Genomic DNA, 57671 nt, shown 5'->3' with positions numbered 1-57671 from the left:
AAACAATTGCGATCATCGGAATCAGCTTGAGGTTTACCCGCACGCTTGAGCAGCTGGGTTCTTCTTTCGTCGGTTTAGATGCCGGCCGTATCGCGCTCACAGAAACTGAGCTCATCACCGATGCCCCTTCCCTACCGGAACCCACTACTCCGCGCCCAGGCGATGGTTCGGGAAGTGTAGAGCTGCGTAATGTCACGTTTGGATACGGCGATAAACCAGTATTGGTAGATATCGCTTTCCATGCTCGACCAGGCACCGTTACCGCCATTGTCGGTCCTTCTGGCTCCGGAAAGACCACAATTGCGCGCCTTATTTCGCGATTCTGGGATGTAGATTCCGGGGCGGTGATGGTTGACGGCGTAGATATCCGCGAGCTTGGAACCGAACAGTTAATGTCCAGACTGTCCATGGTTTTTCAGGATGTCTACCTCTTCGACGACTCGTTAATCGCTAATATCCGCGTTGGTCGTCCCGACGCCTCCGATGAGGAAGTCTTCCGCGCAGCTGATCTTTCAGGCGTGACTTCTATTGCCAACCGCCTAGGGTGGCATACTCCTGTTGGTGAAGGCGGTCGGCTTCTATCCGGTGGTGAACGCCAGCGCGTATCTGTAGCTCGCGCGCTTCTCAAGCAAGCGCCGATTGTACTCTTTGATGAGGCTACCTCCGCGCTCGATGCAGAAAATGAGGCAAACATTCTTGCTGCGATGGACGAGCTACGGGAGCAATCTACTTTTATTGTCATCGCCCATAAGCTGGATACAATCAAATCTGCTGATCAAATCGTAGTCTTGGATGAACACGGGCAAGTCAGCCAGCTGGGCACGCATTCTGAGCTTTCCGATGTCCCCGGTATCTACCGTCACTTCTGGCAGCAACGCAAAGCAGCACGCGGGTGGAAAATCAGTTCGGGACGCGATTAACGCGGGCACCGAGATCGGCGTTGTTTGCGGGGGCACCCTTCTCCCCCCGCAGCACGGAGCACCCTAAGTGCACCGACAAAGCTCAGAGCGAAGAATGCGGTAGCGGCTACGAGCGACCACTGCGCGGCGTTGGCCATGCCTTCTCTTAAGGCCTACACCACTGCCCCAGGCGCACGGTGGTTTGCGTTGCGGAGGCTTGCCCGGAGTCATCGACGGGAGTATCCCGCAGCATCGTGCCAGTCAGCTGCGCGGAGGCGAACCCCAGGCCCAAGCCGTACAGGGTCAGCGGCGCGGCGATGATCCAACCATTCGTATCCGGCCCCATAAGCAGGACGAGGATAAGGACGCCGACGGCTTCCAAGCCGAGCCCAATGAGCACGGTGCCAGGCGCCCCGTACCGTGCCGCGACGTGGGGGCTGCTGCAACGGAGAAGAATGCACCGATTGCCATGGCTGCCAGCACCAGGCCAGACAACATCGTGCAGAGGTCCAACGTATTAATCAGGTACAGCGGCAACACGAAGATGATGGCAAACTCGCCGATTGCTACCGCACCAGCGGTGATATTGCCCCACGAGAACGTGGAATAAGAAAACAATTCAAGATACAACAGCGCCGAGCGGTGACCCCGCTCGCGGTGCTTTTCCAACCTGATTAACAGCGCGAAGCCCACGGCCGAAATCGTGCGCCCTAGCGGAACCGGTGAAATAGCCGCGTTTTCGAACCAGGTCCAGCCAAAGAAGCTGAATGAGGATTGGGGCTCCCACCAGCCTAGGTCGGGCCCTCGATAATCGCGAATACCAGGACACCCATTCCGTCAGTGCACCACCGGCAAGCGGTCCGACCGCTGCCGCACCGGAAATCACCGCGCCCCACACACCAAAGGCTGCTGCGCGGTATTTGCCGCGGAATACGGTTTACCCGTGGAAAGCGTGGAAGGCATGATGAACGCAGCACCGATTGCCTGTACTGCGCGCGCGGAGATCCACGTGGCGGCCGAGGTAGGAAATCCCGCCAATACGCTGCCTGCCACGAATATTGTCAGGCCGGTGAGGAAGGCTCGCTTGCGTCCCCAGGTATCCGCAATCTTGCCCCGTCGCAGAGCAGCTCCGCCAGTAGCACCGCATAGAGGCTGTTGACCCACTGCGCCTGCGTCAGGTTGAGCTGCAGGTCAGTGATGTTCGAGGGCAATGCCACGCCGACGATAGTGCATCTAGGACAATGACGCCCAGTCCAACGGAAAGAACCGCCAGGCTCATCCAATCGCGGCGAGTAGGCGCCGTGACGTTTTCTTGAGCGTTCTTGAGCGCTGCGCTCGCTCATAGTTAGGCGTTCACCGAAGCATTGGCGCTGCCTGCATCTGGTTCCTTGATGGCCCAGCCCAAATTCACGAGAAAGACCGTCAGCCCCACCGTGATAAAGATGTGGCTCAAACCGGCAATGCTAGAAATCTCGTTGGATTCCTTGCCCAGCACCGTCAAAATGCCGTGTGAAATTTGCATTCCAACGGTAGGGCCTGACCCCCGGAAGGTAGACACGTCGGGGGTTAGCTATGCTGCTTGGGTCAGTGTAGCTGATGTGAGTTCTTCGAAGTCATCGGGGGCTAGAAGGTTGCACCAGGAGTGTCGTCTGCGCGTGTTGTAGCGCATGCACCATCGGAAGACTTCTTGGCGGCAGATGATGGGATTGTCAAAGACTTTCCGATCACGCAGAACTTCACGCTTTAGGGTGGCGTTAAATGATTCTGCCAGGGCATTATCGGCACTCGTTCCCACTGCTCCCATGGATTGGCGAACACCAAGCTGGGTGCAGTGGTCCCTAAATGCTTGTGAGGTGTACACACTGCCATGATCAGAATGGAAAATTGCCCCTTTAAGGCTTCCACGGACTTTCCTTGCATGAGATAAAGCTTCGATAACCAGTGATACCCGCATGTGATCGGCGAGTGCATGTCCGACAAGTTTGCGCGAGTAGACGTCGACGACCGTGGCCAGGTACATGTTCTTGCCGCCCTTACACGGCAGGTAGGTGATATCGCCTACATAGACCTGGTTCGGCCTGTCAGCGGTGAATCTGCGGCCTACTAAATCTGGCATGACTCGACGGCCAGGCTTGCGCCTGGTGGTGATACATCGACGCCGTTTAGTAAAGCCTTTCAGCCCCATGGATTTCATGATGCGTGCGACCTTCTTGTGATTGATCGGAGGAAAGCCCGTATCGTCGTTGAGGCTTGCAGCAATGCGTTTAGCACCATAAAGCCCGTGCTCATTATCGAAGATGGTCTTGATTCTCGCACCAATAAGGGCATCAGAACACGTCTTTAACCTGCGTTCTTGGCGGGTGTTGACCCATTTGTAGAACGAGGAGCGATTGAGCTTTAGCACGTGGCACATCCGTGTGAGCCGAGTATTCGGTTCGGTGGTCATCGACAAACTGGAAGCGGATTACCAGCGTGTCTCTTCGGCAAAATATTTCGCGGCCTTGCGCAGGATGTCGCGTTCTTCGCGCAGCTTTGCGTTTTCTTTTTCTAGCTGGCGGATCCGTTCAGAATCAGTCGTCGCCTGAGCCTTGTCACGCATGGTCTTCGTGCGGGCACGTTTGCCGGTGCCGTACTGCTTAAGCCAGGAATAAAGTGAGGAGCGATTGACTCCAAGCTCTGCTGAAGCCGCGTGAAGTGAGAGGTCCTCATTGTTTTCGTAGAGGGCCACAGCATCACGTTTGAACTGTTCGGAGTACCTAGGCATGGTGGTAGATTACCTTTCTTCCCAACCCAACCGGGCTGGATATCAGGTGTCTACCAAACAGGGGTCAGGTCCGTAAGCACCACAGGACTCACCCACGCCGTCACCAGCATCGACCCCGAATTCGCCTACTCCGAAACCCAACTTCTTGATATCTGGCAACAACGGCAAACGCAAAACACTTAGCCGAGGTCTACAAATAGAGTTGGTTATCATCCTCCAACAGTTGCAACAACCCCCGCCGACTGGCTCACCGACCCCGCCGGCCGACGCACCAGCCACACCCTCAACATCCAAGGACTGAGGTGTCCCAGGTTTTGTTCCGTCCGAGTAGATAGGACAAAACCTGGGGCACTTTAACTCCAGAACCGAGAGCCGTTCAGCCTAAACGTGTCATTCACGGTAAATAATGGACGAAAACTCGCCGCCGCGGTTTTCACACGCTTTTTACTGTGAATGACATCAGGTTCTGGCGCTGGCTCACGTCAGGCTCAGGCGGCCTGAGCCTTTTCGTTGATGCGCGCTACACATTCAGCCGGGTTATCCAAGGACACGATGAGCCGATCGAAGTGCTCTTCCTTGAGCTCAATGACAACGGCATTCTCATAGCCGCTGACGTTCCAGAATTGTCGGCCACCATCCGCGTGGAAGGTGCCCGCTAGCTTCTGTCCACTGCGCAGCCCCGGCGCACGGAAACCTTTTGGTTCGTGCTTCATGCCGGGGTCATGAGTAGCGCCGCGCACATGCTCCCACGGAATCGTGATGCTGCCGGTCAGAGACCAAAGCTTGTCTAGCCCGAGAGGTTCGACGATGAGCTCAGCATCTGTCAGAGTGAGTTTGTTGTTCATGATGGTTCTCCTTAGTGTTCGGTTTCTTGTGCACGGGCCAGCACGTGCTTCCCTAGCGCTTCTGAACTGTCGAAGCACAGTTCACAAGCTCGCTGAATAAGCTCGCGTAAATCTTTACTGACTGGCGCCACCTCAACCAGTGCCACCACCACGAAGTCCTTTGCAGCATCCGATACTCGGCCGCCTTCAGCTTCAGCACACACGGTTTCTGCCGCAGCACGAAACAATCCATGCTTTGAGCCATAGAGGTTGTAGAAGCTGGACCGGTTAAGCCCCAGTTGATTGACCACCACGTCCACTGACACTGCATTGAATCCGCTCCTTCCAAACAACGTGATCGCGCCAGAGAGAACTTCTTTTTCATTGAATTTACGAGGCCGTCCCATGAGTTTCATACTACTCATTCCAGAATAGTTTGTCCATAACTGGATTAGCTTCGACTACACTGCGAAGCCGATTCACTCAAGCCACATTTCTAACAACTAGCCATATTTCTAACAATCAGGGGCCGAAATCGGGTCGTGCCGAGCAGCAAAAATCCCCCGTCTCAGTGCGAAGCGGGGGACGGAAGGTGTACGGGACTAGTTCAGGCCCGGAATCTTCGGCAGCTTCGGCTGCGGGATGTTGAGGCCGAAGAGTCGGTTGATGGTCGGGATAAGGGCGTAGGCGGCGCCGCCGACGGCTGCGATGACGGCGACGATGGGGAGGATAATCTTCGCGCCACGGCTGGAGCCAGCGAAGAAGGCCTGGCCAATATCGCTGGCGGAAGGCTCCTTCGTGTTGGTCGGCTTAGCGGGCGTGCTCGGCTCGGTAGTCGACTCAGACGGGGAGGTGGTCGCGGAAGAGGACGGCTCCTCATCCTTCACGGCAGGGCGGGCGGTGAGCCACTCGTCGGAGTCCAGAACACCCTGGGTCAAGCGGGTCTCACCAATCCAGCCGTACCACGGGTCCTGCGGCTTGCGGTTATCAAAACCAGCGCCCATGACCCACTGCAGGTCGCGCGGCAGGAGACCCTCAGCGCCCTTGGCGTTGCGCAGGATGGGAGCACCGTTGATGAACATCTCTACGGTGTCGGAATTCGACTTGTTCACCACGGCGATGTGCATCCACTCATCGGTGGGAACCTCGTGGGACCAAACGGTAGAGCCTTCGCCTTCCTTGGGCTCCGCCCACCAGCGCAGCTCACGCAGGTTGGAGATGCCGAACATGACGGTGGGGTCGGTGTCATCAGAGCCGTCGACAAGCTCAGCGATGCTGGAGTCACGGGAAAGCGCACTCCCCCAGCCGTGCTCAGAGCCGTTGAAATCCTTCGGAATCTTCACGAAGGACTCGAAGGTGTAGCCCGCGGAGGTATCGACCTTGTTGATCTCAGCGCCTTCCTTGGATCGGAACTCCGCCATCGCAGCCTTGCCGGCTGGGTCGGACCAGTAGAGGGAGCCGGAATCAGAGGACAGCGGGTGGTGATCCTTGGTGTAAGTGATGCGCTCCCCCAGGTTGGAAGGGCCACCTTCGCGAACGAGGTCACCGGCACCGTCGGAACCGAAGGCATCCGGAATGATGGCACCTTCGGTGGCCACGGCGCCGTCGCCAAGCTGCTTGCCGTCCTTGTTCTTGGTCTGGCCCGGGCGCCAGTGGAAGACGGTCTCATCAGCCTTCACAAAGTCATTCGGGCCCTCCGGAAGCTGGTCCTGCGGAATGGTGTACGGGGTGTAGCCTTCCTCAGCGATGTCGCGGGCCTTCTGCCCCAAGTCTGGGTCATTCTCATCACCGATGGTCCACTCCGGAGCAAAGCCAGCGAAGCGCTCCTTGAAGTTCAGCGGCACATGGTAGCTATCGCCCGTGCCGTCGAGGATGAGCTTGTCGAACTGCGTGAGCTCCTCCGCCGGCTTCTGCGCCACCCACGGAGACAGGGCGGTCATCTCCAGTTCGTTGCCGGAGAGGTCAAACTCCAGCACGCCGAGCAAGCCATTGCCGCCCTGATAGGCCATCTGATAATCCTGCAAGATGCCGATGACGTCGTGGCCCGCATCGTTCTTGTCCACGCGGTAGCCCGCGCCGTGGTGGTGGCCGCCCATGGTGAGGAAAATCTGGTCGTTCTTCTTAATGAACTTGTCCCACAGACCCTGGCCGTAGTCATCGGAGTAGAAGACCTCACCGGCGCCATCGATGTTGAGCACCTCGTGGCTGGTGAGGATGACCGGGAGGTCTGGGTGCGCATCGAGAACGCCCTGCGCCCACTCCAGCGCCGTATCGTCCGCGCGCCAGCCCAGCGCCAGAACCAGGTACTTCTGGCCCTCAGCTTCAAAAATGTGATACTCAGAATCGCTATTGACCGCAGTGTGGCGCTCCTGGAAGGTGTCCGGGTTGGCGGCCTTGGCGCGCTCGGCGCTGAAGTAGTCATTGAACGGGTGTGCTGAGCCGTCCTGGGCCATGTCGTGGTTGCCCGGCAGGATGGAGTAGTTGAGGTTGGAATCATCGAGGACCTTGATGGCCTCGTCGGCGACCTTCCACTCCCCTTCAACGTCCGCCTGGTCCACCACGTCACCAAGGTGCGTAGCGAAGTCCATGTTGAGCGCGTCCTGGTTCTTCACCAGCCACTCGGTCTGCACTTTGAAAGGCTCGCTGCCGTAGCGCGCCTGGGCCAGGTTGCCGGTCTCCGGGGTGGAATAACGGGAATAGAACTGAGTATCCGGCAGCACACCGATGCTGAAGCGCGAACCTAGGCCTTCCCCCGACTCATCGGCAGAAGCAGGGGCAACGAGGAACGTACCGGCCACCGAAGCGGTAACCAGGGTGCCGAGCAGGCGGCGAGAAGTCATAGATCTTCCAATCACAGTGAATAAAGCCAAAAGAGACATAAGAAAGTTATTCTCCACAGCTTGCGCTCACGTAACTACTGCGTGAACGCGCGTTTAAATGATTTCTCGCCGCTAGGATGAACGCTCATGAGCAACATCACGAAGAAGTATGACGTCGACGTCACTCGCGTAGATACCGGCCACTACCGAGCTACGAATGCTGCAGGAGCCAGCCTCGAGTTTGGCCAGGGCGAGGGACTGCTGAGCCCGGTTGAGTTACTCCTTGCCGCCGTGGCGGGCTGCTCGGCCGTGGACGTCGACGTGGTCACCTCCCGGCGTACGGAGCCGGAGCTTTTCGGCGTCCACGTGGAAGGCACCCGCGTCAACGAGGACGGCGCCTCCAGGCTTAGCGACGTCAACGTGGAATTCTCCCTCCGCTTCCCCGATACCGACGCCGGCCGCCAGGCCCAGTCCATGGTGGAACGCCTCGTGCGCATCTCCCATGAGAAGGACTGCACCGTGTCCCGCACGGTAGAAAACCCCACCAACGTCACGTTCCGCACGACTCAGCCCTAAGGCTGCACGCCTTAAACGCCTGGAGAGCCCTTTAAGCGAAAGGGTTGTCCTTGCGCGAGGGGTTCTCCTCCCACAATTCGGCGAAGGGGTTGCCCATGGCTTGCTGCATAGTGTCGGAGCCATCCCCGAAGGGATTGCGCCCAGCATCGCTGCGCCGGCGGCGGTAGCGCTCCAGATCCGCCTGCGCCATATACCCCAGCTCTTCGCCTTCCACCACGAGCCAAGAAAGCGGGTTCGGATCCACCATGCGGCGCGGCTGCCCCTGATGCGGCGAGGACAACATCGTGCGGATATCGGCCCGCGCCTGGTCCAGTTCCCCGAGGTCCTTTGGGCTCAATGCGGTTCTGACGGTCTGGTTGCCTCCGGCCCGAAGTACATCGACCTTGATCATGCTGAAACTAAAGACTCCAGAGGGAATCGAGGGATTGCGCATGTCCACCTTGTCGAAGGCAAGGACGTCTCCATCGTCAAAAACCAGAATGAGCCCTTGCGGGGTGATATACACCCAGGCCTCGTGCTGCATGTCGACGTCTACGCGGTAGAATCCAATGAGCGGCTCGTCCGGCTCCAGCAGACCATAGGCGTTGAGCTGAATCGTTCCCACCCCACCGCACTGTGCAAAGCCGTGGTCCCACAGGTATTTCACCTGCCCTTGCAGCAATAGTTCCCAGAGGCCACGAATGAAATCTGACAGGAGAGCGCCGTATTCATTTGCCAGCGGCTTGTGGACGCGCAGGTAACCAGAGCGGATCTCAAACACGATCGGGTACGCCAGGGGCAGCGACTCGACGAACGCCTCATCGATATGCAAGCGGTCATTATTCGCCTCGATGAACTCTTCCACGGGGAAAAGATGCTCCACCACGAGGGTGTTTCCTTCTTCTCGGGTATCGAGGATCCACTGAGAGTTCCGCCGACAGTTCTCGATGTAGCCGCGAAGCACCGCCTGCACCTCAGCATCGCTGAACTGCTGGTGGTTCAGCCGGAAAACGCTGTCTCCCTGAATGAAACGCATTCTCAGCTCTTCAGCCATACTTATCCCTCCGTCGCTTTGGGGCTCCGTGGTGAAATTTTAGACCATAGTGACTAAAGTTATCCCAGATACTTTCTTTACCCTCGCCTGCATCGTTGCATTCAGCCCTTTAGGAGAACTCCATTATGTCCCTGTCCCGCCGCTCGCTCATCAAGGCCGGCGCCCTCGCGCTGACCGCCGGTGCTATCGGCAGCCACGCACCCGCTGCGCTCGCCGTGGGCCCGGCCTTAGGCACCATCATTGACTTCTCCGCGGGAGTCCCTTCTGCGCGCGCAATCAAGGCCGCAGGCCACCTCGGCGCCATCCGCTATGTTTCCCAGCGCCGCCCGGGCGCTGACTGGATGAAGGGCAAGCCCGTCACGTTGGCGGAGACGAAGGCCAACGCCGCAGTCGGTCTGAAGACCGCCTCCATTTACCAGTTTGGCCGCGCCGACACCGCCGACTGGCTCAACGGTGCGGCAGGTGCCGCCGTCCACGCCCCGCAGGCCATCGCTATTCACAAGGCTGCGGGCGGGCCGACGGGCCGCCCGATCTACATCGCGATCGATGACAACCCCACCCGCGCCCAGTATGAGAACCAAATCCGCCCTTACCTCAAGGCCTTCTCGACGGCGCTGAGCGCTGCCGGCTACCAGACCGGCGTGTACGGCAATTACAACGTCATCGACTGGTGCGTCAACGACCGCATTGGCCAGTTCTACTGGATGCACGATTGGGGCTCGGGCGGCAAGATTCACCCGCGCACCACCATCCACCAAAAAGCCAAGAACCAAGCCACCATCGACGGCGTGACCTGCGATATCAACACCGTCTACGCAAACGACTGGGGCCAGTGGACCCCGGGCCAAGGCGCGGTGACGTCGCCCAAGGTCAAGGACATCCCGACCGTGCCTGACAACATCCCGCTGCCCAACATCACCCTGCCGGATCCCACTGGTCGCGGCTCCAGCGTGAGCAGTGATGGCATCACCATTGCTGGTTCTTCCATTAGCAATGACCAGGTGCACGGTGCGGTGGATATCCTCAACACCGTGCGCAAGTCCATGGGCTAATAGCCGTCCCGGGGCGCGATCTTCTAGCGCGCCCCGGGGGTCTTCGAGGCCGACGTTCTCGGCGTTGTCTGAGAGGACGGCGCAGAGGAAGACGGCTCCGAAGAAGTCGCGGCAGCCGACGTCGCCGTCGTGGAGGTCGCAGTGGGCGCAGCGCTGGACGTCGTCAAGCGCGTGGCAACAGCACCGGGATTAGCCAGCGCCTCCTTGTTCAGGTTGTTGCCCTTCACCAGGTTCTTACCGGTGATTTCCTTGCGCACATAGGACGTGAGCTCCTGAGCGCTGCCTTCGATGGACGCAGCTACAACGAAGTTCTCCCCAAAAGATACCGAGGAATGGCGGTCCTTACTGTCCGACCATCCCCACTTGGAGCCCACGACGTCACTCAGCTTCGCGGTGCCATAATTCTGTTCATATCCGTCGGCCGATACGGCATCGGCATGGGACATCGCCACCAACACGGGGTGCGTCGGATCATCCTCCATGAGCTGAACAATGAACCGCACCACGTCATAGGTCGAGGTCATGGAATGTCCCCAGTCCTCCCCTGCAGACGTGGACTCCAAGCCATATTCCTTAGCGATGACATCGATGGATCGCGGGTACTTCTCAAAGAGTTTTGCAGCACTCTCGTCGGAAGAATCAGCAATCATATCCAGCGCTACGTACTTGTCCTCAAAGGACCCGCGTTCCAGCACGTAGGTTGCTATGTAGAGCTTGATCAGGCTCAACGCATAGCGCGGCTGGTGTTCAGTGGCCGAGCCCATGTGCATGCCCGTCTCAATGCGGTAATACGTGATGGCCTTGGACTCATCGCCCTTGAGGAACTGACCTACTGAGTCCGGGACAGCGGCCAGCTGCAGCTGCCCCTTCCTATGCGTGATGGGACCGGGTTTGCGCGCGCTGGTCTGCGCTGAACCGCCAGCCGTGGAGTCTTCTTCGTGCGCTGGCGAGCACGCAACTAGTGAGGCTGCACCGAGTACGCACGCCAGAAGGGCGGCGCCAGCTCGCGCTGACGCCGCCCTGTGAGAAGGCTGAGAGTAAAACACGATGTTTGATTCTACCCTCTACCGCCTGAAACGGTGTGATTGAGGCGTTTTAGTGATCCACTGGAGCCTCAACACCCACGCCGGTCAGGGAGCGAACCTCCATCTCGGCGGACAGCTCTTCCAGGTTGTCCGGCGGGGTCATGATGGAGACGATCCAGCCAGCGAAGAAGGCCAGCGGGATGGTGACCAGACCCGGGGAGGACAGCGGGAAGATGGACCAGTCAGCGTTCGGGAACATCGAGGTCGGGGTACCGGAGACTGCCGGGGACAGGAAGATGAGCACCAAGCAGGAGATAACACCGGTGTACATCGACGCCACAGCACCCGCGGTGTTGAATCGACGCCAGTAGAGGGAGTACAGGATGGTCGGCAGGTTGGCGGAGGCAGCCACGGCAAAGGCCAGTGAGACCAGGAAGGCCACGTTCTGGGTCATGGCCAGAATGCCCAGGATGATGGAGACAATGCCCAGGACGACCACGGTGATCTGGGAAACGCGAACCTGCTCAGCCTCGGTGGACTCACCGTTGCGGATGACGGAGTGGTAAATGTCGTGCGCGATGGACGCCGAGGCGGTGATGGCGAGGCCGGCGACAACAGCCAGAACGGTAGCGAAGGCCACTGCGGAAATAACCGCCATAAAGATGGAACCACCGATTTCCAGCGCCAGGAGCGGTGCTGCGGAATTAGCACCACCCGGTGCGGCAAGGATGCGGTCCGGGCCAACCAGGGCGGCAGCGCCGTAGCCCAGAACCAGAGTCATGAGATAGAAGGCACCGATGATGACAATCGCCCAGGTAACGGAGCGGCGAGCTTCGGTAGCGGTCGGCACCGTGTAGAAGCGCATGAGAACGTGCGGCAGGCCACCAACACCGAGCACAAGGGCAATACCCAGCGAGATGAAGTCCAGCTTGGTGGTGAGGTTCTTGCCATACTTCAGACCCGGCTCCATAATCTGGGAGGCCTCATAGCCACCCTCCTTGATAGCCGCGGAGTTGGCATGCATATCAATGGCCTGAGTAAAGAGCGAGCTGAAGCCGCCCTTCAGCATGACGAAGGTCAGGATGCACATGATGACCACACCGGTAACCAGAAGCACGGCCTTAATCATCTGCACGTAGGTCGTACCCTTCATGCCGCCGACAAGGACGTAGACGATCATGAGGATGCCCACGATGCCGACGACAACGGCCTGCCACTTGAACTCGTGAATATCCAGCAGCACGGCAACCAGGGAGCCGGCGCCGGCCATCTGCGCGATGAGGTAGAACAGCGAGACGAACAGGGTCGAGATCGCGGCCGCCACGCGCACCGGGCGCTGCTTGAGACGGAAGGACAGCACGTCCGCCATGGTGAAACGGCCGACGTTACGCATCGGCTCGGCGACGAGCATCAGCGCAACGAGCCAGGCGACGAAGAAGCCCACCGAGTAAAGGAAGCCATCGTAGCCATTGAGTGCGACGGCACCCACGATGCCCAGGAAGGATGCGGCGGACAGGTAGTCACCGGAGATAGCCAGGCCGTTCTGGCGGCCGGAGAAGCTACCGCCACCGGTGTAGAAATCAGAAGCTTCCTTGGTGGACTTACCGGCGCGAAGCACCACGTACATCGTGACGATAAGGAAGGCGGCGAAGACCGCAATATTCAGAATCGGGTTGCCGGCGGAGGATTCCGCTGCGGCCAAGGTAATGTTCTGCATGGTTTAGCCCTCCAGTTCCTGCCGAATGGCCGCTGCCTGCGGCTCGATGTTCTTATTGGCGTAATTGACGTAGATATACGTGATGATGAAGGTGGTCAGGAACTGGGCCAGGCCGAAGATGAGGCCGACGTTCCAGCCTCCCCCAAATTCAATAGCCATGAAGTCTGGCGCAAAAACGGCGGCCAGCACGTAGAGGACGTACCACACAAAGAACGCCACAGTCATGGGGAAGGTGAACTTGCGGTATGTGCCGCGCAGCTTAGAAAACTGCGAGCTATCACGCATCTCGACGAACTCTTGCGGCGATGGTTCGCGGCGCGAGTTAATCGAAGCAGGTGCGTCAGTCATGTCGCTCTCCTTACAAAGGGTCTTTTCTCCACAAACCGCGGTGAGAGACAAAAGGTAGTGTCTTCAATCACGTTTTGCCTTGCACAGTAAGTTACCTAACCACTCTTGCAAGGTTGTAAATCCTGCCAAGAAAAGTTAATAACACACACTTTTACTACCCCCTCCCCCTGCATCTACAAGGCATTTTCAGCTCGCCGCTAACACCCCCACAGGAGAATTCAAAGTGAGAATCTAATTTAGCAAACCGAAACTTCGCAGAGTTTTTAACAGATCTTCACTGCCCTCCCCTGGCGTTTCCCACCTCCCCAGGAACACAACAAAGCCCGCCTTCAGCACCCCACCCTTCTCCCCAAACGTTGCAGGAAGAAAGAGCACGGTGTGGAAGACGGGCTCCATCGCTCACGGGCACTTCACGCGCCCCCTAAGTGTTCAAGCTTTAGTCGCCAGGGAATTCACGCGGGTCCTTGAACATGCGGCCAAACCCTTCCTTGCCATCAAGCGCGTCGAGAGCCGCAAAATCCTCTGCAGTGAGCTCAACCTCCGCAGCAGCGAAGTTCTCTTCCAAGCGCTCGCGGCGGCTGGACTTCGGGATGACCGAAATCCCCTTGCTCAACAGGTATGCCAGAACAGCTTGGCCAGCAGTAATATCGTGCTTCTCGGCCACGGCCATTACCTCTGGGTTGTTGAGGATAATGCCGCGGGCCAACGGCGACCACGCCTCCGTCACGATGCCATGGCTATCGTGGAACTGACGCAGCTCCGGCTGTGTAAAGCCCGGATGCAGCTCAACCTGATTGAGGACCGGAACAATACCAGTCTCATCGATCAGGGTTTGCAGAGTTTCCTCATAAAAGTTGGCCACGCCAATCGATGCAATCTGTCCCATGCCCTGCATGCGAGCAATCTCCTCGAAGGTTTCCACGTACAGCCTGCCTTGCGGCCAGGGCCAGTGAATCAGGTAGAGGTCGAGGTAATCCAGCTGCAGCTTGTCCAGGGACTCACGGAAGGCTTGGCCCACTTTGTCCTTGCCGTGGTGGTCGTGCCAGACCTTGCTGGTAATAAAGAGCTCATCACGGGTCACGTCGCCAGCCTTCATAGCGGCGTTGAGCGCTTGGCCTAGCTCTTCTTCATTCTCGTAGAGGGTGGCAGTATCGAAGTGGCGGTAGCCCAGGTCGATGGCTTCACGCACGGAGCGGACAAGCTCCTCCCCGTGCATCTTGTAGGTGCCGAGACCCAGCAGCGGCATCTCGCGGTCATCATTGAACGTAGTTTGTGGGACACTCATGTCCTCCATTGTGCCGCACTCCCGCGCCCTGCGTGGTGGAAAAGGGCAGCACGAATCCTTCAGCCCAGACAAAACGCGCGAAACGCCCTCACCAATGTGTACCGTGCTCTAGTGCACGGCCGGTCAGGGCGTCGTTCAAGGAGATAAAAAGGGGTGCTTAGCCCTTCTCGCCTAGGCGCGGATGAGATCGATAACGAAGGTCAGCGTGCGACCAGACAGCGGGTGCGCACCACCAGCCGGGCCATAAGCCTTCTCCGGCGGGATGACCAGCTTGCGGCGACCGCCCACCTTCATACCCGGGATTCCTTCCTGCCAGCCGGCGATGAGACCAGTCAGCGGGAACTCGATGGACTGGCCACGACCCCACGAAGAGTCGAATTCCTGGTTCGTCTCATAGTCAACACCAACGTAGTGGACCTCAACGAAGCCGCCCGGCTGGGCTTCGGCGCCGTCACCCACCACAATGTCTTCGATGACAAGGTCCTGGGGAGCAGGCTCCGTTGCCGGCTCAATTACGGGCTTTTCCATTGGGGATTATCCTCCTTGGATTACTTTCTTCTTTGCTGGCCGCATACACGTAGGCCGAGCCACAACGCCCTCCAGTATAAGCGGAGATGTGGGGCTCGGCCCTAGAAATGCAGCGTATGGGCTATACGCTAAGCCACGGCAGCCTGTGGAAGACCGCCGCTGAGGTTACTGTTTAGCGCTCGCTACGCGGGGTGACCTTACGCAGGGTCTCGCCGGTGTAAATCTGGCGCGGACGGTTGATCTTGGTGTTGAGCTCAAGCTGCTCGCGGTACTGAGCAATCCAGCCCGGCAGGCGGCCGATGGCGAAGAGGACGGTGAAGAAGTCCGTCGGGAAGCCCATGGCGCGGTAGATCAAGCCGGTGTAGAAGTCGACGTTCGGATAGAGCTTGCGGGAGACGAAGTAGTCGTCGTTCAGCGCAATCTCCTCGAGCTTCATGGCCAGATCCAGCATCGGGTCGCCGCCCAGGTGATCGATGATCTCGTGAGCAGTGTCCTTGACGATGGCCGCGCGCGGGTCGTAGTTCTTGTACACGCGGTGGCCGAAGCCCATGAGGCGAACGCCCTTTTCCTTGTTCTTCACGCGGTTCATGAAGTCGGTAGCGTCACCACCGTGGTTGTTCTGGATATCCTCAAGCATCTCCAGAACGGCCTGGTTAGCGCCACCGTGCAGCGGGCCAGACAGTGCGTTGATGCCACCGGCGATGGCAACGAACAGGTTGGCCTGCGCAGAGCCGATCATGCGGACGGTGGAGGTGGAGCAGTTCTGCTCGTGGTCAGCGTGGAGGATGAGGAGCTTGTCCAGAGCCTTGGCCACAACAGGGTCAACCTCGTACTCCTCAGTCGGGTAACCAAACATCATGCGCAGGAAGTTCTCGCGCGCGTTGAGCTTGTTATCCGGGTACATATAAGGCTTGCCCTGCGACGCACGGTAGGCATAAGCGGCCAGCATCGGGACCTTAGCCAGCAGGCGGACAGTAGCCTTGTCCAGCTGCTCCTCATCCAGTGGGTTGAGCTGATCCTGGTAGTAAGCGGAGAGAATGTTAAGGGAGGAGGCCAGCACGGCCATCGGGTGCGCATCGCGCGGGAAGATGTTGAAGGCGGCCTTAAAGTCCTCATCCAAGAGAGTGTGGTGGCGAATCTCAGTGTTGAACTTCGACAGCTCGTCCTCAGTCGGCAGGTGGCCCTTAATCAGCAGGTAGGACACCTCGTTAAAGGTGGCGTTCTCAGCCAAATCCGCGATGTCATAACCACGGTGGCGGAGAATGCCTTCCTCACCATTAATAAAGGTGATCTTGGACTCGGTGGAACCGGTCGCTGCATAACCCGGGTCGAAGGTCACCAAGCCAGTCTCGTTACGGAGCTTGCCAATATCGAAGCCGGAGTCACCCTCCGTGGACTGCTTAATGTCCATCTCGTACTCGCCGCCGGGGTACTGCAGTACAACCTTGTTCTTTTCAGAAGCCACGTGTTTTCCTTTCCTCAATGTTCAACGCCGACCAAAGCCGGCGCGACAGATCTAAACCTCTTCACACTGTAGCAAAACTTGTGACTCTGCCAACATTGGCAATCCTGGCAAAGTATCTAGTGCGCGAACGAAATTAGGCTACACTGCCCACATGAGCAACTCAGAACTCGTCCTGCCAGCAGATATCCTCCCTTCCGACGGCCGTTTTGGCTGCGGCCCCTCCAAGGTCCGCCCCGCCCAAATTGAGGCAATCACCGCCGGTGCCGACACCATCATTGGCACCTCGCACCGCAAGCCCGCCGTCAAGAACCTCGTCGGCTCCATTCGCGAGGGGCTTTCTGAGCTATTTTCCCTGCCAGAGGGCTATGAAATCGTTCTCTCCCTCGGCGGCGCTACCGCTTTCTGGGACGCAGCAACCTTCGGCCTGATCGAGAAAAAATCCGCCCACCTGAGCTTCGGCGAATTCTCCTCTAAATTTGCTAAATCCGCTGCCGCCGCCCCGTGGCTCGACGCCCCGCTCGTCACCGAAGCAGAGGTCGGCACCGCCCCAGACCCGAAGGCCGCCGACGCCGAAGGCGCCGACATCATCGCTTGGGCCCACAATGAAACCTCCACCGGCGCTATGGTTCCGGTAACCCGCCCTCATCCGGATAACGCAGAGCAGCTCGTCGTCATCGACGCCACCTCGGGTGCCGGCGGCCTGCCGGTAGATATGCCCGATGCTGACGTCTACTACTTCTCCCCACAGAAGTGCTTCGCTTCCGACGGCGGCCTGTGGCTGGCAGCAATGTCCCCGGCAGCCCTGGAGCGCATCGAGAAGATCAACTCCTCCGATCGTTTCATCCCGGCCTTCCTCAACCTGCAGACTGCAGTGGACAACTCCCGCAAGAACCAGACCTATAACACCCCGGCTGTAGCCACGCTGCTCATGCTGGAGAACCAGGTCCAGTGGATGAACGCCAACGGCGGCCTCGACGGGATGGTCAAGCGCACGACAGAGAACTCTTCCATCCTCTACAACTGGGCCGAGGCCCGCCCGGAGGCCACCCCCTTTGTGGCCGAGCCTTCCGAGCGCTCCCTGGTGGTCGGCACCATTGACTTCGAGGACAGCGTCGATGCCGCTGCGGTCGCCGCAACGCTGCGCGCCAACGGCATTCTCGACGTCGAGCCCTACCGCAAGCTAGGCCGCAACCAGCTGCGTGTGGGCCTGTTCCCGGCAATTGATTCGGCGGACGTCACCAAGCTCATCAAGGCTATCGATTACGTCCTAGACAACCGCTAAGCTTCGCTCGAAGCTCCTTCAGCCGCACAACAACATTTGTTGCATTTATTTGTTGCCGCGTACAACATGCCCCGCGCTCTTGCCAGAGTTCGGGGAATGTTCTGGGTAAAGTGGACTTCATCACATGTCCGCTACCAGGCTAAGGAGCGCCATCATGCGCGAGATTTTCCTCGCACCCAGCGACTCAACTGACACCTCGCTCGTCCTCCGGGCTGAGGATGGTGAGGAGTTCTTCCTCGAAGTCACCGACGAGCTTCGCGAGCTTTTCGCTCCCGCCGACTCTGCCGAATCCGAGTCCGAAACCGCGGCGGAAGGCTCGGCCGCCCAGGAGGAGGACGACGCCACCACGGCAACCGAAGATTCCTCCACCGCGTCTGCACAGGCTGAGCGCTCCACCGGCTTGCACACCGTCATGCCTGCCTCTGGCGGCTCACCTTCCTCCCCGCAGAGCCAGCCCACACCGCAGGCACAAGAAATCCGCCTGCGCCCCAATGAGATTCAATCCCGCATCCGCGCCGGCGCAACCGCCGCGGAGATCGCTGAGGAACTCGACGTTCCGGAATCCCGCATCGAGCCTTTCGCGCACCCGGTGCTCTTGGAGAGGGCGCGAATCGCGGACGTCGCCAAGCAGGCGCACCCCATCCGCGAGGATGGCCCGGCCAAGCTCACCTTGTGGGAGATTCTGGCCACCGCCTTCGCCGCCCGCGGGCACTCGCTGTCGGAGGCCACGTGGGATGCCTACCGTCACCAGGGCGAGCCGTGGATCCTGCGCATCACGTGGAAGACCGGGCTGTCCGCCAACGAGGCCGAGTGGACCTTCAAACAGACCATGTCCTCGCCGGCCACGGTGGAAGCACGCAATTCCGTCGCCGCAGACCTCACCGACCCGGACTTCGTACAGCCAGTGCGTTCGCTGACCTCCGTAGGCCGCGGAGAGCGCTACGACGAAGCCATCGATGGCCGTGACTACGCCGAGGACCTAGAGGTCAACGAGGACGCGCGCGCTGGTGCCCCCGGTGTGACGGAGCTGTCCTCCTACGCCGGCGTAGGAGAAGATACCGACGGTTATGCCGAACCTTCCGTGCTTCCCTCCCCGCACGGCGGAGAGCACCCGGCCGACACTGCAAATGCTGAGGAGGCGTCCGCCGCTACCGAAGAGTCCGCGCAGCAGTCGGAGGAGAAGGAAACGGGAGTGGACGAGGACTTCCTCCAGAACCCGGATCCGGAGCCCAAGCCCACCAAGCGTCGCCGTAAGGCCGTCACCCCGCACTGGGAGGATGTGTTGCTCGGCGTTCGCTCCTCTACCAAGCGCCCCCGCAATTAGCGAGTAACCTGCCGTGGATACCCAAAGCGCCGTTCTCACTCTCTGGTACGTCACCGCCGCCGATCCCGCCGAGGTTCTTCGCGGCGAGCCCAAGGCCGACCGCGGCTTCGGCCGCAAGTTCCTTGCTCAACTCAATCCCTCTCTACCCGTCACGCCCATCGGGCAATTCCCCCTCAACCGTTCCGCCGAGCCCGGCGCGAGCGAGTTCTATGTGGGTGGCTATCCCGGTGTGACCGTCGTGCAGACCATCATCCACGATGATCAGCTGATTCTCTCGCAGCTCTCCCGCACCCTGCGCGAGGCCGTGCCCGCCACGGAGATTTACGCGTTCGCTTCCGATCCGGAGACCGGCTACGCCGGGTTTGCGCACTGGACGGGCAGCCGCCTGCGACGCTCCCTGTGCGGAACGCGCTTTAACCTCTATGAGGATCATGGCTTGCCCGAAACCTTTGAGGCCCCTTTCTGGGCCGGAGAGATGGATGAGCCCGTGGGCGGTATCTCCCTGCCTTTCGAGCCACTCACCATCACCGAAGCCGCCCAGGAGTTCTGGCTGGGCATTGAGGTGGGTGAGGACGGCCCAGACGTGGACGTCGTAGGCTACGCCACCGACGGGCGCCCTGAGCCCAAGGTCGATACTCCCTCGCCCCGCCGAAGCGTGGGCGAGGTAGCCACCACCTCAGTGGCGAAGCTTGGCCTCAACGATTATGACGACTACGAGGAGCACGATCTCGAACCGGAATCCACCGGAGAAGAGATCCTCCGCACCGCCAAGCACCTAGGCGGGCTGGTACGCCGCTACGCGGTATCGACCTCGCGGAGCCTCTGGGAGCGCTGGCGCTCGTAGAAGGCAATGGCCGCCGACGTCGCTACGTTGAGGGAATCCGTGCCCTCTGCCATGGGAATGCGGGCGCGCACGTTGGTGGCACGCATGGCATGCTCGGTCAGTCCTGGCCCCTCCGCACCCACCAGCAGGGCCACCTTGTCTGCGCCTTCGAGGGCGTCGGCAATATGCACAGCATCCGGATGCGGGGTCAGCGACACCAGCCGGAAGCCCTTTTCACGCAGCTGCTCTAGACCCCGCTGCCACGTGGTGAAGCCGCCGTCGAAACGCGCCCAGGGCAGGCGCAAGACATGCCCCATAGAGACACGCACCGAGCGTCGGTAGAGCGGATCCGCCGCACCCGAGCCTAAGAGGATGCCGTCGACATCCATGCCCGCGGCGTTGCGGAAGAGCGAGCCGATGTTCTCATGATCACCCACACCTTCCATGATGGCCAGGGTGCGAGCGCCCTCAATGACTTCATCCACGGTCCAGGCCTCTGCGCGGTCGGCCGCGGCAACCAGCCCGCGGTGCATGTCGAAACCGGTGACCTCCCCCAACGTTGCTCGAGTGACCTGGTAAACGGGAATATCGCCAACATCGTGGTTCGCTAGGAAAGTGTCGAGCTTTCCTTCAAAGCCGATGATGCAGCGCACCGGGAATCGTGAGGCCAGCAGGCGCTCCACGCACAGTGGGCCCTCACCAAAGACGAAACCCTCGCCGGACTTGTCCGCGTGCTTGAGATCGCGGATATCGTCCAGGCGAGGGTCTGTGGGGTCATCGATGACAAAACGCATGGCCCCTAGTTTAGGCACAGGGCCACGTGTTCTCCCCAGGCGGGCTAAGCCAGCAGCGAGCTGATGGGCTCCATGGCGAAGTAGACCACGAAGAGGGCGGCCACGAGCCACATGACCCAGTGCACCTTCTTGGCCTTGCCGGCAAAGGTAGCCATCAGGGCATAAGCGATGAAGCCCACACCAATACCGTTAGCAATGGAGTAGGTAAAGGGCATGACCACGATGGTGAGGAAGGCCGGAATGGCCTCCTCCATGCGGTTCCACTCGATGTCCTTGAGCTGTGCCGCCATCATCACGCCCACGACGACGAGGACGGGGGCCGCTGCCTCAATGGGCACGATCTCGTAGAGCGGGGTGAGGAACATGGCCAGCAAGAAGATCACACCGGTCACCACGTTGGCCAGGCCGGTGCGGGCACCGTCACCAATGCCGGCCGCCGAATCCGCAAACACCGTGTTGGAGGAGACCGAACCGGCGCCACCGGCAACGGCGCCAAAGCCCTCAACCACCAGGGCGGTCTTCATGTTCGGAAGGTTGCCCTTCTCGTCCACGAGGTTTGCTTGCTTGCCCAAGCCGTTCATGGTGCCCATGGCATCGAAGAAGTTGGTGAGCAGCAGGGTGAAGATCAGCAAGACCGTGGAAACCACGCCGAGTTTGGTAAAGGCGCTAATCGGATCGACCTGGCCCACAATCGAGAGATCCGGCAGACCACCCAGTGAGCTGGGCACCTCCGGGGTGGCCATGCCCCAGTCCTCGGAATCGGTCAGTGCCTGAATGATCATGGCGATGATGGTGGTGATGACGATGCCGATGAACAGGCCGCCGCGTACTCGACGGATGACGAAGAAGGCGGAGAGAATCAGGCCCACGACGAAGACGAAGGCCGGCCACGTAGCGATCGAGCCGTTAACGCCCAGGCTCACCGGAACAGTGGTCATCGCAGCATCCGGCACGCGGGTAACAAAGTGACCATCCACGAAACCGATGAGCGCGATGAACATACCAATACCCACGCCCATCGCGGCCTTCATCGAGGCGGGGATAGCGTCAAAGACCGCCTGGCGGAAACCGGAGATGGCCAGCAGGACGATGATGAGGCCTTCAATGATGACGAGACCCATGGCCTCGCGCCATTCCAGGCCGTTGAGGGAAACCATGGTCACGGCCACGAAGGTGTTCATACCCAAGCCCGCAGCCATGGCGAACGGGTAGCGCGCAATCATGCCGAAGGCGATGGTCATGACACCAGCCACCAGGGCGGTGGCGGCAGCAACCTGCGGGATGCCCAGGGTGGTACCGGCGGAGTCGGCGGAGGTACCCAGGATGAGAGGGTTGAGGAGAATGATGTAGGCCATCGCGAAGAACGAGACCACGCCGGCGCGGACCTCGGTTCCTACGGTGGATCCGCGTTCGGAAATCTTGAAATAGCGATCGATAGCTGCGTTCATCGTGAGAGAGCGCCCCTTCTATCTAGAGAAATGAAGTTTTACCTGCTAAGGGTGCTCCATCGAGGCACTAAAACGCAAAACCCGCACGCGGCATTGCTGCTGCGCGCGGGAAGAAAACCTCACTCTTTAGTAGATAGGTCTCTCATCATCGAAGGGCCTCTCCTGCTCCGATCCCTCCTCACGGACGGTCGTGCCGGAATGCGCGCCACACCCGTAGGTGGCGTGCACCACTTTTCCATCCGCGGAGTATTCATTGGCACAGACACCATAATTAGGCAGCAGCTCGAGATAGAAAGCGCAGGTTTTGCACTGTAGCTGGGCTTGGGATGCCATATCCGAATTCGGCCCGTACTTCTTGCGCCAGCGTTCCTTGGCCTCCGTGAGACCAACCTGGGAGAGCTTCCCCTCGTCCAGCCTGTCGTCATCGGGCGCGGGCGGCATGAGGTCACCCGGCCCCAGGTCTCCTGGGCGCAGGCGCTCGGAATAAGGAACCCACTCCGGCGCTTGAAGTGCCTGCCCGCCGGGGACGAGGGCTACCTCGTTGACGGTTGGGATGCGCGAGCCTTCTGCACAGGCAACGACGGCGTGCCACTCCCACCCCGGATAGCCCGGTACGTGCGCATCAAAACGGTGAGTGGCCACGTTGCGGCCCACACCGGCAACGCCGCGGTGCTTGCCGACGTCCCCCTCACCTACCTCTTCCACGGCCCGGCGCGCTAGGTTGACGGCGGTCGAATCGAGAAGCGGGGAATGCATCTTTTTCTTGCGAGTCACTCTCCCATTATTAATCACGTACCGCGCCATAGTGCACAATGACAGTCATGCCTCTCCTCCACACCGACCGCGCCCTCCGCGCACTTGCTGCCGTCCTCTCCGCTGCTGCACTGCTCGCACCCTTAACGTCATGCTCCTCTCAAGCCGCACACGAGGATGTTTCTTCGTCTACGGCGGGTGGGACGTCGCCAAGCGCGAGCGCCCCAGAGCACCTCGGTGTCACCGTCCTGGACACCGCACCCCTGCCTGCCGATACTTTCACCCAGGGCCTAGAAGTCGACCCCGATGGCAACCTGTTGATCGGCACCGGGCTTAACGGCAAGTCGCGCCTGCTGCGCTTCAACCCGGGAACAGAAACCCCTCTGGAAGAAACCACGCTCGAGCACACATACTTCGGCGAAGGCATCACGCAAACCGACGCCGGCATCTGGCAGCTGACGTGGAAGTCCGGCACGGCCTTCCTGCGGGACTCCACCACCTTTGAGGAGCTCCGGCGAGTTCACTACGACGGCGAAGGCTGGGGCTTGTGCAACGCTGGTTCTGAGCTCATCATGTCCGATGGTTCCGCTGAGCTACGCCACCTCGACCCCCAGACTTTCGAAGAGCTCGGTCCCCGCACCGAGGTCACCCTCGACGGCTCTCCCGTGGATAATCTCAATGAGCTTGAGTGCGTTGATGGCGCGGTCTACGCCAACGTCTGGATGAGCGAGGATATCCTGCGCATCGATCCCGCATCCGGCGTGGTCACCGCAGTGATTGATACTGCGAACCTCAACCACGTTCCCTCTGCAGATCCCAACGCGGTCCTCAACGGCATTGCCCGAATCCCGGGCACCGACGAGTTTTGGATCACCGGCAAGCTCTGGGATGAGCTGTACCGGGTGCGCTTCGAGTAGGATTTTCTGCCATGGCTACCGTGAAGCAAGCAAGGAAGAAGTCGCTACTGCAGTTTCTGGCGCTCATTATCGCCGTGGCAGTCATCGTCGTTGCAGTGGTGTTGTTCCAGAAGTGGTGGAACGACCGCCCCGGCCCCGAGCCAGCAGACGTCACGATCACGGCCACAGTGGGCGAGGACACCTTAGAGGTCTCTCCCTACATCGTCTGCGAGCCCGGCACGGACTGCGAAGAGGGCGAAGTGCCTAACCTGACGGTGGGCCCCGATGACACCCTGAAATTGGAGATCCCCGAGGCTATCTACAACCACGAGTGGTCCGTGCTGTCCATCTATGATGACCCGGCCGCCAATGACAGCACCGCTCACGGCGCCAACGAAACCACCTCGCTAGAGATCCCCGGCTCCGTGCCGCCGATTGAGGCCTCCACCGGCGAGCGCCCCCAGCTAAAGGTGGTGGAGATTTCCACGCTCATGATTGGCCGCGATGCCAACGGCGAAGAGACCCCAATGCACACGGTGTGGTCCCTGTCCACCATGACGGATGAGGAGCTCAAGGAGTCCAAGGCCACTGGCGACGCTGAAGCTCCAGCTGAGAAGTAGCAGCGCTGCGGCGCGCGCTGCCCCCCCACGCGCCTACACAAACGACAAAGTGCCCTAGTTGCCAAACCTAGGACTGATCATTGAAAAATCAGCCCAACTTTCGTCAGCTAGGGCACCTTTTAGTTACGGGTCTAAGGCTTTTGGCCCTTAGCTATCCAAGTCCTTGGCGATAGCACGCAGGATCTCGGCAACCTGGCGGCCAGTCTTGCGCTCCGGGTAGCGGCCTTGGCTCAGCACCGGCTGCACCTGGGTCTCAAGCAGTGTCATGACGTCGGAGAGCATGCTCGCCAGCTCTTCGGGCTTGCGGGCCGGGGTGCGACGGCGCGGGACATCAAGCACCTTGACACGCAGTGCCTGCGGGCCACGGCGGCCAGCCGCGAAATCGAATTCAATACGCTGGCCCTGGTGCAGCTCATCAACGCCCTTGGGCAACACATTGCGACCAACATAGACGTCTTCATCGCCGGGGTTGCTGACAAAGCCGAAGCCCTTGTCTGCGTCATACCACTTCACTTTGCCGATAGGCATGGCTCTTCACTCACTTTCTTTCCGTGTCTCCTCTTCTAAGAGCTTAGGCGCTGCCAGGCCCCAGGCTGATAGGCTCCGCCCGTCTTGGGACGAGGAGGCGCGGCGAAGCGTGAACCGAATCCTTGCAGCCGCGCGGAGGAATTATCCGTGGAACTTTTAAAGAGATACATTTTAACCCTCACGCTCCCGACAAAGAAACCCACGATAGATATCACCCCAACAATCACACCCGTTACATGTGTGATATAGCTAACATTTCCGCGCCGAGCAGGGGAAATGCTAAGAAATTGACACTTCCGTTACCGTTTTGGGCCATTTAACGTGACTGTTTCGTTATAAACCGCTACTCTCTCCCTCAGGCACTTCGGCTGCCGGCCGTGGAAGTCTCGCCCCAGACACAGTCCGGGCTTCCGCACGGCGGCCATACATGATGTGCATGAACATGAACATCAATTGCAAAACTATATGCCGGACTGGGCATCATCTGGGCGCGAGAAAGCAAGAACAACCTAGAGAAGGAATACTTTAATGGGACGCCACTCCGCTAAGAACAAGTCCATCGCCACCAAGTTTGCCGCCTCCACTGTTGCCGTGGGCGCCGCCGCAGCCATCATGGCACCGAACGCTGCCGCTGCACCGGATTCCGATTGGGACCGCCTCGCACAGTGCGAGTCCGGCGGCAACTGGGCCATCAACACCGGCAACGGTTACCACGGCGGTCTGCAGTTCAACGCTCAGACCTGGCAGGCCTACGGCGGCGGTGAGTTCGCTCCGACCGCTAACCTGGCAACCCGCGAGCAGCAAATCGCTGTTGCTGAGCGCACCCTGGCACAGCAGGGCTGGGGCGCATGGCCGGCCTGCTCCGCCAGCCTGGGCCTGAACTCCGCCCCGACCCCGCGCAACGTGAGCGCTGCCCCGGCACCGGCTGCTACCCAGGTAAAGGAAGAGACCGCACCGCAGGCACCGGCTGAGGCACCGAAGGCAGTCCACGAAGCTGCCGAGGAGCCCACCGACGAGCTGGCTGTTGACGCCCTCTACACCCTCATCGAGGACACCGCTACCCAGTACGGCCTGACCATCCCGGCTTCCTTCACCGAGCAGTACAAGGCCAACCGCCACGACTTCAACGCCTTCTACTCCGCTAACCGCCACGTCATCGACCCGCTGGCACAGGTTCTGGCTGCACGCTAAGCAGCGCGCCGCGCCGTGCAAGCTGAGCACATAAAGGCAAAGCTTTAACTACACAAAAGAGGCTGGATGGTTTTCTCCATCCAGCCTCTTTTAGTTTTGACTAAGCCTTTTCCTCAACGGCAGCGTCTTCCTTAGCGCGCGACCAATCACAGGCCAGCAACACTAGGCCAACAACAATCCACAGCCCTAGCGACCACCACGCATGGCCGAAGCCTTGCCCATCAAAGAAGGACAGCGAGCGGACTAGGTGACCCGTCGCGCCGATGGGCATCCACTGCCCCAGCGTCGACCACCCGGTAGGCAGCAGCCACGGGCCGGTTGCCAGACCCGACAGCGGGTTCGCTAAGAAGATAGTCAGCACGGCACCGATTCCAATACCCGCGGCACCCATCACCCCCGCAAGGCCTGCAGTCACCGCAGACGTCGCAAGGATGCCCGCAGCGATAGCCATCCACTCGGCAGCGAAGCTGCCACCGAGGGTTCCATAGACGGAGTGCAGCATCCACGTAGCAACGAGCCCGCCGAAAAGCGCAATACCAACGAGCACCCCCAGCTTGACCCATTTCTTGCCACGAAATGCAAAGGTGGCAATAACAGCGGAAATAATCCCGCCAAAGGCCAGCGGCAGGCCCAGCAGTGCGATACCGCTCGCCTGCGGGTCCTCCTTCGTCGTCGGCGCCAGCTCCTGCTTCTCCACGGACATTCCTTGTGCTTCAAGCTGGCCAGCGAGGCCATCAATCATCGTCACGTAGGGAGCACCATTTCCCGCAGCGGTGAACTCACTCGCGCCCTGCGGGGAGATGACCAGTCCACCAACAGCTTCACGCTGCAGCACCGCGTCGCGCACCTCGGCCTCGCTGTGCTTCACGACGATCTCCGGGGCCTCATCCCCCGCCGCACTCTCAATCTTCTGCGAGATGCCTTCGAGCATGGGCTCCGGCGCCGAAATGGCAACCGGAACGCCAGCCGGACCCGACGCAAAGGTGGGCGCCAAAAACGCCCACAGCATAAGGCCGATGACGACGGGGATCCCCACAATGGCAACTATCGATTTCACAGCAACCGATGGCTGCTTTCCTTCCTGACTTTTCACCGCTGACACTTCTAACCTCCAAATGGAACAGGGTGTTTCGCTTACAAAGTGGAGCATAGTGTTCCGTTTGGTATGATGCAAGCTGTGAGACAAGACGCAGCAGAAAACAAGCAAGCCATCGTCGCAGCAGCCAGGCAGCTGCTCATCAGCGAGGGACCGGGCGTGTCCATGCGCTCCATCGCCAAGAAAGCCGGCGTGGGCGTCGCCACGGTCTCACGCCACTTCCCCGAACGGCTCTCCCTCCTCGATGCCGTCACCGGCGCGGAGGTAGCACACATCAAAGAAGAGGTGGACAGCCACCTACAAGGTTTCGACGAGGATCCCGAAGGCACCTGGCGCGATATTATTCATCGGATCGCCAGCCTTAACTTCGCCGCGGTTGTTCAAGCAGCGGCAGCCGAGGTGAATACTGCCTCATTCTCAGACGATGACGTGCAGGAGATCGCTACCCAGCGCAAAGCTGAACTGAAGTCGATCTACCAACCGATTGTCGAACCCACGCGACAAGCAGGTCTCTGCCCCGAGTCCCTCACCCCGCTCGAACTTCACATCGGCATCGGTCTCATCACCCGCCCGCTGCCCAGAACACCAGTGAGCGCCGACTACCTATCAGGTATACAAGCCCAGCTCATCGATACGCTGCTCGACGGCCTTAAAGCCCAAGCCCGTGCCAACTAGTTGAGGCGCAAGTACATTACAAACACGTATAGCCCCACCGAGGAGAACATTCTCGGAGGGGCTGAAAGCAAGCCGGAAGGCTCAACGTATCCGCTAAGTGAAGCGCAGATTTCTGCGCGCCTACTTAGCGGTTGATGCGGGTGTACGGGTGAACGTAGTTGAGCTTTTCTGCCGGCATCGGCAGAATCAGGTCGTCACCGTACGGGCTGGAAGCACCAGCAAAAGGTGCAGTAAGTTCAGTAATAGCGTGCTCGCGGGGGCTGTTCTTCGGCCAAGCCGGGGATACGAAGCCTTTGTTCTCGTTCGACATGCTCCTTATTATTCCAAACCCCGCGGCAAAAAGTAACTTATTCACCCAACGAGGGCCCCATGCCTCCCCCGCCTACTAAGCTTGAGGGCCATTATGACCTCCCCTTCACACCGCGCCCGCGTTACCGAGAGCTACCGCGAGTGGCTCAGCCAGTTGCCTGACAAGGACCTGCGCGCCCTGCTCAGCAACCGCAGTGATGTTCTCTCACCCGCACCGAAGGACTTTGATGCGTTGGCCTCGCGCCTGACACTTCCGATGCACGTCGCGGATGCCTTAGCGGCAAGCAATGCCGAGCAACTAGCTACTTTGGAGGACATCGCACAACGCGGCGGCGAAATAGCCATGGTGGAAGACACCAACCCTGCAATCACGAAGCAGCTCAAGGAGCGCGGCTTAGTTTTCGGCGATGCCCCACAGGTGCGCATCGTCACCGCCGTCATGGGCTCGCTTCCCACCGGCTGGTCGCTGCGCAACCAAGTCGAGTTCGACGAAAAGGACCTAGCCACGCTTGCTCCCGAAGAGCGCCGAGTCCTCAATGCCTTAAGCACTAGCGACGGCATGGGCTATACCACCGACACCGAGCCGGATATCAACTCCGAGGATCCCGCCAAGCGCCTGCTGGCCAGAGGTTTTCTAGAGCGCATCAACGCACACTCGGTGCGCCTGCCGCACTCGCTTGCCCGTCTGCTGGCTGGTGATACCACCCCGCCCATTCCCACCACTCCCTCGGGGCGTGCCGGCACCCCGGAGCCGGATACCAAGGCGGATGACGCCGGTGCCGCAGCTGGTTTGGAAGCCGTGCGCAGCATGGAGCGGCTCATCGAGTTGCTTGGAAGCCATCCGGTAGCGCTGCTCAAGGATTCTTCGGTCGGCGTTCGCCCCCTCAACCAGCTGGCCAAGGATCTCGCTCTGGAGAAGGAGGAGGTCGCGCGACTCATCTGCTTGGGCCACCACGCTAGGCTTCTCCACCGCGGCGAGCCGGATGGCCTGGAAGGACACTTCCTCGCCCCGACCACCGGGTCCCAAGACTGGCTCGAGGCCGATCTCGGGGAGAAGTGGCGCATTCTTCTCGACGCCTGGCGCACCTCCCCTTGGGCCAGTTGGGCTGAGACCCGGGTGCTCGCAGACGACAGTATTGTGCGCCGCCTGCCGCGCTTTCGAGCCTTCGTCCTCGGCGTCTATGCGCACTCCGCAGTCGCGCTGGACGACGAGGAGTTCTGGGAGGACCTACGCTTTCGCTTTCCGCTCTTTGCTAGCCACACGCGCACGCTGACCATCGAGCAGCTGCGCGCCGAAGCCGAATGGATCGGCGCGGTGGCACTGGGCAAGGCCACCCGCGTGCTGGGAGATTCCGCTGCGGCCACCAGCCTCGTTCCTAAGACGGTCAGCGAGTTCATCATCCAGCAGGACCTCACCGTCCTCGTGCCCGGGCCCCTTGAGCCAGACACACACCGCACCCTCGCATCCCTAGCGGACCTCGAATCCCCAGGTCTAGCCAGCGTGTACCGCATCAGTGAGGCCACTATTCGCCGCGGCATGGACCAGGGGCTCACCGCGCAGGAAATGATCGACTTTTTGGAAGCGCACTCCCCGACAGGCGTGCCGCAGGCATTGGGGTTTGCCATCGGGGACGTCGCCAAGCGCCATGGCACCCTCCGCAGTGGACCTGCTCTGTCCTATTTGCGCAGTGAGGATCCCGCGCTGCTGGAGCTCGCTGTTGCCTCAGTCCCGGGCCTGCGTCTACTCGCGCCCACCGTGGCGGTATCTCAGCTGCGCGTGGGCGAGCTACTGGAGAAGCTGCGCGCTAAGGGCCTCTCCCCCACTGCGGAGGATGAATCCGGCGCCTCCCTTACCGTCGCACCCGAGCCTTACCTGCTTCCTACGCCTCGTCCGAAAGCCCACAAGCGGGAGCCGGCCTCGGTGGACCAAGCGCTTCAGGCTTTGCAGAAGTCAGCACAGAATCCCAGCGCGCAGAAGGAAGAGGAACCGGATCCCCTCACGCTCGCCCGTGCCGCCGCGCGCTTCCACGCCGATATCGTGATCTCCTATGCCGATAAAAGCGGCGAGCTGCGCACCGTGACTGTGAAGCCACTGTCTGTGGAAGGCGGCTACATTGATGCCCTAGGCGCAGCGGGCAAACCCGTGCGCTTCCCGGTTCACCGCATTTCCTCCGTCCGCTTCGCCGACAGGGATTGAGTCCTTCCCTGACGCCCAGAGTAGAAAGGCCCTAGTTATGCCCGGACCACTCATCGTCCAATCGGACAAGACCGTCCTCCTCGAGGTGGATCACCCGCAGGCCGACGAGGCTCGCGCAGCGCTCGCACCTTTTGCTGAGCTGGAGCGCGCCCCCGAGCACATCCACACCTATCGCATCACCCCACTGGCTCTGTGGAATGCCCGCGCCGCCGGGCACGATGCCGAGCAAGTCGTCGACGTTCTGGAGAACTACTCCCGCTTCCCGGTGCCGCAGGCGCTGCTGATCGACGTCGCCGAGACCATGTCGCGCTACGGCCGCGTGCGCCTCCTGGCACATCCGGCCCACGGTCTCATCCTCGAATCGGACGAGCCTGTCATCCTAGAGGAGCTCACGCGTACCAAGAAGGTCAGCGAACTTCTGGGCCCGCGCATTGATGACAACACCATCGCCGTCCCACCTTCCGCGCGCGGGCGGCTCAAGCAGGAGCTGCTCAAGGCCAGCTGGCCCGCCGATGACCGCGCCGGCTACGTCGATGGTGAATCCCACCCCATCGCGCTGAGCACGGAGGAGGTGGACTGGAGCTTACGCGATTATCAGCAGTATGCCGCCGATTCTTTCTGGTCTGGTGGCTCCGGCATCGTGGTCCTGCCCTGTGGCGCGGGCAAAACCATCGTGGGTGCTGCCGCCATGGCCAAAGCACAGGCCACCACGCTCATCCTGGTGACCAACACCGTGGCCGGGCGCCAATGGCGCGATGAACTACTGCGCCGCACCAGCCTCACGCCGGAGGAAATTGGTGAGTACTCGGGTGAGAAGAAAGAGATCAAGCCGATTACCATCGCCACTTACCAAGTGGTCACCCGCAAAACCAAGGGCGAATACCGGGCACTCGAACTCTTCGATTCCCATGACTGGGGACTTATTATCTACGACGAAGTCCACCTTCTGCCTGCCCCGGTCTTCCGCATGACCTCCGACCTGCAATCGCGCCGCCGCTTGGGGCTGACCGCCACCCTCATCCGCGAAGACGGCCGCGAGGGCGATGTCTTTTCGCTCATCGGGCCCAAACGCTATGACGCGCCATGGAAGGAGCTGGAATCCGCCGGCTATATCGCCACCGCGGACTGCGTCGAGGTGCGCGTAGACATGACGCAGGAGGAGCGCCTACTCTATGCCACCGCACAAGCGCGGGAGCGCTACCGGATTGCGGCGTCGGCAAGCGCGAAGCTGCGGGCCGTCGACAAGCTGCTGAAGAAACATGAAGGTCAGCAGGCGCTCATCATCGGCGCCTACGTGGCCCAACTGGAGGAGCTCGGTGAGCACCTAGACGCGCCGGTTATCGACGGCAAGACCTCCACCACCAAGCGCGAAAAACTCTTCCAACAATTCCGCGAGGGCGAGCTTCTCACCCTGGTGGTATCCAAGGTGGCGAACTTCTCCATCGACCTTCCCGAGGCTGCCTTGGCCATCCAGGTCTCCGGTACCTTCGGCTCCCGGCAGGAAGAAGCCCAACGCTTGGGCCGCCTGCTGCGCCCGAAGAAGGACGGGCAGGAGGCTACCTTCTACACTCTGGTGGCGCGCGAATCCATCGATGCGGAATATGCCATGCACCGCCAGCGCTTTTTGGCCGAGCAAGGTTATGCCTACCGGCTGGTGGACGAAGTAGACTTGTGAGCTGATGAAGATTTTCAAGTTTGAAGTCAACGAAGACTTCGCCAAGAAGAACAATGAGCTCCTGCGTGATTCCGCGCGCCTGCGCAATTCCGGACTCATCATGGGCCTTTTAATTATCATCGGCGGCATTGCCGTCTACTTCGGCATGGAGGCCGTCTGGCGCATCACACTAGCGCTGGGCATGGTGCTCTTCGGAATCTTTTGCGCCGTCATCGGCGTCTTGGCTTCGCGCAAGGTTGGCTCGGCCCAGAAGCTCTACGACTCCTATCCGCTAGCCCCCGCGGTCGTCGCGGAGGTCAACGAGCGCGACATGGTCCTCATGGCCTTGGTGAATACCAATGTTGATCCGAAGGCACCGCCGCGGTGGGGCGCGTGCTTGCGCACGGTCACCAGTATCCCAGGTATTAAGCGCACCGTGGGAACCAAGGTTCCGGTGGCCGCTGTCTCCGGCCAGCGCAGCAGCGGCGACAAGGAACATTGGCAGCAGATCACCCCCATGCCTATTGCCTGGGGTACCCCCGATGCGGAGACCGTGACGATTGCCCGCAAGTCCATTCCGGAGGACCAGTGGCAGCGCCTCGAGCGCGCCCGCAAGCGTCTGACCGATGTGAAAGCTACGAAATACGATCTGCTGGTGCTCTAAATGACTGTTGAGAGACTACAAGAATTTGGCGAAACCATCTTCGCCACCATGACCGCACTCGCCGTGGAGAATGACGCGGTGAACCTGGGCCAAGGTTTCCCTGATAGCGACGGCCCACAACGCATGCTGGAGATTGCCCAGGAGAACATCGCCAGCGGTAATAACCAGTACGCTCCCCTGCGCGGGGTCCCAGAGCTGGTCGACGCCATCGCGGAGACCTACTCTGTGCCGCAGGATCACGTCGTGGTCACCGCCGGTGCCACCGAAGCGATCACCGCCACCGTCCTCGGCCTAGTGGAGCCGGGCCACGAGGTCATCGTCCTCGAGCCCTACTACGATGCCTATGCTGCGGCCATCGCGCTTGCCGACGCCACCCGCATCCCCGTCCCCTTGAAAGAATCCGGCAACAGCTGGGATATCGACGTCGATGCGGTGCGTGCGGCCGTGACCGATAAGACCGCCATGGTCATTATCAACACCCCGCACAACCCGACCGGCTCGGTCTTCTCCCGCGAAGCACTCACCGAGCTCGCCGAGCTCTGCGTGGAGAAGGACTTATTGGTACTTGCCGACGAAGTCTACGAAAACCTCACCTTCGGCACCGACCACGTCAGCATCGCCTCCCTGCCGGGGATGGCCTCGCGCACCGTTACGGTTTCTTCTGCCGCTAAATCCTTCAACTGCACTGGGTGGAAGACCGGCTGGGCCATCGCGGAGCCTAAGCTTCTCGACGGCGTCATCAAAGCCAAGCAATTCACCACCTTCGTCTCCACCACGCCCTTCCAGCCGGCCGTGGCCCATGCCCTGCGCTATGAACAGGAATGGCTGGACGGCATGGTGTCTGAGCTTGCAGAGTGCCGCAGCATCCTAGTGGAGGGCCTCAAGCAGCTGGGATTCCACGTGCATGACACCGGCGGCACCTACTACGTGGTTGCCGATATCTCCTCTACCGGTTTGAACGGCATCGATTTCTGCATACAGCTGCCCGAAACAAGGGGCGTGGCTGCTATCCCGCTGGCCGCCTTCACGGACAACCCGGAGCCATGGAAGCACAAGGTGCGCTTCGCCTTCTGCAAGCGTCCGGAAGTCATCCGCGAAGCCGTGCGGCGTCTAACTGCAGAGTCCTAAGAATTCTGGCTCCTAAGCCTGCCTCTTCTGTCCTGCGCGTTCTTGCCTTTAACGGCTTTCAGCCCCTACATTCCGTTCTGGCCTTTAGGAGAACCGGGTTCTACAATCAGCGCGAGTCCCGAAGCAAGGTCTGCCAGCAACTGCTTCGACGAGTCCACAGGAGCATTGAGGTAGTCGATCGTCAGCCCGTTGACCAGTGCAGTGACAAGACGAGCACCTTGCTCAGGCGACAGTCCTCGGGCCAGCTTTCCGAAACGTTGCGCTGCTTCGAGACCTTCAGACACGCGCGCCCGAAACTTCGTCACCTCGGCGTCGTATAAGTCAGCCAGCCATTCGCGCGTCGAGGCAGCAGCCCCCACTATGACCCATACAGCGGAATCTTCGCGCTGGACAGGTCCAATTGGCAAGAGTTCAGCTAGGCGACCGAGGAACGCCGCGTGAAAATCCGTCGCATCGGTTTGAGTAAGGGCCCGCGACTCCTGGCGCTGCAACGACCTGACAAAAGCTTTCGCGATGATGCCGTCCCGTTTACCCATCTGGTATTGGACAGTCCCAGGCGCGACGCCAGCCTCAGTGGCGACGTTGCGCACGCTCAGGGCATCGAGACCCTGGCTGACCATCACTCGAATGGCAGCATCAGCGATCACTGCGGCGGTGCCGGTGATGGGTGTGTTGCGTTCAACGGACATGGAGCTCCAATCTTGCGTAGCTCAGATGCGATGAGCCATTCATGAGTGTAGTTGCACTCGCGCATTGCGCCTCGTACAATCGTACCAAGCCCGCGATTAATACAAACGTATGAAGCTGGATTGAGGCCTCTTGCGAATCTAAGGTCAAACTCTCCGCAAACACCCGACTACTGGAGAACTCCATGTCAGACTTCCTTCCCCTTGCTGGCCTTGCACTCGTAGATAGTTTGAGTGCAGGAACCCTTGTCATTCCTATTGCCCTGATTGTTATCTGGCGACGAGTACGTTTAGGCCTGCTGGGCACCTATCTCGCTACGATCGCCACGGCCTACTGCGGCCTTGGTATTGCGCTGCTATTAGGGTTCGATGCGGCAGTATCGAGACTTTCTGGTGTAAGCGAGACTGATTGGTTCCGGTGGGTGACGCTTGTACTGGGCGCGGGGCTTTTCATCTTCGGGGCGTTCTCGCCAAACCCCAAAAAGCCCGCGGCCACGCAGGCCGCCGGCCCAGAAGTACCAAAGAGTCGGGCTTCTCGCCTTGCACGGGGCGCGTCACTGAGTGCGTCCGGCATGGTGGGGCTTGCGCTAGGTGCTGCCGTTGTCGAGGCTGCGACGATGTTGCCCTACCTAGGCGCAATGGGAATTATCCAGTCTATGCCTTTCGGGTTTAGCGGCAAGGTCGCGATTATTGCGGGGTACTGCATCATCATGGTCCTACCGGCAACTCTTATGGCTGCCATTGCAGGCGCAGCGGGGCCGGCTATCTTTCCTCGTTTGGAGCGCGCCATCCGTCGGCTGGAGTATGAAGCGAAAGTGACGTTGCTGTGGATCGCGGCAATTGTGGGAGTCTACATGGCGGCATCGAGTGCACAAGGGCTCGGATTGATCGGTTGACTGCCAGATTGAACGTTGAGCGATAGCGCCGATTGAAGAGCCCCTTCCTGCAGAGCTAGCCCCCGGCCCGTCATAACGGCGGCCGAGGGCTACGTCTTCTTCATCCCCTATCCGATGCCTACCAAGGCGGCAACAGTTGGGAGAAAGAAGATAATCAGCGCGCCGCCGATTATGTCGAAGCTGATGCCTGTGCGGATCATACGCGCGATGCAAACGCAGCCGGAGCCGTAAACGATGGCATTTTGCGGCGTGGAAATTGGAAGCATGAAGCCAAAGGATGCGCCGAAGGTAGCGGCCATCGCCGGGATAACAGGGTCTACTCCCCGAGCCATGGCGAGTGGAACAACAATCGGCACAGTGACAGCCGCCCCCGCGGTATTACTTGTGGTCTCAGAGATGAGGATGGCCAGCAACACCGCCATGGCAGTGATGACCAGGGCACTAGATACGCCCAACATATTGTCGAGTCCGGAACCGATAGTCTGCCCAGCATGCCGCCGAAGATCATGCCGCAACCAAACAATATGATGGTGCCCCAGTCAATCTTGGCCGCATCTGACCAGTCCAGGGTGTACTGCAGCTTTTTGGATTCAACGGGCAGCGAGCCCATATGACTACTTGTTCAAGCCGGTTAGAAGGACCTGACCCCTGTTTGGTAGACACCTGATATCCAGCCCGGTTGGGTTGGGAAGAAAGGTAATCTACCACCATGCCTAGGTACTCCGAACAGTTCAAACGTGATGCTGTGGCCCTCTACGAAAACAATGAGGACCTCTCACTTCACGCGGCTTCAGCAGAGCTTGGAGTCAATCGCTCCTCACTTTATTCCTGGCTTAAGCAGTACGGCACCGGCAAACGTGCCCGCACGAAGACCATGCGTGACAAGGCTCAGGCGACGACTGATTCTGAGCGGATCCGCCAGCTAGAAAAAGAAAACGCAAAGCTGCGCGAAGAACGCGACATCCTGCGCAAGGCCGCGAAATATTTTGCCGAAGAGACACGCTGGTAATCCGCTTCCAGTTTGTCGATGACCACCGAACCGAATACTCGGTCAAGCGGATGTGCCACGTGTTAAAGCTCAATCGCTCCTCGTTCTACAAATGGGTCAACACCCGCCAAGAACGCAGGTTAAAGACGTGTTCTGATGCCCTTATTGGTGCGAGAATCAAGACCATCTTCGATAATGAGCACGGGCTTTATGGTGCTAAACGCATTGCTGCAAGCCTCAACGACGATACGGGCTTTCCTCCGATCAATCACAAGAAGGTCGCACGCATCATGAAATCCATGGGGCTAAAAGGCTTTAGCAAACGGCGTCGATGTATCACCACCAGGCGCAAGCCTGGCCGTCGAGTCATGCCAGACTTAGTAGGCCGCAGATTCACCGCTGACAGGCCGAACCACGTCTACGTAGGCGATATCACCTACCTGCCGTGTAAGGGCGGCAAGAACATGTACCTGGCCACGGTCATCGACGTCTACTCGCGCAAACTCGTCGGCCATGCACTCGCCGATCACATGCGGGTATCACTGGTTATCGAAGCTTTATCTCATGCAAGGAAAGTCCGTGGAAGCCTTAAAGGGGCAATTTTCCATTCTGATCATGGCAGTGTGTACACCTCACAAGCATTTAGGGACCACTGCACCCAGCTTGGTGTTCGCCAATCCATGGGCGCGGTGGGAACGAGTGCTGATAATGCCTTGGCAGAATCGTTTAACGCCACTTTAAAGCGTGAAGTTCTGCGTGATCGGAAAGTCTTTGACAGCCCAATCAGCTGTCGCCAAGAAGTCTTTCGATGGTGCATGCGCTACAACACGCGCAGACGACACTCCTGGTGCAATCTTCTAGCCCCCGATGACTTCGAAGCACTCACATCAGCTACACTGACCCAAGCAGCATAGCTAACCCCCGACGTGTCTACTTTCCGGGGGTCAGGCCCGAATCCAAGCACTACCCGGATTATCCAGAGAAAAACTGAGAGCAACTGTCGTTGACTCCATGATTAAAGAAGGCGGACTTGATGGAGAACACAGATCGAGAGCCTTTCGAGAGAACTTCACCCATTGTTCGCTGTCGCCCTTTCCTCTAAGAAAGAGGAAGTTTTCATGATCGGAGAAGCCGTGTTCTGGAACAGGGGGATCATCAGCCATAAGTGTTTCTTTGACTGTTTGATACGGAGTGTATGGGCACACGAGCGAAAACTCAGTCCACTCTGGTCCGTAGAGTTCCTCCAGTGTGATGGACTCAGTAACGGGGATCGCATATCCCGATCGTCCTAGGGATGCGAGATGAGAAGCCAATGGGTCATCAAAACTACAAGAGGAGAGTAATAGGGAGACAATACTAGTGACCCCTATCCGCGCCATCATGCGTCTCATTAACATAACCCCTTTCTCGTGCCTATCCTAGGAATGCCTATCCTAGGAAAGGGTAGATAGCAGTCCAATGCTAGCCCAGACGGCGCACTAGTTCAGTGCGGAAGCTTCGTCGCCACTACTTGCGAAAGCAAATCAAAGAAATCGACCTTGGACATTGTTATACAGGTCCATGCTGGTCTCATCCGCTGGCCCCTGAGCGACAGTTTCGTGGTTAGTATCAATGCGTTCAGCTGCACCTGCACCGATTCTCATCGTCATCAGGGCATTCCACGAGCAGTGCCGAAAAGCATCGCCCTTTCCATTGTGGAGTGATGTGGCGCCAGGAAACCTGGTTCTACGCTTCCATACTCGCGGTTGTGGCTGCCTGATTGGCGATGCCGCATGACACTACATCGACCAGCGCGATGCAGGACAGCATATCAAGGCCCTGGATATATATCCGGTAGGGGTCCGACTGGGCGGTCGCAAAAGGCGCTACCTGAGGATTGATGTCAGTGACCCCAGACGCTTCACCTGGGACAAATAGCGCGTATGAACGGTGCAGGGATCCATTGCGGTCTATAAGCGCAGACGTGGATGTGCAGCACGCAGGTCTGTGTTTTCGGGTCTGTGCTTGTAGGCTGTGTGCGAAAACAACGGCAAAGCCCGTCACCGCTAAGGCATAGCTCTTGGTGACGGGCTTTGTGTATTGAGTTGTTTGTTGTTGTTTGGTGTCGGCGGTTTCTTACTCTCCCACAACCTCCCGGTTGCAGTACCATCAGCGTTAGCAGGCTTAGCTTCCGGGTTCGGAATGGGTCCGGGCGTTTCCCTGCTGCTATAGGCCACCGACAAACACACGGGGCAAATCTGGTTTGCTGGTGTTGTGTCAGATACTGTGTAGTGGACGCAAGCGACAGTGTGATAGTTGTTTGTCATGTTTTGTTGTCAACACACCCTAGATGGGTGTGTGTGTTTGTTTTGGTCTATTAGTACCAGTAGCCTTCACACCTTGCGGTGCGTCCAGGTCTGGCCTATCAACCCCATCGTCTTTGGGGGACCTCAAATGAAACCTCATCTTAAAACAGGCTTCCCGCTTAGATGCTTTCAGCGGTTATCCCTTCCGTACGTAGCCAACCAGCCATGCTCCTGGCGGAACAACTGGCACACTAGAGGTACGTCCGTCCCGGTCCTCTCGTACTAGGGACAGCCTTCTTCAAGTTTCAACGCGCGCGGCGGATAGAGACCGAACTGTCTCACGACGTTCTGAACCCAGCTCGCGTGCCGCTTTAATGGGCGAACAGCCCAACCCTTGGGACCTACTCCAGCCCCAGGATGCGACGAGCCGACATCGAGGTGCCAAACCATCCCGTCGATATGGACTCTTGGGGAAGATCAGCCTGTTATCCCCGGGGTACCTTTTATCCGTTGAGCGACACCACATCCACAAGTAGGTGCCGGATCACTAGTCCCGACTTTCGTCCCTGTTCGACATGTCTGTCTCACAGTCAAGCTCCCTTGTGCACTTACACTCACCACCTGATTGCCAACCAGGCTGAGGGAACCTTTGGGCGCCTCCGTTACATTTTGGGAGGCAACCGCCCCAGTTAAACTACCCACCAGGCACTGTCCCCAACCCAGATCATGGGCCAAGGTTAGACATCCAATCCGATCAGAGTGGTATTTCAACAACGACTCCACACACACTGGCGTGCATGCATCACAGTCTCCCACCTATCCTACACAAACCGAACCGAACACCAATACCAAGCTATAGTGAAGGTCCCGGGGTCTTTTCGTCCTGCCGCGCGTAACGAGCATCTTTACTCGTAGTGCAATTTCACCGGGCCTGTGGTTGAGACAGCAGAGAAGTCGTTACGCCATTCGTGCAGGTCGGAACTTACCCGACAAGGAATTTCGCTACCTTAGGATGGTTATAGTTACCACCGCCGTTTACTGGGGCTTAAATTCTCAGCTTCGCAGTCAAAGACTACTAACCGGTCCTCTTAACCTTCCAGCACCGGGCAGGCGTCAGTCCATATACATCAACTTAACGTCTTCGCATGGACCTGTGTTTTTGATAAACAGTCGCTTCCCTCTATTCTCTGCGACCCCACAACCCACACCAACGCTTTGGTTGGCTTAAGTCGTGTGGTCCCCCTTCTCCCGAAGTTACGGGGGCATTTTGCCGAGTTCCTTAACCACAGTTCACCCGAACGCCTTAGTATTTTCAACCTGACCACCTGTGTCGGTTTAGGGTACGGGCCATACATCCACATCGCTAGAGGCTTTTCTCGACAGTACTAGATCACCAACTTCACCCCAATGGGCTACGCATCACGCCTCAGGCTTACTCGGTGTGCGGATTTGCCTACACACCACCTCACACGCTTACACCAACAATCCACTCAGCGGCATGGCTACTACACTGTGTCACCCCATCACTTGAACCACACATCAGGCCCCACGACATCAACAACCAACGTGTTCAAAGAACACCCCAGTCGCATCCGCGGTGGTTAGTATCAGTGCTTCATCATGGGCGCGGATATACGGGTACCAGAATATCAACTGGTTATCCATCGACTACGCCTGTCGGCCTCGCCTTAGGTCCCGACTCACCCTGGGAAGACGAACTTGACCCAGGAACCCTTAGTCAACCGGCGGGAAGGATTCTCACCTTCCAATTCGTTACTCATGCCTGCATTCTCACTCGCACACACTCCACGCCTCCTCACGGTAACGCTTCAACACATGCACGACGCTCCCCTACCCAATACAAAAAGTATTGCCGCGGCTTCGGCGGTGTGCTTGAGCCCCACTACATTGTCGGCGCAGGACCACTCGACCAGTGAGCTATTACGCACTCTTTCAAGGATGGCTGCTTCTAAGCCAACCTCCTGGCTGTCTTCGCGATCCCACATCCTTTTCCACTTAGCACACCCTTAGGGGCCTTAACCGGCGATCTGGGCTGTTTCCCTCTCGACTATGAAGCTTATCCCCCACAGTCTCACTGCCGCACAACACAATTGATGGCATTCGGAGTTTGGCTGACATTGCTAAGATTGTAGTCCCGCTCAACCAACCAGTAGCTCTACCTCCACCAAGCTAATGCGACGCTGCACCTAAATGCATTTCGGGGAGAACCAGCTATCACGGAGTTTGATTGGCCTTTCACCCCTACCCACAGCTCATCCCCGCAGTTTTCAACCTACGTGGGTTCGCGCCTCCACAGCATCTTACTACTGCTTCACACTGGCCATGGGTAGATCACCCCGCTTCGGGTCCAGGACATGCCACTGACAACACCCCATTAGGATTCGGTTTCCCTACGGCTACCCCACACGGGTTAACCTCGCGACATGCCGCTGACTCGCAGGCTCATTCTTCAAAAGGCACGCCATCACACACAAAAAGGTGCTCTGACGGATTGTAAGCACATGGTTTCAGGAACTATTTCACTCCCCTCCCGGGGTACTTTTCACCATTCCCTCACGGTACTAATACACTATCGGTCACACTGAGTATTTAGGCTTACCGGGTGGTCCCGGCAGATTCACAGCAGATTCCACGAGCCCGCTGCTACTCGGGCAACCCAACAACTTGCACATTGAAGCCTTCAACTACGGGACTATCACCCTCTACGGTCGGCGTTTCCACACCACTTCACCTAACAACAACACACAAGCACGATGATGGTAGTCACCGCCCATTGGGGCCCACAACACCGCACACACAACCCCTACCAAGTATCACATGCACACGGTTTAGCCTCATCCACGTTCGTTCGCCACTACTAGCAGAATCATAATTTTATTTTCTTCTCCTACGGGTACTGAGATGTTTCACTTCCCCGCGTAAACCCCCACAACAGCTATGAATTCACTGAAGGGTAACACCCCATAACAGGTGCCAGGTTTCCCCATTCGGACATCCTCGGATCAACGCTTTATTGACAACTCCCCGAGGCTTAACGCAGCCTTACACGTCCTTCATCGGCTCAGCATGCCAAGGCATCCACCATGCGCCCTAAATAACGAACACACAACCAACACAACAACCACCACAAACATGGCGGAAGTCAAACCGTGCTGGTGTGAACACACAAAACACAAAAGAACAAAGAAATCACACAAACCACAACCCACCACCAACACAAAAGAAGATGGCAAGCACATGGTTTAATGCTCGCGTCCACTATACAGTTCTCACACAACACCCCACACAACCCAACAACCACACCCCTAAAAGGCAAAGCAGTTACTGAAACTTATGTGGGTTACAACCAGGGAACAATGCCCCAGACACCCAACAATGCACCACGTACTTTTTTTAAAAACAGACACTCAACAAGTGCCGCGTTAGCTAAATAATTATTCTGGTTAAGATGTATCTCCACCCGATTAACTTACGGTGGCAGCAAAACTTTTGTTTACTCAACCACCACACCATGAAACAAACTCATGGCTATAAGCACCAACTGGTGCCACATAAAATGCTCCTTAGAAAGGAGGTGATCCACCCGCACCTTCCGGTACGGGTACCTTGTTACGACTTCGTCCCAATCGCCGATCCCACCTTCGACAGCTCCCTAACAAGTTTAGGCCACTGGCTTCGGGTGTTACCAACTTTCATGACGTGACGGGCGGTGTGTACAAGGCCCGGGAACGTATTCACCGCAGCGTTGCTGATCTGCGATTACTAGCGACTCCGACTTCATGGGGTCGAGTTGCAGACCCCAATCCGAACTAAGGCCGGCTTTCAGCGATTCGCTCCACCTCACAGTGTCGCTGCGCGTTGTACCGACCATTGTAGCATGTGTGAAGCCCTGGACATAAGGGGCATGATGATTTGACGTCATCCCCACCTTCCTCCGAGTTAACCCCGGCAGTCTCTCATGAGTCCCCAACCAAATGCTGGCAACATAAGACAAGGGTTGCGCTCGTTGCGGGACTTAACCCAACATCTCACGACACGAGCTGACGACAACCATGCACCACCTGTACACCAACCACAAGGGACACTACATCTCTGCAGCAATCTGGTGTATGTCAAGCCCAGGTAAGGTTCTTCGCGTTGCATCGAATTAATCCACATGCTCCGCCGCTTGTGCGGGCCCCCGTCAATTCCTTTGAGTTTTAGCCTTGCGGCCGTACTCCCCAGGCGGGGCGCTTAATGCGTTAGCTACGGCACAGAAGACGTGGAAGCCCCCTACACCTAGCGCCCACCGTTTACGGCATGGACTACCAGGGTATCTAATCCTGTTTGCTACCCATGCTTTCGCTCCTCAGCGTCAGTAACTGCCCAGAGACCTGCCTTCGCCATCGGTGTTCCTCCTGATATCTGCGCATTTCACCGCTACACCAGGAATTCCAGTCTCCCCTACAGCACTCAAGTTATGCCCGTATCGCCTGCACGCCCGAAGTTAAGCCCCGGAATTTCACAGACGACGCGACAAACCACCTACGAGCTCTTTACGCCCAGTAATTCCGGACAACGCTCGCACCCTACGTATTACCGCGGCTGCTGGCACGTAGTTAGCCGGTGCTTCTTATACAGGTACCGTCACATAACGCTTCGTCCCTGTCGAAAGGAGTTTACAACCCGAAGGCCGTCATCCCCCACGCGGCGTCGCTGCATCAGGCTTCCGCCCATTGTGCAATATTCCCCACTGCTGCCTCCCGTAGGAGTCTGGGCCGTATCTCAGTCCCAATGTGGCCGTACACCCTCTCAGGCCGGCTACCCGTCGACGCCTTGGTAGGCCATTACCCCACCAACAAGCTGATAGGCCGCGAGCTCATCTTGCACCGAAAAAACTTTCCAACCACCACACTAAAGGCAGTTCATATCCGGTATTAGACCCAGTTTCCCAAGCTTATCCCAGAGTGCAAGGCAGATCACCCACGTGTTACTCACCCGTTCGCCACTCGAGTACCCCAGCAAGCTGAGGCCTTTCCGTTCGACTTGCATGTGTTAAGCACGCCGCCAGCGTTCGTCCTGAGCCAGGATCAAACTCTCCACAAAAAAGGCCGTGAAAAGCCCAAACCTAGTCAAAAAGACAAACCACAACAGACCACAAGGCCTGAACTGGCTATCCAAAAATTACATAAAGAAAAAATCCAAAAACCAACCCCCAACCCGACGGGGCAAAAAAGAGGCTGGCCTAGTTAGAAGATTTAAACCATATGCCCAAACAACTTATGTTATTTACAATGACGCCGCTTAAAGGAAAAGCGCCATCCGGCATACACCAACCGTGCCATACATACGACACAACACGGCCAGAACAAAAAATCAACCAACAAAAAGTACATTGGCACACTATTGAGTTCTCAAACATCATCCGCACACCACAACAAAAATTAACCAAACGTTAACCCTCTTGCAGCGGCCCGAACAACCTTACCCAACAAGCTCAACCAAAGTCAAACCCGCCGAACAACCATTGCCCGAACATCTACCACCAGTTAACCTCCCGGCTACCTCGCGGCGACCCCGATAAATATACGCACACCCCCAACAAACAACAAATCCCCAGGAAGATGCACTTTTTGACGCTCTTCCTGGGGCGGTTTTGACTGTCGGGCTGTCCCCTTGAATGTTAATAGCTAGTGGTAACAGGCCAACAGCCCATCCGGGCCATCGATAACGGTGATTGGGGTTTCGAAGATGGGCGTGAGAATCTCATCGCGCATGATCTCCTCCGGACTGCCGAAAGAAACGATGCTTCCATCCTTGGCCGCACAAATATGGTCGGCATAACGAGCAGCGAAGTTGATGTCATGGAGAACGATGATGATCGTCCGCCCGAATTCCTTGGCGGCCTTCCGCAAATGCTTCATCATCTCCACGGAGTGTGAGATGTCAAGGTTGTTGAGGGGCTCGTCGAGAAGCACGTAGTCCGTTTCCTGGCAGAGCACCATCGCTACGTATGCGCGCTGGCGCTGCCCGCCGGACAGCTCATCAAGGTAGCGGTTCTCCAATTCACGCAAGTGGAAGAAGTCGATGTAGCGCGAGACTATCTCTTCATCCTCCGCGCTCAGGCGTCCCTTCGAGTAGGGGAAACGGCCGAAGCTCACCAGCTGGCGCACTGTCAGCTTGGTAATGAAGTGGTTCTCCTGGCGCAGGATGGAGAGGATCTTCGCCAGGTCCTGCGACTTCGTGGAGGACACGTCGTAACCGGCGACCTCGATGGTGCCCTCGTCGACGTCGAGAAGCCGGCCAATCATCGTCAGCATCGTGGACTTACCTGCGCCATTCGGCCCAATCAGCGCGGTAATACCGCCGGAGGGGATCTCCAAATCGATCGGACCGATGTTGGTCTCGCCGGAGTAGGACTTCGAAACATTGGAAAGCTTGATCACAGCTTGCCCTTTCGCAGAATAACCAGAAGGAAGACGCTGCCGCCCACTAGCTCAATAATGATGGAGACCACGCCCTGCGCGTAGAAGACGTGCTGCATGAGGAAGTAGGCGCCGGTGAGCACAGCGAAGGCCGTGGCAACTGCCATTGGGAACAAAAAGCGGTGATCGTACGTCTCTGCTGCCTGGTAAGCCAAGGTGGCCACGAGGAAGCCAAGGAACGTCATGGGCCCAACGAGAGCGGTGCTTGTCGCCATAAGAATGGAGACCAAAATCAGCGTGTAGATTGCATTGACCTTGTGGTTAACGCCAAGGTTCGTCGCGGCATCACGCCCCAAGGCCAGGACGTTGAGCTGGCGGGAGTTCAGGTACATCAGCAGTGTCACCGCGAGGACCATCGGTATGGCGATGGGATAGTACTCACTCTCCGCGTTGTTCACGGAACCGAAGAGCCGCGCGGTGAGAACGTCGAATTCACTGGGTGTGAGCATGCGCTGCATAAACGTCGAGAGAGAACCCAAGCCTCCACCGATAATGATGCCAACGAGCAACATCGCATGCATGTTGTTGCGGCGGCTAGTCAGCAGCCAGGAGTACAGCACGAGGGATAGACCCACCATGAGCACAAGCTGCACAAGGAAGGTTCCCATGTTGCGGGCCTGAGTTAGGCCGGTGGCACCAAGGAAAAAGATCGTGGCTGTATTAATCGCTACGTATAAGGACTCAAACCCCACGATGGAGGGAGTGAGGATCCGGTTATTCGTCACGGTATGGAAAGCCACTGTGGCCACGGATTGGCATACGGCGACAATCGCCATGGCCGTCACCGCATCAGCTCGGCGACGCGCAATGAGCCACCACTTGCGGGTGCCAAAATCCATGGGGTTGTCATAGGCCAAAAGCCCGAAGGCGAAGACCAGACCAGCAACAATCAAGGCAACGAGGATGATCCAGTACTTTCGTGCCGCAGCAGCAGACTGAAAGCTACCCACGTTTCGCCGAGCACGTGACGTTTGCACAGGTTCCTTCGTCGTAGGGGTAGAGACACTTAAGCTCACTTGGTCGACCTCACGATCAAGACGACGAATACGATAGCACCGACAACACCCAGGATGACTGATACGGGCATCTCAAACGGGGAGATAATAGTGCGGCCAATGAGGTCACACAAGGTCACCGTGGCGATGCCGAGCAGGCAGACCCACGGGAGGTTAGAGCGCAGGTCATCACCGCGCAACATGCTCACTACGTTGGGAACGATGAGCCCAAGGAACGGCAGGGAGCCAACGACGACGGTGACGACACCCGTCGCCACCGCGATAAGCCCAGTTCCCAACAGAATCATGCGCTGGTAATTCAGACCGATATTGGTGGCAATATCCTCCCCCAGCCCCGCGACGGTGAGCTTGTCAGCGTAGAAATACACCGCCAGCAAAACCAGCAGCACGATCCACAGGACCTCGTATTGTCCCTCATAGACAGAGGTAAAGGATCCCATGAACCAGATTCCGAGCTGCTGCAAGGTATCCGTCGCTAGCGCCACGTAGGAAGACACTGCGCTGACGACGGCGCCCAACATAATGCCAATAATCGGCACAATGAGTGAGGAGCGCAGCGCCACACGGCGCAGAAACGCGAAAAACACCATGGTTCCCACGAACGCAAAAACGACCGAAATAACCATCTTCACCAGCACGGATGAGTGCGGGAAAAGGATAAGCGAAAAGAGCAGGCCCAGTCCGGCCCACTCGGTGGTTCCCGTCGTCGTGGGTTCCACGAAGCGGTTTTGGGTCAGCAGCTGCATAACCAAACCGCTCATCGCCATCGCAGCACCCGCCAAGACGAGCGCCACGGTGCGCGGTATGCGGGTGGTGAAGAACATCTCCCAGCCGTCCTCATTATTGAGGATGCTGTATTCCCCCACCATAAGCGAAAGGAGGAGCAGTGCGATGACAGCGAGCACGCCGAGGCCTAGCTTCCAGGTCAGCACGGGTCCGCGGGAGTTACGCCGGCTTATAGCTGAGTGCTCGGCCGGAGCGCTGCTCTTCACCGTCACGGTTTAGTCTCCTCCTTGGCTGCCGAAAGAGTTGCTTAGGCGTTGGCCTTCTCGAAGGCGTCGGCAAGCGCGTTCAAGATCTCGGTGTAGGTGATGATGGACTCATCAATGTAGGTATCAGTCGGCGCCACGTAAACGTTGCCTTCCTTCACAGCGGTGACGTTCTGAAGCGCCGCGTTGTCCTTGACCAGCTTCTCGCCCGGGGTGACATCCTCGCCTTCCTTGGAGATAGCGGAGTCACGGTCCATAACGAGGATCCAATCCGGGTTGGACTCGGCAATGGCCTCAACGGAGATGTCGTCACCCTCGTGGTCATCGGAGGCGTTGGACACCTCCAGGGCCGGGGTCAGGCCAAGCAGCTCAAAGACCGGGCCATACACGCGCCCGATACCGGGAGCGATGTAGCCGATTTCGCCGCCAGAGGTGTTCACAGCCATGACCTTCTGCTCTGGGTTGTAGGCCTTCTTAGCACGCTCAGCAGCGGCGTCGAAATCCTCGATGAGCTTCGCAGCATCCTCTTCGTGGCCGAAAACCTGGCCCAGTGCCTCAGTGTGGCGCTTGAGCTCGTCGAAGAAGTCTTCATCATCGCGCGGCTCGAAATCAACGACCGGGACATCCTCAAGCAGCTTCTCGATGTCTTCCTGGTACTGCTCGAAGCGCTGGCCGTTCCACACGAGATCCGGGTCCGCTGCTACGAGGCTTTCGAGGTCCGGATCCTTGTGGGAGCCCAGGTTTACCTGGACCGTGTCCTCGTTGTAGGTATCACGAAGGGACTTTGGCACCAGGTTCAGCGGTGCGGCAGCAAGGTCAATATCCCACTGCGCCAAGATAGAGAAGGCGCGGTTATCCGTCACCGCAGGGTTCTCCACCGGGAGGGTGATTTCCTTCGAGCCGAAGTTATCATCCAGGGTGATGGTGGAAGCGCCTGCCGCCGCGGATTCGGTTGGCTCAGCAGTCTCCTCAGACTGGCTAGAAGAGCAGCCGGTGAGAGCAAGCGCTGCGACCGAGAGAGTGGCGGCAACTTTGGCGGCGGTTTTGCGCGAGGCACGGCGAGTTAGAGTAAACATATCTTCCTTGCATATTAGGTGTGGCTAACCACAGTTGGCAAATGATGACGCCGCTAAACCTAACTCAAGTAAGGCTTACCTTCAAGCACGCTTATGTTTTCTAATTCACGACGGGGGTGACAGACTGCCGCGCGATACCCCTTGACATGCCTTTTAGAACAAAATATTTACGCTTAGCCCTCCCCCTTCTCTGCAAGCAGATCACTAACCGCCACAGGCCCTTCCCTATCGAAGTCCTGTCGCGCTGCCCTGCGGAATTCCTTATCCGCCAAAAAATCTAGCGTTACCTGCGCCAATCCCGCCGCCGAGTCGACAGCCGCATCCACCGCCTGCGGTGTGGCCGCCCAGCGGGCAAAGTCCTCCGTGTGCAGAGCCACGTCGGTGGGTGAAACCTGCACCATTGGATGCAGGCCCGGCACGAGGTGAGAGACATTGCCAAAGTCAGTCGATGCGGCCACCGTATCCGGCACCGTCCCAGCAGGCAGCGCGGTGCGCCCCCGGCGCGCCTGCGTGGCTGACCACCGATCCACCAGCGCCTCATTATTGCGCACGGGCAGGGTCATCGGGTGCTCATCCCACTCCACGTCCACATCAACACCGGCCATGAGTGCGGCGCCACGGACAATCTCCTCCACCCTGGTGGAAAGATCCATGAGTGTGCGCGTCCCCAACGAGCGCACGTAAATAGTCATCTCCGCCTCGCTCGGAATGATCGAAGGGCGATCGCCACCGCTCATGATGGCGTGCACGCGATCCGATGGCGGCATTTGCTGCCGCATAAGACCAATCCCCTGGTAGGCCAGGCTCGCAGCATCGAGCGCATTGCGCCCCATGAAGGGCTGGGAGCTGGCATGCGCGGCCACGCCGCGATAACGAACCCGCAGAATGCGCCGACCCACCCAGGCATGCGCGCCGATGTCGTAGCCGAAGCCATGGATCATCACCGCGGCGTCCACGCCTTCAAGACTTCCGCCGCGAATCATGTATTCCTTGCCGGAATGGCCCTCCTCCGCCGGGGTTCCCTGGAGGAGGATGCGGCCGGACACGGCAGGGGCGTCGTCTAGCACGGCAGTAACCGCCAAGAATCCAGTAACGCCCGCTGCGGCAATGACGTTGTGCCCGCACGCGTGCCCAATCTGGGGCAGGGCATCGTATTCCGCCAGGATGGCCACGGTGGGATGCCGCTCGGGTTCGAAATCCGCGCTCTGCCACGAGGCCTCGAAGGCGGTCTCCACACCATAGACTCCGCGGCGCGTCAAAAAGCCATGCCCTTCAACGATGTCCGCGAGCACCGCCATGGAGCGATGCTCCTCGAAGGCCGTTTCAGGGTGAGCGTGCAGATCCGCGACGATGTGCGCGGCCCTCTCCCGCAAGACCTCAGCCCGCGCGGCCGCCGCGTCCCAGAGCTTCGCCTGGCCTGGGTAATCCTCTCCCTGTTTTTCCGGTGGTGCTGCAGACGCCACGCGCTTTGCGACGCCCTCCTCCATCGCTTCCAAATACGCTGTCGATGGATTGTTGCGTTGATTCATGCATTTAACCAATCATGACGTTGTTGCCCGGCCCCAGCGGAAGATCGACGTAGAACCAGATGGCCAGCAAGATCGCCCACGCGGTAAAGAATGGGACCACGAAGGGCACGAGACGCGACATTAGCGTTCCCAGACCTGCGTCGCGTTCATAGCGCTGGAGGAAGCCGAGCATGACGATCATGTACGGGTTCAGCGGAGTGATGATCTGGGTTGCGGAATCACCCACGCGGAACGCGCCCTGAATAAACGCCGGCTCATAGCCCAGCAAGGCAAACATGGGCACGAAGACCGCCGCCATGAGCGTCCACATGGAGGAACCGGAAATAATCAGCAGGTTCAAGCAGGACGCAAGGACGATGAAGGCAAAGATAGCTGGGAAGCCCGTCAACCCGATGGATTCTAGGAAGGCAGCCCCCTTCACCGCAGTGAAGGTACCGATACCGGTCCAGGCGAAGAGAGCCACGAACTGGCCAAGGATGAACGCCAGGATAAGGAAGCTCATCATGTCCTTGAGCGCGCCAATCATCATGTTCACGACATCGGTGATGCCCTTGACCGTGCCGACGACCTTGCCGTAGACCACGCCGAGCACCAAGAAGTAGGCGAACACGATAAAGACGATGGAGTTCAGCAGCGGGGACTTGGGCAAGAAGCCGCCCTCTTCATTGCGCCACGGCGATTCCGGCAGAAGAACTGCGAAGAGAATGATGGCGGTGAGGATGACCGTGGCCACACCGGACCAGATGAGACCCTTGGATTCGGCCGGGCGCAGTTCAGCGGTGAGTTCTTCGCCGTTCTCGTCACGGTCGCCGCGCTCAGCGGCGTCCTCGGGATCGATGTCTTCCTCGGTGGGGACTTCCTGCTTCCACATGCGCGGCTCGATGACCTTATCGATGATGAAGCCGGCAAGCACACCGAGCACGATGGAAGAGGCCACGTTGAAGTAGTAATTCGACATGGCGTTAACCGGAGCGAACTCGGTATTCGGCAGGGTATCCATGACCGCGGTCGTAATACCGGCAAAGAGCGCATCCAGGGAGGTAGGCACCAAGGCGGTGGAATAGCCCGCACCCACGGCGGCGAAGCCGCCAATCAGACCCGCCACCGGGTGGCGGCCCGCTGCCTTGAAGACCATCGCGGCCAGCGGCGGAACGATAACGAAGGCCGCGTCCGCCATGACGGAGGCGGTCACACCGATAACGCCGACTGCGTAGGGAAGCAGCCACGGCTTCGCGGACCCGAAGAGCTTGCGAATCAACGCAGAGAGAATGCCGGAACGCTCCGCCACACCCACCGCCAGCATGATGGGCAGCACCGTCACCAGCGGCGGGAAGTTGATGTAGTTCTCACCCATTGTCGTGGTGAACCACGTCAGCCCCTCACCGGTGAACAAGCCTTTGACCGGCTGGATCTCATCCGATCCGGGAACCTTAATCTCCACGCCCATCTTGGCCATGATGGTGGAGAGAACGCCGGTAATGAGGAAAAGAATCAGGAAGATGGTGAAGGGCTCCGGCAGCTTGTTGCCGATGTACTCAACACCATTGAGGAACCTATCCAGCATTCCCCCGCCGGACTGTTGGCTCGATTTTTGCTCAGCCTTGGCGGGATTTGCTTTTGACTTCTCCGTGGTACCAGCGCCGCCTTGTGGCGCTGCATTGGATGGGCTGTTCATGGGTACTCCTGTCGTAGGGGTCAGTCCCAGTGCTCCACGTCACACTGTTGGGAAAAGGCTACCACGGGAATGTAACTTGGGTAACAAATATTTTTGCCCCGCGTCACTTTTTGTTCGGCCAGACCCCCTCCGACGCCGCTTCCTCTCCGGCCGCCCACCTCTACACACCCACAGGCTCTCCCCAACTACGCCCACGGTAAATAGTGGCCAAAAATCGCCAGTTTTTAGCACCTTATCTACCGTGAGCGTCGTCAGATTGCCCGAACGTCACAGCCTCCGCTCGGCTTCGCCGCCGCTCGAGGGCACCAGCCCGTTTATCCGCGCGAAAGGATCCCACCCGCTGTCGCGGTGTGGCTCATATTCTGCAAAGTTGGCAGCGTCGATGGCAACAACTTCGGAAGTGAGGTGCGCAATGAGCGCGACCGTCATATCCACCCCTGCCGCCACACCTGAGGAAGTCCACCGATTACGGTCCTGCACCCACCGCGCCTTGGGCTTCCAAGTCACGGACTCCCCGAAGGAGCTCGCCCACGCAAACGCACGCTTATTGCTTGTTGCGGCGTAGCCCTCCAAGAGCCCCGCCGCCGCCAGGACCGCAGAACCCGTGCACACGGAGGCAACCCAAGGCGCCTGTGCGCCCACCCCACGAAGCCACGACAGAAAAGATTCGTCTTCCACGAGCTGCCGGGTTCCTTTGCCACCGGGCACGAGGAGCGCGTCGGTCGGCTCAACCCGCTCATAAGAGATTGTCGGCACCACTTCCACGCCCTGAGAGCTAGCAACTGGCTCGCCATCCGGCCCTGCAAAGACAACGGTGACCTCGGAGACAACTTGAAGCAGCTGGACGGGCCCGAAGACGTCGAGAAGCTCAAAGCCCTCAAACAAGACGACTGCAATGCGGAGAGGTTCGGTATCCATGCGGCCATCCTAAAGCAGCTCACACGAACACCGACGAGCATCTGGGACCCGGGTTCAATTCCCGGCGGCTCCACACACAAAGAAACCGCAGTTAGAGCACTGCCTAGTTGGGGTTTGTAGCGGAGCATGCCTTTGGCCGTGACAATTTGCACACGAGCCACTACTCTAGTTGTTGATATGTCACCAATGGGAGTACTTAACCAATGAAAGCATTCGGATTCTTAAGCTTCGGACACTACGCATTCGGCGGCCAGCGCGGCCCATCCGCGGAAAAAGTCGCGAAGATCCACCTGGAAATCGCCCAGGCGGCAGATGAGATCGGCGTGAACAACGCGTCTTTCCGCGTCCACCACTTCGTACCGCAAGCCTCAGCCCCAATGCCGCTGCTCGGCGCAGTCGCCGCCACCACCAAAAACATTGAGGTGGGCACCGGCGTTATCGACATGCGCTACGAAAACCCGCTCTACCTCGCCGAAGAGGCCGCCTCCCTCTACCAGCTCTCCGGCGGCCGCGTGGCCTTGGGCGTCTCGCGCGGCGCCCCGGAGGTTGCCGAGCGCGGTTGGGAAGCTTTCGGCTACAAGGGCGAGGCCCCCAACGGCGCGGACGTGGCGCGGGCCCACCTCGAGGCGTTCATGACCGCGGTGGACGGCAACGGGTTTGCCACAGCCGCTCCCCTGGACCGCCAGTACCCGAATATGTTCCAGCCCGGCTCCGCCCTCCCTGTCTTCCCCATGGCGCCGGAGCTGCGCAAGCACATCTTCTACGGTTCGGGCACTCACGCGTCGGCAGAGCAGACTGCCAAGGACGGGCTGAACCTGATGTCTTCCACCCTGGTTTCCGAGACCACCGCCGAGACCTTGGGGGAGATCCAGGCGGACCAGATCAACCGCTACCGGGCTGCCTGGAAGGAAGCGGGCCACGACTGGGCCCCGCGCGTGTCCGTCTCCCGCTCCATTTTCCCCATCGTGGACGGCGCCGATATGCAGCGGTTCGGCATGCAGGCTTCCGGCTCCGACCAGGTGGGCGTGCTACCCGACGCCGGTGCGTCCACCTTCGGCCGCACCTATGCCGCCGAGCCTGACAAGCTTATTGAGCAGCTCAAGGCCGACCCGGCCGTGATGTCCGCCGACACCCTGCTCATCACCATCCCGACCGGCATGGGCGTGGACGTCAACGTGAAGATTCTAGAGAACTTCGCCACCCATGTCGCCCCTGCGCTGGGCTGGCAGCCGAACACTGAGGGCCCAGTCACCGGTTACCCGATCGACTAATCCGCCCCCTTCACACAAGAAACCCGCTGGCCTTTATGACCAGCGGGTTTCTCTATTCAGTGGAGCCGCCGGGAATTGAACCCGGGTCCTTCGTCACCTCGCCAGGGCTTCTCCGTGCGCAGTCTGCACAGGATCTCTACTCGGCCCTCCGGCTCGGGCAAACTCGCTCCGGATGATGGGCCCAGTTGCTCTCAAAGTCCCCAACCGGCCGAACAACAAACCGGTCAGGCAAGTTCCTTAGTCGATGCCAGGATCTAGGTCAGGAACCAAACCTAGGCTGACAGACACGCGTCGCTGTAATTAGGCAGCGAGGGCGTAGTCACGCTGAGAGTTCTTCTCTGCGTTTATTGGTTGCTACGACGCTTAACGGTGGTCTCTAGCCTGCACCGGCACGCTTCCCCTGGCTCAATGTACGAAGTCGAAACCAAGTCGACCCCTCGATCACACATTGCTGTGAAAGCTGCGCAGCGCGCATCTTTATGCGCCCTACGGTTCGTTAAACGCTACTGCACCCGCCCCTATTCCCGCAAGCTTCACCCCAGGCCACATGAGGCATAGCTTTCATAAGCACCCCCTTGTGATTAACATCAACCTAAACGCTGTTAAGGTGTGTGAGTCCTATCCTCCTACTTTGTTAAAGGCTGCAAAGTGAGCACAAATACCGAAACCACCAGCTCCACGCAAGACGCTAAACGCCCAGCAAGCAACACCGAATGGGCCATCTCGCTCTTCGGCACCGCCGTAGGCGCTGGAATTCTTTTCCTCCCCATCAACGCAGGCAGTTTCGGCTTCTGGCCCCTCCTCGTGGCCACGATTCTGATTGGCCCGATGACATACTTCTCCCACCGCGGTCTGGCCCGCATGATTTGTGCGTCACCGCGCCAGGGCGAGGACATCACCGCGGTAGTCACGGACTACTTCGGCAAAAGCGCTGGATTTATCATTTCGGTGGTTTATTTCTGCGCCATCTTCCCCATCGTCCTCATTTATGGCGTTTCGATCACCAATACGGTTGATAGTTTCATCGTCAACCAGCTGCACGGGCCCTCGGTTCCGCGCCCACTGTTGTCCTTCCTCCTCGTGGGCATCATGACCATCGTCTTCGCCTTTGGCCAAAGAATGGTGCTGGCCGTCACGCAGTTCTTGGTCTACCCGCTGATCTTCTGCCTTGGCGCACTGTCCATCTACCTCATCCCGCGCTGGGATATCGCCTCTTTCATGGAGGTGGGCAACAATGATTGGCGCGTCGTCGGTGCTGTCGCCCTCATCATCCCCGTGCTGGTTTTCTCCTTTAACCACTCCCCCGCCATTTCCCAGTTCTCCTTGGCCATGGTCGCCGCGCACGGCCGCGAGAAGAGCTCCGAAAACGCCTCGCGCGCTCTGGCACTGACCGCCATTCTGCTCACCGTATTCACCATGTTCTTCGTGTGGTCCTGCACCCTCACGCTTGGCGCGGACGGCCTCAGCGAAGCGCGCGAGCAAAACCTGCCGGTCCTGTCCTACCTGGCCAACGTCACCGGTGTTCCGGTCTTGGCATTCCTCTCCCCGATCATCGCGATGATCGCCATCATCTCCTCCTACTTCGGGCACGTGCTGGGAGCTACGGAAGGCGGCAACTTCCTGCTGCGCAACGCCGCGCCACGCGCCACCGCGAAGCTCTCGGAGAAGCAACTCAATTCCATCATGCACGGCATCATCTTCGTGGCCGCGTGGGTCGTGGCCATCATCGATCCGTCAATCCTAGGCCTCATCGAGGCCATCGGTGGCCCCTTCATCGCCTCGATCCTGTATCTGCTGCCGATGTATGCCATCAACCGCATCGACGCTCTCAAGCAATTCCGTGGCCGCCCCAGCAACGTCTTCGTTGTCATCACGGGTCTCATCGCCGTGGGCGCCACCGTCTGGAGCCTTTTCTCCTAGCGTTCTTCTAACCACGCCTTCAAAACTGTGGCGTGGTTGACCTCGCGGTCCTTGGCGGCGAAAAGGAGGGTGACGTCGCCAGCCACAGCAAGCTGGCGTAGCTGCTCCAGCTCCTTACCGTCATTCTCGTCGAGCTCCGCACGATAGCGCCGGGCAAATTCCTCAAAGGTGTCAGCATCGTGCCCCCACCACTTACGCAGCTCTGGACTGGGCGCGACATCCTTGAACCAGTGCTCATAATGGAGACGTTCCTTGGCCACACCACGGGGCCAGAGCTTATCGACGAGCACCGCTACCCCACGCGGTTCCTCGTCACCCCGAATAATGTCATGAACCTTGACCGTGTAAATCATGGCTCCCAGGTTAGGCGTTGATCCCCTTGACGCGGCGGCCCAACTCGCGAGTGATGTCGCGGTCCTGGTCACGGCGCTTAATCGCTTCACGCTTGTCATAGTCCTGTTTGCCCTTGGCCAGGCCGAGCTCACACTTAGCGCGGCCATCCTTCAGATACACCTTGAGCGGGATCAGCGTCTTATTACCATCACGAACCTGACCCATGAGCTTGTCAATCTCTCGGCGGTGCAAGAGCAGCTTGCGTGTGCGCTTGGGCGAGTGATTCGTCCACGAGCCCTGGGAATACTCCGGGATGTGAAGGTTGCGGATATAAACCTCGCCGTCGTCGATGGTTGCGAAGGCATCTGCCAAGGAGATTTTGCCTTCGCGCATCGACTTAATCTCGGTGCCCACGAGCACCATGCCGCATTCCAGAGTGTCGAGGATGGTGTAGTCGTGGCGGGCACGTCGGTTGGTGGCCAAGGTCGAGTTATTGTCGACGGCCGCCTTTTTCTTCTTTGCCTTCTTCGCCATAGTTTGAACTATATTACGCTACTGCCAGGCATAACCTACAACAGGCCTGTTGGCCTATGTCCGCACGTAGGCGCGCATGGTCACCTGCGCGGTCAGCGCAGCGCATAGGATTGCCACGAGTCCCACGATGGGCAGAGCCGTCCACACGTCCCCAGACGTCACGGGTGCCAGCAGCTGGTTGTGGTACAGGTCCTTCAGCGCGGGATCGATCACGGTGCTCTTTCCCACGATGACGCCCACCCCGGCGAGAACGACACCACCGACGGCACCGAGGACCGCCTCCATGATGAAGGGGGCATGAGTCACCCACCGCGAGGCGCCGACGATGCGCATGATCGCGGTCTCTCGCTGGCGCTGGTAAGCGGCGATCTGCACCATGTTCGCAATCAGCATGATGGCGGCCAGCGCCATGACTGCAGCCAAGACGAAGGTGGCATTCCGGATGGCGTCAAGGTTGCCGGCGGCGCTGCGCACCTCTTCCTGCTGGTCGATGATGTCACTGACGGCTGGGTCGGACGCGATGGCGTCGATAGGCGCGGTATCCGTCGGATCCTTCAGCCGCACGTGGAAGGCCGCCGGCAGCGCGTCCGGGGAGGTTTCCTCCACCATGACCGGATCGGTCTCCTTGAACAGTTCCACGAAGCGCTCATAGGAATCCTCGCGGTTGCGGTAGCTGACGGACTCGATGTCTTCATCCGCCTCTAGTTTCTTCTTCAACCCTGCGCAGGCGGCGTCCTTGCACTGCGGATCGTTGGCAGAAATATCCTCGTTGAGCTGGACCATGACCTCGACACGCTCGAGGTAGATGTCCTTGGTGTCATTGGTCATCTGGGTGACCAAGACGCCGGCCACCACCAACGCCACCGAAATGGCGGTGGTAATCACCATGGCGATAGTCATGGTGATGTTTCGCCCGAGCCCCTTAAAGGCTTCCCTAAAAACAAAGCCTAGATTCACCTAGACCGCCTCTCCGTACATTGCGTTCTTCTCGTCACGCACGAGCGTGCCGTTGTGCAGCTCGATGACGCGCTGGCGGGCCTCGTTGACTGCGCGCGCATTGTGCGTCGACATCACCACGGTGGTTCCGTGGCGATTGATCTTGGTGAGCAAGGCCATGATCTCCGCTGCCGTGGAGGGATCGAGGTTGCCCGTGGGTTCGTCGGCAAGCAACAGCTTGGGGCGGTTGACAAAGGCCCTCGCAATCGCCACGCGCTGCTGCTCACCGCCGGAAAGCTCATGCGGCATACGATGCTGCTTGGCGCCCAGGCCGACCATGTCGAGGACCTCGGGCACTTGCTTGGCAATCCGCGCCTTACGTTTGCCGATGACCTCGAGGGCAAAGGCGACGTTGTC

52 protein-coding genes, 3 rRNA genes, 1 other RNA gene and 2 pseudogenes (2 of these 58 running past the window's edge) are annotated in these 57671 nt (G+C 58.9%); 18 read left to right on the top strand and 40 right to left on the bottom strand.

Annotation, left to right across the window (positions count from 1 at the left end; genetic code table 11):
- Positions 1-920: the 3' portion of an ABC transporter ATP-binding protein gene (locus CAURI_RS04150; protein WP_029158873.1), read on the top strand. 853 nt of this gene lie to the left of the window's left edge; 920 of the gene's 1773 nt are visible here — the last part of the coding sequence; its start codon lies beyond the left edge, outside the window; the stop codon is at positions 918-920.
- Positions 921-1065: 145 nt separating this feature from the next.
- Here CAURI_RS04150 and CAURI_RS14015 read toward each other — a convergent pair whose 3' ends face one another.
- From CAURI_RS14015 to CAURI_RS04110, 8 genes and pseudogenes are all read right to left on the bottom strand, one after another.
- Positions 1066-1299 carry a hypothetical protein gene (locus tag CAURI_RS14015; protein WP_010187700.1) on the bottom strand — a complete coding sequence of 78 codons (234 nt, stop codon included), beginning with the start codon at positions 1297-1299 and terminating at the stop codon, positions 1066-1068.
- 482 nt (positions 1300-1781) lie between these two features.
- Positions 1782-1964 (bottom strand): hypothetical protein, encoded by a 183-nt coding sequence (locus tag CAURI_RS14100; protein ID WP_241760821.1) that lies wholly within the window; start codon positions 1962-1964, stop codon positions 1782-1784.
- On the bottom strand, positions 1961-2116 hold the full coding sequence (locus CAURI_RS14095) for a hypothetical protein (protein ID WP_236660880.1): 156 nt from the start codon (positions 2114-2116) through the stop codon (positions 1961-1963). Before CAURI_RS14095 ends, CAURI_RS14100 begins: the two co-directional genes overlap by 4 nt.
- Before the next feature lie 128 nt (positions 2117-2244).
- Positions 2245-2421 carry a DUF2871 family protein gene (locus tag CAURI_RS04135; RefSeq protein WP_012714927.1) on the bottom strand — a complete coding sequence of 59 codons (177 nt, stop codon included), beginning with the start codon at positions 2419-2421 and terminating at the stop codon, positions 2245-2247.
- 48 nt (positions 2422-2469) lie between these two features.
- A pseudogene (locus CAURI_RS04130) lies at positions 2470-3663 on the bottom strand (IS3 family transposase).
- A 488-nt stretch (positions 3664-4151) separates the two neighbouring features.
- Positions 4152-4508, bottom strand: a complete 357-nt coding sequence (locus CAURI_RS04120) for a hypothetical protein (RefSeq protein WP_010187715.1) — start codon at positions 4506-4508, stop codon at positions 4152-4154.
- Between the two features lie 11 nt (positions 4509-4519).
- Positions 4520-4903 carry a TetR/AcrR family transcriptional regulator gene (locus CAURI_RS04115; RefSeq protein WP_157753239.1) on the bottom strand — a complete coding sequence of 128 codons (384 nt, stop codon included), beginning with the start codon at positions 4901-4903 and terminating at the stop codon, positions 4520-4522.
- A 186-nt stretch (positions 4904-5089) separates the two neighbouring features.
- Complete coding sequence (locus CAURI_RS04110) at positions 5090-7327, bottom strand: LamG-like jellyroll fold domain-containing protein (protein ID WP_010187719.1); 2238 nt, start codon at positions 7325-7327, stop codon at positions 5090-5092.
- A gap of 126 nt (positions 7328-7453) precedes the next feature.
- Here CAURI_RS04110 and CAURI_RS04105 point away from each other — a divergent pair, with 126 nt between their 5' ends.
- Positions 7454-7882, top strand: a complete 429-nt coding sequence (locus CAURI_RS04105) for an OsmC family protein (RefSeq protein ID WP_010187720.1) — start codon at positions 7454-7456, stop codon at positions 7880-7882.
- Between the two features lie 31 nt (positions 7883-7913).
- Here CAURI_RS04105 and CAURI_RS04100 read toward each other — a convergent pair whose 3' ends face one another.
- Entirely contained in the window at positions 7914-8897 is a 984-nt protein-coding gene (locus tag CAURI_RS04100; protein ID WP_236660840.1) for a hypothetical protein, read from the bottom strand.
- 143 nt (positions 8898-9040) lie between these two features.
- On the opposite strand from CAURI_RS04100, the gene CAURI_RS04095 reads away from it, so the two are divergent.
- On the top strand, positions 9041-9967 hold the full coding sequence (locus CAURI_RS04095) for a DUF1906 domain-containing protein (RefSeq protein ID WP_010187724.1): 927 nt from the start codon (positions 9041-9043) through the stop codon (positions 9965-9967).
- Between the two features lie 23 nt (positions 9968-9990).
- Here CAURI_RS04095 and CAURI_RS04090 read toward each other — a convergent pair whose 3' ends face one another.
- From CAURI_RS04090 to CAURI_RS04065, 6 genes are all read right to left on the bottom strand, one after another.
- Complete coding sequence (locus CAURI_RS04090) at positions 9991-11013, bottom strand: hypothetical protein (protein ID WP_010187726.1); 1023 nt, start codon at positions 11011-11013, stop codon at positions 9991-9993.
- A 49-nt stretch (positions 11014-11062) separates the two neighbouring features.
- Positions 11063-12709: a solute symporter family protein gene (locus CAURI_RS04085; protein ID WP_010187729.1), complete on the bottom strand. Its 1647-nt coding sequence runs from the start codon at positions 12707-12709 to the stop codon at positions 11063-11065.
- A 3-nt stretch (positions 12710-12712) separates the two neighbouring features.
- Positions 12713-13057, bottom strand: a complete 345-nt coding sequence (locus CAURI_RS04080; protein WP_010187733.1) for a DUF485 domain-containing protein — start codon at positions 13055-13057, stop codon at positions 12713-12715.
- Between the two features lie 436 nt (positions 13058-13493).
- Complete coding sequence (locus tag CAURI_RS04075; protein ID WP_012714923.1) at positions 13494-14351, bottom strand: aldo/keto reductase; 858 nt, start codon at positions 14349-14351, stop codon at positions 13494-13496.
- A gap of 162 nt (positions 14352-14513) precedes the next feature.
- Complete coding sequence (locus tag CAURI_RS04070) at positions 14514-14870, bottom strand: FKBP-type peptidyl-prolyl cis-trans isomerase (protein ID WP_010187736.1); 357 nt, start codon at positions 14868-14870, stop codon at positions 14514-14516.
- Positions 14871-15042: 172 nt separating this feature from the next.
- Positions 15043-16335 carry a citrate synthase gene (locus CAURI_RS04065; protein WP_010187737.1) on the bottom strand — a complete coding sequence of 431 codons (1293 nt, stop codon included), beginning with the start codon at positions 16333-16335 and terminating at the stop codon, positions 15043-15045.
- Positions 16336-16486: 151 nt separating this feature from the next.
- On the opposite strand from CAURI_RS04065, the gene serC reads away from it, so the two are divergent.
- The 3 genes from serC to CAURI_RS04050 all read left to right on the top strand — a co-directional run bounded on the left by serC (position 16487) and on the right by CAURI_RS04050 (position 19785).
- A complete protein-coding gene (serC, locus tag CAURI_RS04060; protein WP_010187738.1) occupies positions 16487-17617 on the top strand; it encodes a phosphoserine transaminase in 1131 nt (376 codons plus the stop codon).
- Between the two features lie 154 nt (positions 17618-17771).
- On the top strand, positions 17772-18941 hold the full coding sequence (gene sepH / locus CAURI_RS04055) for a septation protein SepH (RefSeq protein WP_010187739.1): 1170 nt from the start codon (positions 17772-17774) through the stop codon (positions 18939-18941).
- A gap of 13 nt (positions 18942-18954) precedes the next feature.
- A complete protein-coding gene (locus CAURI_RS04050; RefSeq protein ID WP_010187740.1) occupies positions 18955-19785 on the top strand; it encodes a DUF6928 family protein in 831 nt (276 codons plus the stop codon).
- Here CAURI_RS04050 and CAURI_RS04045 read toward each other — a convergent pair.
- From CAURI_RS04045 to CAURI_RS04035, 3 genes are all read right to left on the bottom strand, one after another.
- The gene (locus tag CAURI_RS04045; RefSeq protein WP_010187755.1) at positions 19737-20558 is read right to left on the bottom strand and encodes a TrmH family RNA methyltransferase; all 822 of its coding nucleotides are present in this window, start codon (positions 20556-20558) and stop codon (positions 19737-19739) included. The genes CAURI_RS04050 and CAURI_RS04045 overlap by 49 nt on opposite strands.
- 44 nt (positions 20559-20602) lie before the next feature.
- Entirely contained in the window at positions 20603-22006 is a 1404-nt protein-coding gene (locus tag CAURI_RS04040; protein WP_010187762.1) for an NCS2 family permease, read from the bottom strand.
- Between the two features lie 126 nt (positions 22007-22132).
- The gene (locus CAURI_RS04035) at positions 22133-22762 is read right to left on the bottom strand and encodes a DUF3027 domain-containing protein (RefSeq protein ID WP_010187764.1); all 630 of its coding nucleotides are present in this window, start codon (positions 22760-22762) and stop codon (positions 22133-22135) included.
- A 65-nt stretch (positions 22763-22827) separates the two neighbouring features.
- Here CAURI_RS04035 and CAURI_RS04030 point away from each other — a divergent pair, with 65 nt between their 5' ends.
- Together CAURI_RS04030 and CAURI_RS04025 are read left to right on the top strand one after the other, a co-directional pair.
- On the top strand, positions 22828-23676 hold the full coding sequence (locus tag CAURI_RS04030; protein ID WP_010187765.1) for a glutaminyl-peptide cyclotransferase: 849 nt from the start codon (positions 22828-22830) through the stop codon (positions 23674-23676).
- 11 nt (positions 23677-23687) lie between these two features.
- Positions 23688-24275, top strand: a complete 588-nt coding sequence (locus tag CAURI_RS04025) for a DUF2771 domain-containing protein (RefSeq protein WP_010187766.1) — start codon at positions 23688-23690, stop codon at positions 24273-24275.
- A gap of 147 nt (positions 24276-24422) precedes the next feature.
- Here the strand turns inward: CAURI_RS04025 and CAURI_RS04020 are convergent, their stop codons facing one another.
- Positions 24423-24803, bottom strand: a complete 381-nt coding sequence (locus tag CAURI_RS04020; RefSeq protein WP_010187767.1) for a cold-shock protein — start codon at positions 24801-24803, stop codon at positions 24423-24425.
- 528 nt (positions 24804-25331) lie between these two features.
- Here CAURI_RS04020 and CAURI_RS04015 point away from each other — a divergent pair.
- The gene (locus CAURI_RS04015) at positions 25332-25994 is read left to right on the top strand and encodes a resuscitation-promoting factor Rpf1 domain-containing protein (protein ID WP_010187768.1); all 663 of its coding nucleotides are present in this window, start codon (positions 25332-25334) and stop codon (positions 25992-25994) included.
- Between the two features lie 100 nt (positions 25995-26094).
- Here CAURI_RS04015 and CAURI_RS04010 read toward each other — a convergent pair whose 3' ends face one another.
- Complete coding sequence (locus tag CAURI_RS04010; protein ID WP_010187769.1) at positions 26095-27051, bottom strand: hypothetical protein; 957 nt, start codon at positions 27049-27051, stop codon at positions 26095-26097.
- A 111-nt stretch (positions 27052-27162) separates the two neighbouring features.
- Between CAURI_RS04010 and CAURI_RS04005 the strand changes: the two genes are divergently transcribed.
- Entirely contained in the window at positions 27163-27765 is a 603-nt protein-coding gene (locus CAURI_RS04005; protein WP_236660863.1) for a TetR/AcrR family transcriptional regulator, read from the top strand.
- A gap of 124 nt (positions 27766-27889) precedes the next feature.
- Here CAURI_RS04005 and CAURI_RS04000 read toward each other — a convergent pair whose 3' ends face one another.
- Complete coding sequence (locus tag CAURI_RS04000; RefSeq protein WP_010187772.1) at positions 27890-28075, bottom strand: hypothetical protein; 186 nt, start codon at positions 28073-28075, stop codon at positions 27890-27892.
- Between the two features lie 93 nt (positions 28076-28168).
- On the opposite strand from CAURI_RS04000, the gene CAURI_RS03995 reads away from it, so the two are divergent.
- The 4 genes from CAURI_RS03995 to CAURI_RS03980 are packed head-to-tail and all read left to right on the top strand — an operon-like array spanning position 28169 to position 33717.
- Entirely contained in the window at positions 28169-30271 is a 2103-nt protein-coding gene (locus CAURI_RS03995; RefSeq protein ID WP_010187774.1) for a helicase-associated domain-containing protein, read from the top strand.
- Positions 30272-30308: 37 nt separating this feature from the next.
- Positions 30309-31946, top strand: a complete 1638-nt coding sequence (locus CAURI_RS03990) for a DNA repair helicase XPB (RefSeq protein WP_010187776.1) — start codon at positions 30309-30311, stop codon at positions 31944-31946.
- 4 nt (positions 31947-31950) lie between these two features.
- On the top strand, positions 31951-32589 hold the full coding sequence (locus CAURI_RS03985; RefSeq protein WP_010187777.1) for a DUF3239 domain-containing protein: 639 nt from the start codon (positions 31951-31953) through the stop codon (positions 32587-32589).
- Positions 32590-33717, top strand: coding sequence for a pyridoxal phosphate-dependent aminotransferase (locus CAURI_RS03980; RefSeq protein ID WP_010187778.1), 1128 nt, complete (start codon positions 32590-32592; stop codon positions 33715-33717).
- A 65-nt stretch (positions 33718-33782) separates the two neighbouring features.
- Here CAURI_RS03980 and CAURI_RS03975 read toward each other — a convergent pair whose 3' ends face one another.
- Complete coding sequence (locus CAURI_RS03975) at positions 33783-34406, bottom strand: TetR/AcrR family transcriptional regulator (protein WP_010187779.1); 624 nt, start codon at positions 34404-34406, stop codon at positions 33783-33785.
- A gap of 182 nt (positions 34407-34588) precedes the next feature.
- On the opposite strand from CAURI_RS03975, the gene CAURI_RS03965 reads away from it, so the two are divergent.
- On the top strand, positions 34589-35299 hold the full coding sequence (locus CAURI_RS03965) for a GAP family protein (protein WP_010187781.1): 711 nt from the start codon (positions 34589-34591) through the stop codon (positions 35297-35299).
- Between the two features lie 107 nt (positions 35300-35406).
- Here the strand turns inward: CAURI_RS03965 and CAURI_RS03960 are convergent.
- Positions 35407-35900: pseudogene (locus CAURI_RS03960) on the bottom strand (SLC13 family permease); the annotation flags it as partial.
- Positions 35901-36008: 108 nt separating this feature from the next.
- Here CAURI_RS03960 and CAURI_RS13295 point away from each other — a divergent pair.
- Positions 36009-37201, top strand: a protein-coding gene (locus CAURI_RS13295; RefSeq protein ID WP_420805233.1) for an IS3 family transposase whose coding sequence is annotated in 2 segments (ribosomal slippage) — positions 36009-36291 and positions 36291-37201 — 1194 coding nt in all. Because the reading frame shifts where the segments join, the coding sequence is not laid out codon by codon here.
- A gap of 30 nt (positions 37202-37231) precedes the next feature.
- On the opposite strand, the gene CAURI_RS13770 is transcribed toward CAURI_RS13295, so the two are convergent.
- The 12 genes from CAURI_RS13770 to CAURI_RS03905 form a co-directional block, all read right to left on the bottom strand.
- Positions 37232-37450, bottom strand: coding sequence for a hypothetical protein (locus CAURI_RS13770; RefSeq protein WP_157860606.1), 219 nt, complete (start codon positions 37448-37450; stop codon positions 37232-37234).
- A 360-nt stretch (positions 37451-37810) separates the two neighbouring features.
- Positions 37811-38047 carry a DUF6973 domain-containing protein gene (locus CAURI_RS14265; RefSeq protein ID WP_420805235.1) on the bottom strand — a complete coding sequence of 79 codons (237 nt, stop codon included), beginning with the start codon at positions 38045-38047 and terminating at the stop codon, positions 37811-37813.
- A gap of 342 nt (positions 38048-38389) precedes the next feature.
- A 5S ribosomal RNA gene (gene rrf, locus CAURI_RS03950) occupies positions 38390-38507 on the bottom strand.
- Between the two features lie 117 nt (positions 38508-38624).
- A 23S ribosomal RNA gene (locus CAURI_RS03945) occupies positions 38625-41698 on the bottom strand.
- 462 nt (positions 41699-42160) lie between these two features.
- A 16S ribosomal RNA gene (locus tag CAURI_RS03940) occupies positions 42161-43678 on the bottom strand.
- The 16S, 23S and 5S rRNA genes sit together here, the layout of an rRNA operon.
- A gap of 584 nt (positions 43679-44262) precedes the next feature.
- Entirely contained in the window at positions 44263-45018 is a 756-nt protein-coding gene (locus CAURI_RS03935) for an iron ABC transporter ATP-binding protein (protein ID WP_010189070.1), read from the bottom strand.
- Positions 45015-46034, bottom strand: coding sequence for an iron chelate uptake ABC transporter family permease subunit (locus tag CAURI_RS03930; RefSeq protein ID WP_010189072.1), 1020 nt, complete (start codon positions 46032-46034; stop codon positions 45015-45017). Before CAURI_RS03930 ends, CAURI_RS03935 begins: the two co-directional genes overlap by 4 nt.
- Positions 46035-46069: 35 nt before the next feature.
- Positions 46070-47071 carry an ABC transporter permease gene (locus CAURI_RS03925; protein ID WP_010189074.1) on the bottom strand — a complete coding sequence of 334 codons (1002 nt, stop codon included), beginning with the start codon at positions 47069-47071 and terminating at the stop codon, positions 46070-46072.
- 35 nt (positions 47072-47106) lie between these two features.
- The gene (locus tag CAURI_RS03920) at positions 47107-48138 is read right to left on the bottom strand and encodes a siderophore ABC transporter substrate-binding protein (RefSeq protein ID WP_010189079.1); all 1032 of its coding nucleotides are present in this window, start codon (positions 48136-48138) and stop codon (positions 47107-47109) included.
- 173 nt (positions 48139-48311) lie between these two features.
- Complete coding sequence (locus CAURI_RS03915) at positions 48312-49667, bottom strand: M20 family metallopeptidase (protein WP_012714914.1); 1356 nt, start codon at positions 49665-49667, stop codon at positions 48312-48314.
- A 4-nt stretch (positions 49668-49671) separates the two neighbouring features.
- Complete coding sequence (locus CAURI_RS03910; protein ID WP_010189085.1) at positions 49672-51342, bottom strand: AbgT family transporter; 1671 nt, start codon at positions 51340-51342, stop codon at positions 49672-49674.
- 267 nt (positions 51343-51609) lie between these two features.
- A complete protein-coding gene (locus CAURI_RS03905; protein ID WP_010189086.1) occupies positions 51610-52260 on the bottom strand; it encodes a DJ-1/PfpI family protein in 651 nt (216 codons plus the stop codon).
- 203 nt (positions 52261-52463) lie between these two features.
- Here CAURI_RS03905 and CAURI_RS03900 point away from each other — a divergent pair, with 203 nt between their 5' ends.
- The gene (locus CAURI_RS03900; RefSeq protein ID WP_010189089.1) at positions 52464-53531 is read left to right on the top strand and encodes an LLM class flavin-dependent oxidoreductase; all 1068 of its coding nucleotides are present in this window, start codon (positions 52464-52466) and stop codon (positions 53529-53531) included.
- 57 nt (positions 53532-53588) lie between these two features.
- Here the strand turns inward: CAURI_RS03900 and ssrA are convergent.
- Positions 53589-53968, bottom strand: a transfer-messenger RNA (tmRNA) gene (ssrA, locus tag CAURI_RS13370).
- 211 nt (positions 53969-54179) lie between these two features.
- Here ssrA and CAURI_RS03895 point away from each other — a divergent pair.
- Positions 54180-55451: an SLC5/6 family protein gene (locus CAURI_RS03895; RefSeq protein ID WP_010189091.1), complete on the top strand. Its 1272-nt coding sequence runs from the start codon at positions 54180-54182 to the stop codon at positions 55449-55451.
- On the opposite strand, the gene CAURI_RS03890 is transcribed toward CAURI_RS03895, so the two are convergent.
- The 4 genes in view from CAURI_RS03890 to ftsE are tightly spaced (at most 54 nt apart) and all read right to left on the bottom strand, a layout consistent with a single transcriptional unit that may run on beyond the window.
- Positions 55448-55804 carry a DUF488 domain-containing protein gene (locus tag CAURI_RS03890; protein WP_010189092.1) on the bottom strand — a complete coding sequence of 119 codons (357 nt, stop codon included), beginning with the start codon at positions 55802-55804 and terminating at the stop codon, positions 55448-55450. The genes CAURI_RS03895 and CAURI_RS03890 overlap by 4 nt on opposite strands.
- 10 nt (positions 55805-55814) lie before the next feature.
- Positions 55815-56318 carry an SsrA-binding protein SmpB gene (gene smpB / locus CAURI_RS03885; protein WP_010189093.1) on the bottom strand — a complete coding sequence of 168 codons (504 nt, stop codon included), beginning with the start codon at positions 56316-56318 and terminating at the stop codon, positions 55815-55817.
- Between the two features lie 54 nt (positions 56319-56372).
- Positions 56373-57275, bottom strand: coding sequence for a permease-like cell division protein FtsX (gene ftsX, locus CAURI_RS03880; protein WP_010189095.1), 903 nt, complete (start codon positions 57273-57275; stop codon positions 56373-56375).
- Positions 57276-57671, bottom strand: partial view of a cell division ATP-binding protein FtsE gene (ftsE, locus tag CAURI_RS03875; RefSeq protein ID WP_010189097.1) — the 3' portion only. The gene runs 294 nt beyond the window's last position; 396 of the gene's 690 nt are visible here — the last part of the coding sequence; its start codon lies beyond the right edge, outside the window; it ends in the stop codon at positions 57276-57278.

The organism is Corynebacterium aurimucosum ATCC 700975 (assembly GCF_000022905.1).
GTDB classification, from domain to species: domain Bacteria; phylum Actinomycetota; class Actinomycetes; order Mycobacteriales; family Mycobacteriaceae; genus Corynebacterium; species Corynebacterium aurimucosum_F.
Note: the sequence above shows the minus strand (reverse complement) of the source record. Positions and strands in the feature narration are given on the sequence as shown.

What these genes read in the sequence shown, in the direction of transcription:
- CAURI_RS03980 (WP_010187778.1), top strand. Translation starts at nt 32,590, where the DNA reads ATGACTGTTGAGAGACTACAAGAATTTGGCGAAACCATCTTCGCCACC.
- CAURI_RS04015 (WP_010187768.1), top strand. Translation starts at nt 25,332, where the DNA reads ATGGGACGCCACTCCGCTAAGAACAAGTCCATCGCCACCAAGTTTGCC.
- CAURI_RS04040 (WP_010187762.1), bottom strand. Translation starts at nt 22,006, where the DNA reads ATGAACGCAGCTATCGATCGCTATTTCAAGATTTCCGAACGCGGATCC.
- CAURI_RS04115 (WP_157753239.1), bottom strand. Translation starts at nt 4,903, where the DNA reads ATGAAACTCATGGGACGGCCTCGTAAATTCAATGAAAAAGAAGTTCTC.
- CAURI_RS04075 (WP_012714923.1), bottom strand. Translation starts at nt 14,351, where the DNA reads ATGGAGGACATGAGTGTCCCACAAACTACGTTCAATGATGACCGCGAG.
- CAURI_RS04020 (WP_010187767.1), bottom strand. Translation starts at nt 24,803, where the DNA reads ATGCCTATCGGCAAAGTGAAGTGGTATGACGCAGACAAGGGCTTCGGC.
- CAURI_RS04110 (WP_010187719.1), bottom strand. Translation starts at nt 7,327, where the DNA reads ATGACTTCTCGCCGCCTGCTCGGCACCCTGGTTACCGCTTCGGTGGCC.
- CAURI_RS03995 (WP_010187774.1), top strand. Translation starts at nt 28,169, where the DNA reads ATGACCTCCCCTTCACACCGCGCCCGCGTTACCGAGAGCTACCGCGAG.
- CAURI_RS04105 (WP_010187720.1), top strand. Translation starts at nt 7,454, where the DNA reads ATGAGCAACATCACGAAGAAGTATGACGTCGACGTCACTCGCGTAGAT.
- CAURI_RS03990 (WP_010187776.1), top strand. Translation starts at nt 30,309, where the DNA reads ATGCCCGGACCACTCATCGTCCAATCGGACAAGACCGTCCTCCTCGAG.
- CAURI_RS03910 (WP_010189085.1), bottom strand. Translation starts at nt 51,342, where the DNA reads ATGAACAGCCCATCCAATGCAGCGCCACAAGGCGGCGCTGGTACCACG.
- CAURI_RS04100 (WP_236660840.1), bottom strand. Translation starts at nt 8,897, where the DNA reads ATGCGTTTCATTCAGGGAGACAGCGTTTTCCGGCTGAACCACCAGCAG.
- CAURI_RS04000 (WP_010187772.1), bottom strand. Translation starts at nt 28,075, where the DNA reads ATGTCGAACGAGAACAAAGGCTTCGTATCCCCGGCTTGGCCGAAGAAC.
- CAURI_RS04070 (WP_010187736.1), bottom strand. Translation starts at nt 14,870, where the DNA reads ATGGAAAAGCCCGTAATTGAGCCGGCAACGGAGCCTGCTCCCCAGGAC.
- CAURI_RS03975 (WP_010187779.1), bottom strand. Translation starts at nt 34,406, where the DNA reads ATGTCCGTTGAACGCAACACACCCATCACCGGCACCGCCGCAGTGATC.
- CAURI_RS03905 (WP_010189086.1), bottom strand. Translation starts at nt 52,260, where the DNA reads ATGGATACCGAACCTCTCCGCATTGCAGTCGTCTTGTTTGAGGGCTTT.
- CAURI_RS04025 (WP_010187766.1), top strand. Translation starts at nt 23,688, where the DNA reads ATGGCTACCGTGAAGCAAGCAAGGAAGAAGTCGCTACTGCAGTTTCTG.
- CAURI_RS04080 (WP_010187733.1), bottom strand. Translation starts at nt 13,057, where the DNA reads ATGACTGACGCACCTGCTTCGATTAACTCGCGCCGCGAACCATCGCCG.
- CAURI_RS03920 (WP_010189079.1), bottom strand. Translation starts at nt 48,138, where the DNA reads ATGTTTACTCTAACTCGCCGTGCCTCGCGCAAAACCGCCGCCAAAGTT.
- CAURI_RS04045 (WP_010187755.1), bottom strand. Translation starts at nt 20,558, where the DNA reads ATGCGTTTTGTCATCGATGACCCCACAGACCCTCGCCTGGACGATATC.
- CAURI_RS04035 (WP_010187764.1), bottom strand. Translation starts at nt 22,762, where the DNA reads ATGCATTCCCCGCTTCTCGATTCGACCGCCGTCAACCTAGCGCGCCGG.
- CAURI_RS04085 (WP_010187729.1), bottom strand. Translation starts at nt 12,709, where the DNA reads ATGCAGAACATTACCTTGGCCGCAGCGGAATCCTCCGCCGGCAACCCG.
- CAURI_RS03915 (WP_012714914.1), bottom strand. Translation starts at nt 49,667, where the DNA reads ATGAATCAACGCAACAATCCATCGACAGCGTATTTGGAAGCGATGGAG.
- smpB (WP_010189093.1), bottom strand. Translation starts at nt 56,318, where the DNA reads ATGGCGAAGAAGGCAAAGAAGAAAAAGGCGGCCGTCGACAATAACTCG.
- CAURI_RS04030 (WP_010187765.1), top strand. Translation starts at nt 22,828, where the DNA reads ATGCCTCTCCTCCACACCGACCGCGCCCTCCGCGCACTTGCTGCCGTC.
- sepH (WP_010187739.1), top strand. Translation starts at nt 17,772, where the DNA reads ATGCGCGAGATTTTCCTCGCACCCAGCGACTCAACTGACACCTCGCTC.
- CAURI_RS04135 (WP_012714927.1), bottom strand. Translation starts at nt 2,421, where the DNA reads ATGCAAATTTCACACGGCATTTTGACGGTGCTGGGCAAGGAATCCAAC.
- CAURI_RS03985 (WP_010187777.1), top strand. Translation starts at nt 31,951, where the DNA reads ATGAAGATTTTCAAGTTTGAAGTCAACGAAGACTTCGCCAAGAAGAAC.
- serC (WP_010187738.1), top strand. Translation starts at nt 16,487, where the DNA reads ATGAGCAACTCAGAACTCGTCCTGCCAGCAGATATCCTCCCTTCCGAC.
- CAURI_RS04095 (WP_010187724.1), top strand. Translation starts at nt 9,041, where the DNA reads ATGTCCCTGTCCCGCCGCTCGCTCATCAAGGCCGGCGCCCTCGCGCTG.
- CAURI_RS04120 (WP_010187715.1), bottom strand. Translation starts at nt 4,508, where the DNA reads ATGAACAACAAACTCACTCTGACAGATGCTGAGCTCATCGTCGAACCT.
- CAURI_RS13770 (WP_157860606.1), bottom strand. Translation starts at nt 37,450, where the DNA reads ATGGCTGATGATCCCCCTGTTCCAGAACACGGCTTCTCCGATCATGAA.
- CAURI_RS03890 (WP_010189092.1), bottom strand. Translation starts at nt 55,804, where the DNA reads ATGATTTACACGGTCAAGGTTCATGACATTATTCGGGGTGACGAGGAA.
- CAURI_RS04005 (WP_236660863.1), top strand. Translation starts at nt 27,163, where the DNA reads ATGCAAGCTGTGAGACAAGACGCAGCAGAAAACAAGCAAGCCATCGTC.
- CAURI_RS03900 (WP_010189089.1), top strand. Translation starts at nt 52,464, where the DNA reads ATGAAAGCATTCGGATTCTTAAGCTTCGGACACTACGCATTCGGCGGC.
- CAURI_RS03965 (WP_010187781.1), top strand. Translation starts at nt 34,589, where the DNA reads ATGTCAGACTTCCTTCCCCTTGCTGGCCTTGCACTCGTAGATAGTTTG.